At 63.8% G+C, this 57,671-nt stretch carries 47 protein-coding genes (2 of these 47 cut by a window edge); 20 read left to right on the forward strand and 27 right to left on the reverse strand.

Annotated features, from left to right (window positions below):
* The 3 genes from ABIB00_RS01350 to ABIB00_RS01360 all read left to right on the forward strand — a co-directional run.
* Positions 1-121, forward strand: the end of a protein-coding gene (locus ABIB00_RS01350; RefSeq protein WP_247344106.1) for a CvpA family protein. 392 nt of this gene lie to the left of the window's left edge; only the last 121 of its 513 coding nucleotides appear in the window; its start codon lies beyond the left edge, outside the window; the stop codon is at positions 119-121.
* A 127-nt stretch (positions 122-248) separates the two neighbouring features.
* Positions 249-1,031: an SDR family oxidoreductase gene (locus ABIB00_RS01355; protein WP_354103119.1), complete on the forward strand. Its 783-nt coding sequence runs from the start codon at positions 249-251 to the stop codon at positions 1,029-1,031.
* The gene (locus ABIB00_RS01360) at positions 1,028-2,017 is read left to right on the forward strand and encodes an NADPH:quinone reductase (protein ID WP_247344111.1); all 990 of its coding nucleotides are present in this window, start codon (positions 1,028-1,030) and stop codon (positions 2,015-2,017) included. Before ABIB00_RS01355 ends, ABIB00_RS01360 begins: the two co-directional genes overlap by 4 nt.
* Before the next feature lie 12 nt (positions 2,018-2,029).
* Here the strand turns inward: ABIB00_RS01360 and ABIB00_RS01365 are convergent, their stop codons facing one another.
* The gene (locus tag ABIB00_RS01365) at positions 2,030-2,509 is read right to left on the reverse strand and encodes a DUF3775 domain-containing protein (protein ID WP_247344113.1); all 480 of its coding nucleotides are present in this window, start codon (positions 2,507-2,509) and stop codon (positions 2,030-2,032) included.
* Between the two features lie 138 nt (positions 2,510-2,647).
* Between ABIB00_RS01365 and ABIB00_RS01370 the strand changes: the two genes are divergently transcribed.
* The 7 genes from ABIB00_RS01370 (at position 2,648) to ABIB00_RS01400 (ending at position 10,028) form a co-directional block, all read left to right on the forward strand.
* Positions 2,648-3,496: an MBL fold metallo-hydrolase gene (locus tag ABIB00_RS01370; RefSeq protein ID WP_354103120.1), complete on the forward strand. Its 849-nt coding sequence runs from the start codon at positions 2,648-2,650 to the stop codon at positions 3,494-3,496.
* Positions 3,497-3,714: 218 nt separating this feature from the next.
* On the forward strand, positions 3,715-4,557 hold the full coding sequence (locus ABIB00_RS01375) for a fumarylacetoacetate hydrolase family protein (protein ID WP_247344120.1): 843 nt from the start codon (positions 3,715-3,717) through the stop codon (positions 4,555-4,557).
* Between the two features lie 183 nt (positions 4,558-4,740).
* Complete coding sequence (locus ABIB00_RS01380; protein WP_247344122.1) at positions 4,741-5,352, forward strand: glutathione S-transferase family protein; 612 nt, start codon at positions 4,741-4,743, stop codon at positions 5,350-5,352.
* 15 nt (positions 5,353-5,367) lie between these two features.
* Entirely contained in the window at positions 5,368-6,237 is an 870-nt protein-coding gene (locus tag ABIB00_RS01385) for an MBL fold metallo-hydrolase (protein WP_247344125.1), read from the forward strand.
* A gap of 25 nt (positions 6,238-6,262) precedes the next feature.
* On the forward strand, positions 6,263-7,411 hold the full coding sequence (locus tag ABIB00_RS01390; RefSeq protein WP_247344128.1) for an alpha/beta fold hydrolase: 1,149 nt from the start codon (positions 6,263-6,265) through the stop codon (positions 7,409-7,411).
* Positions 7,412-7,478: 67 nt separating this feature from the next.
* Positions 7,479-8,450: an iron exporter MbfA gene (gene mbfA / locus ABIB00_RS01395; protein ID WP_247344133.1), complete on the forward strand. Its 972-nt coding sequence runs from the start codon at positions 7,479-7,481 to the stop codon at positions 8,448-8,450.
* A gap of 105 nt (positions 8,451-8,555) precedes the next feature.
* Entirely contained in the window at positions 8,556-10,028 is a 1,473-nt protein-coding gene (locus ABIB00_RS01400) for an amidase (protein WP_354103121.1), read from the forward strand.
* A 142-nt stretch (positions 10,029-10,170) separates the two neighbouring features.
* Here ABIB00_RS01400 and ABIB00_RS01405 read toward each other — a convergent pair whose 3' ends face one another.
* Positions 10,171-10,653, reverse strand: a complete 483-nt coding sequence (locus tag ABIB00_RS01405; protein WP_247344137.1) for a CinA family protein — start codon at positions 10,651-10,653, stop codon at positions 10,171-10,173.
* Between the two features lie 168 nt (positions 10,654-10,821).
* On the opposite strand from ABIB00_RS01405, the gene ABIB00_RS01410 reads away from it, so the two are divergent.
* From ABIB00_RS01410 to ABIB00_RS01420, 3 genes are read left to right on the forward strand one after another with little or no spacing between them, the layout of a single operon-like run.
* Positions 10,822-11,880, forward strand: a complete 1,059-nt coding sequence (locus ABIB00_RS01410; protein ID WP_354103122.1) for an amidohydrolase family protein — start codon at positions 10,822-10,824, stop codon at positions 11,878-11,880.
* A 24-nt stretch (positions 11,881-11,904) separates the two neighbouring features.
* Positions 11,905-13,014, forward strand: coding sequence for an amidohydrolase family protein (locus ABIB00_RS01415; protein ID WP_354103123.1), 1,110 nt, complete (start codon positions 11,905-11,907; stop codon positions 13,012-13,014).
* Positions 13,014-13,427 carry a Rieske (2Fe-2S) protein gene (locus ABIB00_RS01420; protein ID WP_008541477.1) on the forward strand — a complete coding sequence of 138 codons (414 nt, stop codon included), beginning with the start codon at positions 13,014-13,016 and terminating at the stop codon, positions 13,425-13,427. Before ABIB00_RS01415 ends, ABIB00_RS01420 begins: the two co-directional genes overlap by 1 nt.
* 49 nt (positions 13,428-13,476) lie before the next feature.
* Here ABIB00_RS01420 and ABIB00_RS01425 read toward each other — a convergent pair whose 3' ends face one another.
* The gene (locus ABIB00_RS01425; protein ID WP_354103124.1) at positions 13,477-14,823 is read right to left on the reverse strand and encodes an MFS transporter; all 1,347 of its coding nucleotides are present in this window, start codon (positions 14,821-14,823) and stop codon (positions 13,477-13,479) included.
* Positions 14,824-14,963: 140 nt separating this feature from the next.
* On the reverse strand, positions 14,964-15,863 hold the full coding sequence (locus ABIB00_RS01430) for a transcriptional regulator GcvA (protein ID WP_247344148.1): 900 nt from the start codon (positions 15,861-15,863) through the stop codon (positions 14,964-14,966).
* Positions 15,864-15,973: 110 nt separating this feature from the next.
* Between ABIB00_RS01430 and ABIB00_RS01435 the strand changes: the two genes are divergently transcribed.
* The gene (locus ABIB00_RS01435) at positions 15,974-16,177 is read left to right on the forward strand and encodes a DUF1127 domain-containing protein (RefSeq protein ID WP_247344151.1); all 204 of its coding nucleotides are present in this window, start codon (positions 15,974-15,976) and stop codon (positions 16,175-16,177) included.
* A gap of 81 nt (positions 16,178-16,258) precedes the next feature.
* Positions 16,259-16,882, forward strand: coding sequence for a GNAT family N-acetyltransferase (locus ABIB00_RS01440; protein WP_354103125.1), 624 nt, complete (start codon positions 16,259-16,261; stop codon positions 16,880-16,882).
* A gap of 228 nt (positions 16,883-17,110) precedes the next feature.
* On the opposite strand, the gene ABIB00_RS01445 is transcribed toward ABIB00_RS01440, so the two are convergent.
* On the reverse strand, positions 17,111-17,941 hold the full coding sequence (locus ABIB00_RS01445) for an enoyl-CoA hydratase (RefSeq protein WP_354103126.1): 831 nt from the start codon (positions 17,939-17,941) through the stop codon (positions 17,111-17,113).
* Positions 17,942-18,063: 122 nt separating this feature from the next.
* Positions 18,064-18,765: an SDR family NAD(P)-dependent oxidoreductase gene (locus ABIB00_RS01450; protein WP_354103127.1), complete on the reverse strand. Its 702-nt coding sequence runs from the start codon at positions 18,763-18,765 to the stop codon at positions 18,064-18,066.
* A gap of 231 nt (positions 18,766-18,996) precedes the next feature.
* On the opposite strand from ABIB00_RS01450, the gene ABIB00_RS01455 reads away from it, so the two are divergent.
* Together ABIB00_RS01455 and ABIB00_RS01460 are read left to right on the forward strand one after the other, a co-directional pair.
* Positions 18,997-20,781: an acyl-CoA dehydrogenase family protein gene (locus ABIB00_RS01455; protein WP_354103128.1), complete on the forward strand. Its 1,785-nt coding sequence runs from the start codon at positions 18,997-18,999 to the stop codon at positions 20,779-20,781.
* Positions 20,782-20,825: 44 nt separating this feature from the next.
* Positions 20,826-21,914: a Zn-dependent alcohol dehydrogenase gene (locus tag ABIB00_RS01460; protein ID WP_007605188.1), complete on the forward strand. Its 1,089-nt coding sequence runs from the start codon at positions 20,826-20,828 to the stop codon at positions 21,912-21,914.
* Positions 21,915-21,981: 67 nt separating this feature from the next.
* On the opposite strand, the gene ABIB00_RS01465 is transcribed toward ABIB00_RS01460, so the two are convergent.
* The 14 genes from ABIB00_RS01465 to ABIB00_RS01530 all read right to left on the reverse strand — a co-directional run bounded on the left by ABIB00_RS01465 (position 21,982) and on the right by ABIB00_RS01530 (position 37,865).
* Positions 21,982-23,508: a putative hexosyltransferase gene (locus ABIB00_RS01465; protein ID WP_354103129.1), complete on the reverse strand. Its 1,527-nt coding sequence runs from the start codon at positions 23,506-23,508 to the stop codon at positions 21,982-21,984.
* A 213-nt stretch (positions 23,509-23,721) separates the two neighbouring features.
* Positions 23,722-23,997, reverse strand: coding sequence for a DUF1488 family protein (locus ABIB00_RS01470; RefSeq protein WP_354103130.1), 276 nt, complete (start codon positions 23,995-23,997; stop codon positions 23,722-23,724).
* Between the two features lie 157 nt (positions 23,998-24,154).
* Complete coding sequence (locus ABIB00_RS01475) at positions 24,155-24,763, reverse strand: tetratricopeptide repeat protein (RefSeq protein ID WP_247448455.1); 609 nt, start codon at positions 24,761-24,763, stop codon at positions 24,155-24,157.
* Between the two features lie 153 nt (positions 24,764-24,916).
* Entirely contained in the window at positions 24,917-26,395 is a 1,479-nt protein-coding gene (locus tag ABIB00_RS01480) for an AMP nucleosidase (protein WP_247448454.1), read from the reverse strand.
* Between the two features lie 161 nt (positions 26,396-26,556).
* Positions 26,557-27,891, reverse strand: coding sequence for an HlyD family type I secretion periplasmic adaptor subunit (locus ABIB00_RS01485; protein ID WP_247448453.1), 1,335 nt, complete (start codon positions 27,889-27,891; stop codon positions 26,557-26,559).
* The gene (locus tag ABIB00_RS01490) at positions 27,888-29,633 is read right to left on the reverse strand and encodes a type I secretion system permease/ATPase (RefSeq protein WP_247448452.1); all 1,746 of its coding nucleotides are present in this window, start codon (positions 29,631-29,633) and stop codon (positions 27,888-27,890) included. The genes ABIB00_RS01485 and ABIB00_RS01490 overlap by 4 nt, the downstream gene beginning before the upstream one ends.
* Before the next feature lie 261 nt (positions 29,634-29,894).
* Positions 29,895-30,164 (reverse strand): GlsB/YeaQ/YmgE family stress response membrane protein, encoded by a 270-nt coding sequence (locus tag ABIB00_RS01495; RefSeq protein WP_247448451.1) that lies wholly within the window; start codon positions 30,162-30,164, stop codon positions 29,895-29,897.
* Positions 30,165-30,254: 90 nt separating this feature from the next.
* Positions 30,255-31,232: an ABC transporter ATP-binding protein gene (locus tag ABIB00_RS01500; RefSeq protein ID WP_354103131.1), complete on the reverse strand. Its 978-nt coding sequence runs from the start codon at positions 31,230-31,232 to the stop codon at positions 30,255-30,257.
* Entirely contained in the window at positions 31,229-32,644 is a 1,416-nt protein-coding gene (locus tag ABIB00_RS01505) for an amidase (RefSeq protein ID WP_354103132.1), read from the reverse strand. Before ABIB00_RS01505 ends, ABIB00_RS01500 begins: the two co-directional genes overlap by 4 nt.
* Positions 32,641-32,838: a hypothetical protein gene (locus ABIB00_RS01510; protein WP_247344191.1), complete on the reverse strand. Its 198-nt coding sequence runs from the start codon at positions 32,836-32,838 to the stop codon at positions 32,641-32,643. Before ABIB00_RS01510 ends, ABIB00_RS01505 begins: the two co-directional genes overlap by 4 nt.
* Entirely contained in the window at positions 32,835-33,896 is a 1,062-nt protein-coding gene (locus tag ABIB00_RS01515; RefSeq protein ID WP_247448447.1) for an ABC transporter ATP-binding protein, read from the reverse strand. Before ABIB00_RS01515 ends, ABIB00_RS01510 begins: the two co-directional genes overlap by 4 nt.
* Positions 33,897-33,898: 2 nt before the next feature.
* The gene (locus ABIB00_RS01520) at positions 33,899-34,801 is read right to left on the reverse strand and encodes an ABC transporter permease (protein WP_354103133.1); all 903 of its coding nucleotides are present in this window, start codon (positions 34,799-34,801) and stop codon (positions 33,899-33,901) included.
* A gap of 208 nt (positions 34,802-35,009) precedes the next feature.
* The gene (locus tag ABIB00_RS01525; RefSeq protein ID WP_354103134.1) at positions 35,010-35,963 is read right to left on the reverse strand and encodes an ABC transporter permease; all 954 of its coding nucleotides are present in this window, start codon (positions 35,961-35,963) and stop codon (positions 35,010-35,012) included.
* Positions 35,964-36,209: 246 nt separating this feature from the next.
* Positions 36,210-37,865: an ABC transporter substrate-binding protein gene (locus tag ABIB00_RS01530; protein ID WP_354103135.1), complete on the reverse strand. Its 1,656-nt coding sequence runs from the start codon at positions 37,863-37,865 to the stop codon at positions 36,210-36,212.
* 200 nt (positions 37,866-38,065) lie between these two features.
* Here ABIB00_RS01530 and ABIB00_RS01535 point away from each other — a divergent pair, with 200 nt between their 5' ends.
* On the forward strand, positions 38,066-39,661 hold the full coding sequence (locus ABIB00_RS01535; protein ID WP_354103136.1) for an ABC transporter substrate-binding protein: 1,596 nt from the start codon (positions 38,066-38,068) through the stop codon (positions 39,659-39,661).
* 86 nt (positions 39,662-39,747) lie between these two features.
* Here the strand turns inward: ABIB00_RS01535 and ABIB00_RS01540 are convergent, their stop codons facing one another.
* Both ABIB00_RS01540 and ABIB00_RS01545 read right to left on the reverse strand, forming a co-directional pair.
* Positions 39,748-41,979 (reverse strand): CHASE2 domain-containing protein, encoded by a 2,232-nt coding sequence (locus ABIB00_RS01540; RefSeq protein ID WP_354103137.1) that lies wholly within the window; start codon positions 41,977-41,979, stop codon positions 39,748-39,750.
* Between the two features lie 150 nt (positions 41,980-42,129).
* Positions 42,130-49,845, reverse strand: coding sequence for a VCBS domain-containing protein (locus ABIB00_RS01545; RefSeq protein WP_502917782.1), 7,716 nt, complete (start codon positions 49,843-49,845; stop codon positions 42,130-42,132).
* Between the two features lie 654 nt (positions 49,846-50,499).
* Between ABIB00_RS01545 and ABIB00_RS01550 the strand changes: the two genes are divergently transcribed.
* Together ABIB00_RS01550 and ABIB00_RS01555 are read left to right on the forward strand one after the other, a co-directional pair.
* A complete protein-coding gene (locus ABIB00_RS01550; RefSeq protein WP_354103139.1) occupies positions 50,500-51,231 on the forward strand; it encodes a transglutaminase-like cysteine peptidase in 732 nt (243 codons plus the stop codon).
* Positions 51,232-51,336: 105 nt separating this feature from the next.
* The gene (locus ABIB00_RS01555; protein ID WP_354103140.1) at positions 51,337-52,461 is read left to right on the forward strand and encodes a lysozyme inhibitor LprI family protein; all 1,125 of its coding nucleotides are present in this window, start codon (positions 51,337-51,339) and stop codon (positions 52,459-52,461) included.
* A gap of 164 nt (positions 52,462-52,625) precedes the next feature.
* Here ABIB00_RS01555 and ABIB00_RS01560 read toward each other — a convergent pair whose 3' ends face one another.
* The 5 genes from ABIB00_RS01560 to ABIB00_RS01580 all read right to left on the reverse strand — a co-directional run.
* Complete coding sequence (locus ABIB00_RS01560; protein ID WP_247344223.1) at positions 52,626-53,825, reverse strand: ABC transporter substrate-binding protein; 1,200 nt, start codon at positions 53,823-53,825, stop codon at positions 52,626-52,628.
* Positions 53,826-53,904: 79 nt separating this feature from the next.
* Positions 53,905-55,743, reverse strand: coding sequence for an AMP-dependent synthetase/ligase (locus ABIB00_RS01565; RefSeq protein WP_354103141.1), 1,839 nt, complete (start codon positions 55,741-55,743; stop codon positions 53,905-53,907).
* Positions 55,744-55,892: 149 nt separating this feature from the next.
* The gene (locus ABIB00_RS01570; RefSeq protein ID WP_354103142.1) at positions 55,893-56,681 is read right to left on the reverse strand and encodes an ABC transporter ATP-binding protein; all 789 of its coding nucleotides are present in this window, start codon (positions 56,679-56,681) and stop codon (positions 55,893-55,895) included.
* Positions 56,682-56,684: 3 nt separating this feature from the next.
* Entirely contained in the window at positions 56,685-57,443 is a 759-nt protein-coding gene (locus ABIB00_RS01575; RefSeq protein ID WP_354103143.1) for an ABC transporter ATP-binding protein, read from the reverse strand.
* On the reverse strand, positions 57,440-57,671 hold the 3' end of the coding sequence (locus ABIB00_RS01580) for a branched-chain amino acid ABC transporter permease (RefSeq protein WP_354103144.1). The gene runs 920 nt beyond the window's last position; 232 of the gene's 1,152 nt are visible here — the last part of the coding sequence; its start codon lies beyond the right edge, outside the window; its stop codon occupies positions 57,440-57,442. Before ABIB00_RS01580 ends, ABIB00_RS01575 begins: the two co-directional genes overlap by 4 nt.

The raw sequence follows: 57,671 nt of genomic DNA on the forward strand, positions 1-57,671 counted from the left end.
CTTCCTCGCCGGCTCGCATCTACGGCCGCTGTTCTCGGCCGCGGGGCAGATGGGCTTCAAGTCGCTGCCGCCGGAGGCGACCTCCGCGATCGACCGTCTCAAGCAGGAGCGGCGCATCTGATCAGGCGCATTTGCATCGCCGCGCAGGACTGCATGCATTTTGATGCGAGCCCGTCCCTTATCAGCGGCGCCAAGGTTGGCTAGAATAGCGGCTCTAAAAACCTGCATGACATTACGGGAGTGAAACAGTGGATCTTGGGATCAAAGGTCGCCGCGCCATCGTCTGCGCATCCAGCAAAGGCCTCGGACGCGCCTGCGCCATCTCGCTGGCGGAAGCCGGCGTTCACGTCACACTGACCGCGCGCGGCGCCGAAGCTTTGAAAAAGACGGCCGACGACATCCGCAAGGCCTATCCTGATGTGACTGTCACCGAGATCGTCGGCGACATCACGACGCCGGCCGGCCGCGAGGCTGTGCTCAAGGCCTGCCCCGAGCCCGACATCCTGATCAACAATGCCGGCGGACCGCCGCCCGGCGATTTCCGCAACTGGACCCGCGACGACTGGATCAAGGCGATCGACGCCAACATGCTGACCCCGATCGAGCTGATCAAGTCGACGGTCGACGGCATGATGGCGCGCAGGTTCGGCCGCATCGTCAACATCACCTCGGCCGCGGTGAAGGCGCCGATCGACATTCTCGGTCTCTCCAACGGCGCGCGCGCCGGCCTCACCGGCTTCATCGCCGGCCTGTCGCGCAAGACCGTGATCAATAACGTCACCATCAACGGCCTGTTGCCGGGCCCGTTCGAGACCGACCGCCTGCGCAGCACCGCGAAGGGGGAATCCGAGAAGCGCGGCATCACGCCGGATCAGGTTCTGGCGGAGCGCGCCAAGCTCAATCCCGCGGGCCGCTTCGGCGATCCCGACGAGTTCGGCTACGCCTGCGCATTCCTGTGCGGCAGCAGGGCCGGCTTCATCACCGGTCAGAACCTTTTGCTCGACGGCGGTGCCTTCCCCGGAACGCTGTGAGGGCAGTCTGGTACGAAGAGACAGGACCGGCGGCGGACGTCCTCACCTATGGTGAGATGACGACGCCGGTCGCAGGCCCAGGCGAAGTTCGTATTCGCCTGGAAGCCTCCGGCGTCAACCCGGCCGATGTCGGCCGGCGCGGCGGCAGCTATCGCGCGAAGGAATTTTCGCGTGTCATTCCGAACAGCGATGGCGCGGGGTTTATCGACCAGATCGGCGATGGCGCGACGCGGTTCAAGATCGGCGACAGGGTCTGGTTGTTCAACGGCCAGCGCAACGGCCGCGCCTTTGGCACGGCGGCCGAACATATCGCGCTTGCCGAGCATCTGGTGACGCCGCTGCCGGACAATCTCTCTTTTGCGGAAGGCGCGACGCTGGGCATTCCCGCAATGACAGCGTGGTGCTCCCTGTTTGCGGACGGACCGATCGTCGGCAAGTCCGTGCTGGTCACCGGCGGCGCGGGTGCAGTAGGGCATTACGCAGTGCAACTCGCGAAATGGGGCGGCGCGCAGGTGATCGCGACCGTCAGCTCGGCGATGAAGGGCGAGCAGGCGCGACAAGCCGGTGCCGATCTCGTGGTCAATTACAGGGACGAAGATGTCGTTGCCAAGGCGATGGCCTTCACCGGCGAACGCGGGGTCGACCACGTGGTCGATGTCGATTTCGGCGGCAACATCGCGACGACCCTGAAGTTGATGGCAATCAATTCGACAATCGCGGTCTACGCCACGAACGGCAACCGCACGCCGACTGTGCCGATGCGAGAGCTGATGGAGAAGTGCGTCACGCTCCGCTCGCTCGTCTTGTTCGCGCTGCCGCCGGCGCTGCTTGCGGCGGCGCAGGCCGACGTCTCGAAATGGCTGGCGGCGGGGCCGCGAATCCACAAGGTCGCGGCGCAGTTTGCGTTGTCGGAGACGGCGCAGGCCCATGTCGCCGTCGAGAAAGGCGACAAGCTCGGCACCGTGGTCGTCGACTGCGCGCGCTAGTATCGGCCAGGATCACCGCTGTTGCTTGGTGGGTTCGTCTTCGTCCCGCTGGCTCGAACTGGAGGAATCGGCGACTGGGGTTCCGTCGGTCCAGTCGATGCCGAATTCGTCGAGCCCGTCGGCAAGCAGATCGCCCAGCATCGGCTCACCGAGCAGATAATGCGCCGTTTCGCGCCGGGGGCTGTGATACTCGGCGCGCGCCTGCACGGCGCGTGCGCGCAAATCGTTCCATTCGTCGACCGTGCCGTCGCCGCGGCCGAGCCAGGTCAGCGTGACGAGATCGATCTGCTCGTCCTCGTTCAGGGCAACGATGAAACTTCCGAGTTCGTTGACGACCGGATCGGAGCCGTCATCCTCGAGGATGTCGACCGCATCGTCATCCGTCGCGTTCGAGCCGGAATCTGGATCGGAATTTCCTTCCTTGACGTCGAATTCGCGCGCCTTTTCGATGATGAAGGCGACCTTCTCGGCGGAGATTGCAAGCTCTGGCATGTCTGGCTCTGGCATGGCTGGCCCTTTGGCTTTCCCTGGGTTCCCGCGATAACGCCGCATCACGTCAGATGATCCATTGCGCCTGACGGCGAAACTGCGCATGTTCCGTGCCAAAGCAAGAACGTCGGGATGCGCCGGATGCAGTGGAAAGTCGGCAGGGTCAAAATCACCAAGGTCGTGGAATTGGAGACGGTCGGCTCGACCCGCTTCATTCTGCCCTTGGCGAGCAATGCAGAAATCCAGAAGCTGTCCTGGCTGATCCCGCATTTCGCCACTGAAGAAGGCCGGCTGAAAATGTCGATCCATTCGCTGGTGGTGGAGACGCCGACGCGCCGCATCGTGGTCGACACCGGCCTCGGCAACGACAAGCAGGGCCGCAACGTCCCGACCTGGAACCACCGCACCGCGCCATTCCTTGAGACGATGATTGCGGCGGGCTTTCCGCCCGAGAGCATCGACACCGTGCTGTGCACACATCTTCATGTCGATCACGTCGGGTGGAATACGAAACTGGTCGACGGCAAATGGATGCCGACCTTCCCCAAGGCGCGCTATGTCTTCGGCAAGACCGAATACGAGCATTGGCGCGATCACTCCACCGAGCCGGACAAGCAGGCCGTATTTGGCGATTCCGTGAAGCCGATCGTCGATGCCGGCCGGGCCGAGTTGATCCCGGGCGACCACCGGCTAAGCGACGAGATCAGCATGATCCCGACCCCGGGCCACAGCCCCGGGCATATGAGCATTTTGATCCAGTCGGACGGTGAGCAAGGACTGTTGACGGGTGACGTCGCCCATCATCCGTGCCAGATGGCGCATCTCGGCTGGTCCTCGACCGCGGATTCCGATCAGGGCCAATCGGCGGTGACGCGCCGCGAATTGTTCGGCCGCTTTGCCGATACCCCGACGCTGGTGATCGGCGGGCATTTTTCGGCCGGGCACATCAAGCGGGATGGGGACGCGTTCGGGTTCGACGCGCTGGGATGAGGAAGTTGCTCCTCATGGTGAGGAGCGCGGAACGCGCGTCTCGAACCATGAAGGCCCGGCTCTCGCCCTCGGCCATCCTTCGAGACGCCCACCTTTTGGCGGGCCCTCAGGATGAGGGGGAGCAATGCGGCAACGGGCGTCAGTCGGCGGTTGAATTTCCCGCCGCCCTGTTCCATGAAGCTGTTCAACCGATCGGTCCATTCCAGGGAGAAACGAGAATGAAACTTGTTCGTTATGGCGAGAAGGGTGCGGAAAAGCCCGGCCTGATCGACAAATCCGGCCAGTTGCGCGACCTGTCGGCGCATGTGAAAGACCTGACCGGCGAGGCCTATTCGCCCGACAGCCTGAAGAAGCTGTCGGCGCTCGATCCCGCCTCGCTGCCCGCCGTCTCCGGCAAGCCGCGGTTCGGCGCGCCTGTTACCGGCATCTCGAAATTCGTGGCGATCGGCCTCAACTACAGCGATCATGCCAAAGAGACCGGCGCTGAGATCCCGAGCGAGCCGATCATTTTCATGAAGGCGAACACCTCGCTGTCCGGCCCGAACGACGCGGTCGAGAAGCCGCGCGGCTCGACCAAGCTTGACTGGGAGGTCGAGATCGCCGCGATCATCGGCACTCGCGCAAAATACGTCTCGGAAGCCGATGCGCTCAACCACGTCGCCGGCTACTGCGTCTGCAACGACGTCTCCGAGCGCGCCTTCCAGATCGAGCGCCTGGGCCAGTGGACCAAGGGCAAGTCGCACGACACGTTCGGCCCGGTCGGCCCGTGGCTCGCCACCAAGGACGAGATCAAGGACGTGCAGAACCTGTCGATGTGGCTCGACGTCAACGGCCAGCGCCGCCAGTCCGGCTCGACCAAGACCATGATCTTCTCGATGGCCAAGTGCATCTCCTATGTCTCGCAGTTCATGACGCTGCTGCCCGGCGACATCATCACCACGGGCACCCCGCCCGGCGTCGGCTTGGGCATGAAGCCGCCGACCTTCCTCAACGTCGGCGACGTCATCACGCTCGGCATCGAGGGCCTCGGCGAGCAGCGCCAGGAGATCGTCGCGGCGTAAAGGCTCCGTCCTCATCCTGAGGAGCGCGCACAGCGCGCGTCTCGAAGGATGGACACAAACACAGTCGCCCGACGTTCGCGCCGGGTGACGAGAGAGCGCCTCCCTCGCCCATCCTTCGAGACACGCGCCAAACGGCGCGCTCCTCAGGATGAGGTTTGTATGTCTGGATAGCGGTTATTTCCCATGAAGCTCACCTTCTCTCCCGCCTCGCCCTTTGCCCGCAAGGTGCGCATTGCCGCGATCGAGCTCGGGCTGATCGACAAGATCGAGTTCACGCCGGCAGCCGTCGCGCCGGGCACGCCCAACGAGGACTACTCGCGGATCACGCCGCTGAAGAAGCTGCCGGTGCTGATCACCAACGACGGCGATGTCATTTTGGACTCCTACGTCATCGTCGAATATCTCAACGAGATGGTCGGCGGCAGCCTGATCCCCGACTACGGTCCGCGGCGCTGGCAGGCCAAGACCAATCATTCCCTGCTCAACGGCATGCTCGATTCCATGCTGCTGTGCCGCTACGAGAAGATGGTGCGGCCGCAGGGCCTGCAATGGCAGGCTTGGTCGGACGACCATTGGAATCGGGCCTGGACCGGCATGGCGCGCTTCGAGAAGATGCCTGATGTCCTGAACGGCCCGTTCGACATCTCGCAGATCGGCCTCGTCTGCGTGCTCGGCTATGCCGACTTCCGCTTCGCCGATTGCGGCTGGCGCAAGGCCTATCCGAAGCTCGACGCTTTCCATCAGAAGGTGCTGGAACGGCCCTCCGTGAAGACCTCGGTGCCGCCGGCGGCTTAAATCTCGGGAATCCTCATGAGCCTCAAATACTCGGTCGGCGATCTCACCATCCATCGCGTCGTCGAGCAGGAGACGACCTTCCTGCCGGCGCTAGACCTCATGCCCGGTCTCACGCCGGAGGTGCTGTCCGAGAATCGCGCATGGATGCGTCAGGCAAATGCGTTGGACGAACAGGATACGCTGATCCTCTGCTTTCAGTCCTATGTCATCAAGACGCCGCATCACACCATTCTGGTCGACAGCTGCATCGGCAACGACAAGCCCCGGCCGCAGCGGCCGAAATGGAACATCAAGACGGACGACACCTATCTGCGCGGACTCGCCGGCGCCGGCTTTTCCGTTGACGACATCGACTTCGTGATGTGCACGCATCTGCATGTCGATCACGTCGGCTGGAACACGCGGCTCGAGAACGGCCGCTGGGTGCCGACCTTCCCGAAGGCGCGCTACGTGTTCGCCAGGCAGGAGTTCGACTACTGGACTGAACAGAATGCGAAGGGGCCGGTGCCGCCCTTCGTGGATAGTGTATTGCCGGTGGTGGAGGCCAAGCGGCACGAGATCGTCGGCAATGATCACCAGATCGGCGACCACGTCCGCATCCTGCCGACGCCGGGCCACACGCCCGGCCATGTCGCGTTCACCTTCGGTCGCGGCAAGGACGACGCGGTGTTCAGCGGCGATCTCATGCATTCGCCGATCCAGACGCTCTATCCGGAGATGTCGGTGAAATTCGACGTCGATCAGACGCAGGCGGCAACGACGCGCCGCAGCTTCCTGGAACGCTATTGCGACACAGACACGCTGTGCTGCACCGCGCATTTCCCGTCGCCGTCGGTGGGCAAGATCCGGCGCAAGGGCAACGGGTTCGTCTGCGCGGCGGTGTAGCGATTCCACCGAGTGGAGAGACACGATGACAGCGCTCCCCGATATTCCCCTGCCCGCCGGCATCCGCTCACGCTATGTCGACGACATCAACGGCCTGCGCATGCATGTGCTGGAGGCAGGCTTCGAGACCAAGGGGCGGCCTTGCATCCTGCTGCTGCACGGCTTTCCCGAGCTTGCCTTCTCCTGGCGCAAGGTGATGCCGGCGCTTGGCTCGGCGGGCTATCACGTGATCGCCCCGGACCAGCGCGGCTACGGCCGGACGACGGGGTGGAGCGCGGAGTACGATAGCGATCTCGCGCCCTTTTCGCTCTTCAACCTGGTGCGTGACGCGCTGGGGCTGGTGTCGGCGTTCGGCTACAGGCAGGTCGACGTGATCGGACATGATTTCGGCAGCCCGGTCGCTGCGTGGTGCGCCCTGATGCGGCCCGACGTGTTTCGTTCGGTGGCGATGATGAGTGCGCCGTTCGGCGGAGCGCCGCCGCTGCCGTTCGACACGATCGACACGCCGGCAAAGCCACCGGTCGAAGATCCCGTGCATCGCGAGCTCGCCGCGCTGCCGCGTCCGCGCAAGCATTATCAATGGTACTATGCGACGCGCGCGGCGAATGCCGACATGCACCGCGCGCCGCAGGGCGTGCATGATGTTCTGCGCGCCTATTATCATCACAAAAGCGCGGACTGGACCGGCAACAAGCCGTATCCGCTGAAATCCTGGTCGGCGAACGAGCTGGCGAAGCTGCCGACCTATTATGTGATGGACCTGAACGAGACCATGGCCGAGACGGTGGCGAAGGAGATGCCCTCGCCGGCTACGATCGCTGCCAATCAATGGCTGCCCGACCGCGAGCTCGCCTACTACAGCGCCGAATATGGCCGCACCGGATTCCAGGGCGGCCTGCAATGGTATCGCTGTGGCACATCTGGCGCATTCAACAGCCAGCTGCAATTGTTGGCCGGCCGCAGCATCGACGTCCCCTCCTGCTTCATCTCGGGCAAGCAGGATTGGGGCACCTATCAGCGTCCCGGCGTGTTTGAAGCGATGCAGGCGCGGACTTGCACGAAGCTGCTCGGCTGCCACCTCGTCGATGGCGCCGGACATTGGGTGCAACAGGAGCAGCCTGCCGAGGTGAGCCGTCTGCTGCTCGATTTCCTGGCGAAGAGCCGCCCGGCCTGATTTGACCCGGGAACCCTGACGCCTTATATAGTTTAGAATAATTCTAAACTATCGAGACAGGGCTACCGTGAAGACCTTTGCCGATCTGACCGAACGCGAGGTGCTCGCGGTCGCGATTTCCTCCGAGGAGGAAGACAGCCGCATCTACATGACCTTCGCCGAGGATCTCAGGGAGCGCTATCCGGACACGGCCAAGATATTCGAGGAGATGGCCGAGGAGGAACGCGGCCACCGGCGTCGTCTGCTCAAACTCTACGAAGAGCGCTTCGGTCAGCATCTGCCGCCAATCCGCCGCGAGGACGTCAAAGGCTTTTTGCGCCGGCGCCCGATCTGGCTGACCAAGAACCTGACGCTCGACACGATCCGCAAAGAGGTCGAGACGATGGAGTTCGAAGCCGAGCGCTTCTACGCGCGCGCCGCCGAGCAGGCCGAGGATGTCGGCGTGCGCCGCCTGCTCGGCGACCTCGCCGAGGAGGAGAAGCATCACGAGAATCGCGCCGCCGCGCTCACCGACGAGATCCTCAAGCCGGACGTGCGCGCCGAGGAGGATCGCACGCGGCGGCGGACGTTCGTCTTGCAATATGTGCAGCCCGGCCTCGCCGGCCTGATGGACGGATCGGTCTCGACGCTGGCGCCGCTGTTCGCGGCGGCCTTCGCCACGCATCAGAACTGGCAAACGTTTCTGGTGGGCCTCGCGGCTTCGATCGGCGCCGGCATCAGCATGGGATTCGCCGAAGCGCTGTCCGACGACGGATCGCTCTCGGGGCGCGGCTCGCCATGGCTGCGCGGCATCACCTGCGGCGCGATGACGACGCTCGGCGGCCTCGGCCACACCCTGCCTTATCTCGTCCCGGACAGCTGGCCGAACGCATTCTGGATCGCGACGGGAATCGCCGGCGTCGTCGTGTTCTTCGAATTGTGGGCGATCGCCTTTATCCGCTCACGCTACATGGACACGCCGTTCCTCCAGGCCGTGTTCCAGATCGTGCTCGGCGGCGCCATCGTGCTGGCGGTGGGCGTATTGATCGGAGCGGCGTAGGCTCCTCACGCTCTGTAGCGGCATATCAATCACCGTCAAACAGCCGTTGCAGCATTCGGCCAAACTGCGCATCATCCCTCCGGCAATAAGAGCAGGAGAAGCGCCGTGGCCAAGTCGGATTGGAGTTTCAAGAGTGCGGTCGAGCTGTCGGCCGCATTGACCGCGAAGAAGGTCTCGTCGGTCGAGCTCACGCAGGATGCGATCGACCGCATCGAACGCCACGACGGCAAGGTCAATGCGATCTGCGTCCGGGATTTTGATCGCGCGCTTGGCGCCGCGCGCGAGGCGGACGCCGCATTGGCGCGCGGCGAGCGGAAGCCGCTGCTTGGCCTCCCCATCACGGTGAAGGAATCCTACAACGTCGCCGGCCTGCCCACGACCTGGGGCTGGACGCCGCAGAAGGATTTCAAGCCGACGGAGGACGCGCTGTCGATCACCCGGGTGAAGAACGCTGGCGGCGTTATCCTCGGCAAGACCAACGTTCCCGTTGGGCTCGGGGATTGGCAGAGCTACAACGATATCTACGGCACGACGAACAATCCGTTCGATCTCGGCCGCACGCCCGGTGGCTCGTCGGGCGGCTCGTCTGCGGCGCTCGCGGCAGGCTACGGACCGCTCTCGCTCGGGTCCGACATCGGCGGCTCGCTGCGCGTGCCCGCCTTCCATTGCGGGGTCTATGCGCACAAGCCGACCTACAATCTCTGTCCGACGCGTGGCCACACGCCGCCGCCGTTTCCAGCGATCCCGATGGAGCGCGATATGGCGGTGATCGGTCCGATGGCGCGGAGCGCAGCCGATCTGCCCCTGCTCCTCGACGTGATGGCAGGCCCCGATCCGCTGGACCTGGGCATCGGATACAAGCTCGCGCTGCCGGAGGCGCGACACGACGCGCTAAAGGATTTCCGCGTGCTGGTGATCGACAGCCACCCGTTGCTGCCTGCGAATGCCGACATCCGCAGCGCGATCGAGAAGCTGGCGGAACAATTGGCGGGCGCAGGTGCGAGCATCACCCGCGAAAGCCCGCTGTTTCCCGACTTCACGGAGTCCTCTCGCCTCTACATGCGCATGCTGATGGGCTTTCTGGGCGCCTTCCTTCCGCCGGACATTCTCGCCGGCGCGCGTGCCGGGGCAGCGCAGCTCTCACCAGAAGACAAAGGCCTGTCTGCCGAGCGGCTGCGTGGCATGACCAGCACACATCAGGCCTGGGTGTTCGACGAGGGCGCTCGCGCCGGCCTGCGCGCGCAATGGCGGCATTTGTTCAGGACATTCGATACGGTGATCTGCCCGATCATGCCTACCCCCGCTTACCCGCATGATCATTCGCCGCAGCAGGAGGCGCGCCGGATCAACATCGACGGCAAGGACTTTGCCTATCCGGACCAGCTCGCCTGGCCCGGCATCGCCACACTGACGGGCCTGCCTGCAACGGCTATTCCGCTCGGTCTGTCGAAGGACGGCCTACCGGTCGGCGTTCAAATCATCGGGCCATTCCTCGAGGACCGCACGCCGCTGAAGCTCGCCGCGCTGATCGAACGCGAGTTCGGCGGGTTCGTGCCGCCGAAGAGGTTTGATGATTAAGTGCTCGTCATTGCGAGCGAAGCGAAGCAATCCAGAAATCCATCCGCGGAGGGACACTGGATTGCTTCGTCGCAAGAGCTCCTCGCAATGACGGTGCAGAACAGCTGCCAGATTCCGGCTCGATGCTTCGCGCGCCCGGAGGTCACCGGTCCAAGTTCTTCAACAGCAAATTCAACGCTGTCGCCGCGAACGTCTGCATGTTGGCGAAGCGGTCGTTGCTGCCTGTCTCCAGCGTCATCACCTCTGCGGCGGGACCGGCAACCGCCATGCAGCTGTGGCCTGCCGCATCGCCGTAGCGGTTGCCGGTGGGACCGGCGGCGCCGGTCTCGGACAGGCCCCAGTCGCAGTTGAAGCGGCCGCGCATCTGCTCGGCCAACAGTTGCGCGTAGGGCTCCGACGAGGAGCGAAAGCCCTTCATTCCTCCGTCCGAAATATCCATCAGCACGCGCCTGGCGTCGCGGGTGTAGACCACGGCGCCGCCGAGGAAGTAGGCGGACGCGCCGGGCATCGCGAGCAGGCTGGCCGCGATCAGGCCGCCGGTGGAGGATTCGGCCACGGCAATGGTCTGTTTGCGCGCGATCAGTTTCGCCGCGACCTGTTCCGCAATACAGACGAGCTCTTTCATGTCCTGCACCTCTGATCCTCGCAACCGAGCTGTGCCTTCCTAGCATATGACAGCGCCATTGGCCGAGTTGCGGACGACGGGCAGGCCTGCTTGAATGGCAGGCGCAAGACGGCGCGGCTAAGCGCTGCGCAAGCGGAACGTCAAGAGGAAACGTAAAAGGGAGACGTCATGGCGTCCCTGATCGCCGGCGGGGTGGATTGCGATGTGCATCCGGCCGTGCCGCATCTGACCAGCCTGCTGCCGTACCTGAATGACTATTGGCGCGATCAGGTGACGACGCGCGGCATGGTCGATCTCATCTCGCAGTCCTATCCGCAGAACTCGCCGATCACGGCGCGGCCCGACTGGCGCCCTGAAAGCGGCAAGCCGGGCGAGAGCCTGGCGGACATGCAGCGCCATGTGCTCGATCCCTTCCAGCTCTCGCACGCCATCTGCAATCCGCTTTATGGCGTGCAGATGGTGTTTTCGGAGGATCTGCAGGCCGCCTTCTGCCGCGCGCTGAACGAGTGGCTCGCGAAAGAATGGCTCGATCGCGATCCGCGGCTGCGCGGCTCGATCGTGATCCCCACGCAAAGCATCGAGAAGGCCGTCGCCGAGGTCGAGCGCTGCGCGCAGGACCGCCGCTTCGTGCAGGTGCTGATGCTGGTGATGGGCGACACGCCCCTCGGCAAGCGCGCGCTGTGGCCGATCTACGAGGCGGCGGAACGGCTGGAGCTGCCGATCGGCGTGCATGCCGGTTCCGCCTATCACAATCCGCCGACGGCTGTGGGGTGGGGTTCCTATCACATCGAGGACTATGTCGGTCAGGCCCAGGCGTTCCAGACCCAGCTCACCAGCCTGATCGTCGAGGGCGTGTTCGCCAGATATCCGCGCTTGAAGATGGTGATGCTGGAATCCGGCGTCTCCTGGATCTCCCCCTTTCTCTGGCGCCTTCACAAGTTCTGGCGCGGCGTGCGGATGGAGACGCCGTGGGTCGATCGCGCGCCGCTGGACATTGTGCGCAGCAACATCCGCTTCTCGTTACAGCCGTTCGATGCGCCGCCGGATGAGGCGACATTAATTCGCCTGTTTGATCATATGCAGTCGGATGAATTGGTTCTATTCTCCACCGACTACCCGCACTGGCAGTTCGACGGCCAGGACGCGCTGCCCGAAGGTCTAACCCCCGATCTCGTGCGCAAGATCATGATCAACAATCCGCATGCAACCTATCCCCGCCTGACCTAGCCCGCTGCCAAAGGAGGCAAGGCGATGAATATTCAGTTCCGCGAAAGCTCCGAAGCCGCTTCCCCACTGACCGTCAAAACCGCGATCGCGGACTGCGACATCCATCCGGCACGCGCGACCCGCGCCGAGCTCTATCCCTATCTCGCCAAACGCTGGCAGCATCATCTCGAAGTCTACGGCGTCCATGCCTATCAGGGCATGATGGAGGGCCCGCCCTATCCGAAGGCTCAGCCCAACGCCTCGCGCCGCGACGCCTATCCGCCGGAAGGCGGGCCGCAGGGCTCTTCGCTCTCCTTCATGCAGAAGCAGTTGCTCGATCCCAACAACGTGCAGCTCGGCGTGCTCAATCCGCTCAACACCGGACAGGGCATCCGCAATCACGAGCTCTCGGCGGCGCTGTGCTCGGCGATCAACGACTGGCAGATCGACAAATGGACCAGCAAGGACAAGCGGCTGAAGGCGTCCATCGTCGTCGGCAATGAGGACGGGCCGTCGGCCGCGGCCGAAATCCGCGAGCGCGCCGGCGACAAGAATTTCGTGCAGGTGCTCTTGCTCAGCCGCAATGTCGAGCCACTCGGACAGCGCCGCTACTGGCCGATCTATCAGGCCGCGGAAGAGGCCGGCCTTCCCGTCGGCGTCCACGCCTTCGGCTTCGGCGGCAACCCGATCACGCCGTCGGGCTGGCCGAGCTACTACATCGAGGAGATGGTCGGCCACTCGCAGTGCCAGCAATCGGCGCTTGCGAGCCTAGTGCTGGAGGGCGTGTTCGAGCGCTTCCCGAAATTGAAGATGGTGATGATCGAAGCCGGCTTCGGCTGGGCGCCGTCACTGGCGTGGCGGCTCGACAAGGTCTGGCAGCGGCTCAGGAGCGAGGTGCCGCACGTCAAACGGCCGCCGTCGGAATATATCCGCGAGCAGGTGTGGTACACGACGCAGCCGATGGAGGATCCGGAGCGGCGCGAGGATCTGTTCGACGTCATCAGGTGGATCGGCTGGGACCGTCTGCTGTTCGCGACCGACTACCCGCATTGGGACTATGACGAGCCGTCGCGCGTCTTGCCGGCGGGCGTCGGCGAGGCCGATCGCGAGGCGTTCTATCTGGGCAATGCGAAGAAGCTGTACGGCATTTCTTGATGGCAAGACACGTCATCGCCGCGGTGGATGAACTGCCGCCCGGCACGCGAAAATTTCTGGAGATCGACGGGCGGCCGATCGCGGTCTTCAACATCAAGGGCGAATATTTCGGCCTGATGAACCGCTGCCCCCATCAGGGCGCGGCGCTGTGCGAGGGACCGCTGATCGGGCTCGCGCAATCCAGTGACCCCGGCGAGATCGAGTATACCAAACTCGGCGAGATCATCCGCTGCCCCTGGCACGGCTGGGAGTTCGACATCCGCACCGGCCAGTCCTACTGCGACCCCCGCCGCTTCCGCGTGAAGGCCTATCCGGCCCATGTCGAGCCGGGTGCGAGCGTGGTCAAGGGGCCGTATGTCGCCGAGACGATCCCGGTAAAGGTCGAGAGCGATTACGTGGTGGTGGAGTTGTAAGCTCCCGCCGTCGGTCCGGGGCGCCCTAAGGGCGGCCCCGGAATGACATTCAGTGTCCGGCAACCGGCTCCGCCACCGCATCATACGTCGGCACCGTCTTGCCGCCGCCGCGATAAACGACGAGCGCGGCGATGATGCCGAGCGCCGCTCCGAACATGAGCCAGTACGCCGGCGAAGCCTTGTCGCCATTGGTCATGCTGATCAGTTTGGTCGCGACAATGGGGGTGGACGTGCCGAAGATGCCTGCAGCCATCGCGAAAGCGATCGAGAAACAGGTGGTACGGACATGTGCCGGGACGATCTCGACCAGACATCCCAGCATCGTGCCGCTGTAAACGCCAAAGTAGAACGAGAACATCATCTGCACGGCCAGCAGCTTTCCGAGAGTGGGCTCTGCCGCAAGCCAGGACAGCGCCGGGTAAGCGGTGACCAGCGATAGGCCTGCGATCGTCAGCAGCACCGGCTTGCGGCCGATGCGGTCGGATACCGCGCCGCCGACCGGATTCCAGATGAAGTTGGTCACCGCAACGAAAAGGGTCACGAGCAATGTCCCCGTGGGCGAAAGGTTGAGCTGCTTGCCAAAGCCGGGGGCATACACCGTGATGAAATAGAAGGTCGTCGTGGTCAGGACCGCGATCATCATGCCGAGGATGACAATGCGCCAGTTCGCGAGCGCCGAAGCGAACACCTCGCTTGCGGTCGGATGTCTCTTCATGGCCAGGAAGGCCGGCGTTTCCTCAAGCGAGCGCCGCAACATGAAAATGACGGGGATGATGATGCAGCCGATAAGGAACGGGATGCGCCACTTCGCGATTCCTCCGAGGGAGTCCAAGAACGTGTCGCTGGGCATGACTTCCCTCAGGACAAAGCCGATGACCGCAGCCACAAAGATCGCGACCTGCTGACTGGAAGATTGGAACGAGGTGTAAAAGCCGCGATTGCCGGGCGTCGCGATCTCGGAAAGATAAACAGAGACGCCGCCCAGCTCCACGCCGGCGGAGAACCCCTGTATCAACCGGCCAATCAGGACGATAACCGGGGCGGCAACGCCGATCGCGGCGTAGGACGGGCAGAAGGCGATCACCACGGTACCGAGCGCCATCAGCGCGAGCGTGACGATCAGCCCCTGGCGACGGCCGATGCGGTCGATATAGGCACCTAGCACGATCGCGCCGACCGGACGCATCAGAGCACCGAGCCAAAACACGCCGTAGGCATTGAGTAGCGCCGCGGTCTCGTCCGCGGCGGGGAAAAACGCCTTTGCGATATCTTGCGCATAGAAGCCGAACAGGAAGAAGTCGAACTGCTCGAGGAAATTGCCGCTCGTTGCACGCAGGATTGCGCCGATGCGCGACTTGATCTCGGGCGGATTGGTTGATGCTGCTGGTCCAGCCATGGCGTCACTCCCCTGGAAGACGTAGCCGGACCGGAACTCACTTCACGGCAGGCGACGGATAGTTGCTGCGACAATCTGCCCTACCCCTCTCGCGCTGGCCGCGGCGCGTCAACTCAATTCGCCGGCGAAGCCGATGATTTTCAGGCTATATTTTGCGTTGCAGCAATCATCCATTCGCGGAATGCGGCGAGCTTCGGGGCCTCGCGGCGGCCCTCCGGCGCGACCAGGTAGAAACCGGCGTCGGCCGGCAGCGCGATCTTGAAGGGAACGACGAGCCGGCCCTTGGCGATGTCGTCCCGGACGTAGGAGGTCCGCCCCATCGCCACGCCGATGCCGTCGATCGCGGCCTGGATGGTCATGAAGATCATGTCGAAGGTGATGCCGGGCTGCCTGGCGATGTCGGCCGGCAGACCCGCCGCCGTCAACCACAGCCGCCAGTCGTCGCTGTTGGCGTTGGAGGTGTGCAGCAGCATGTGGCTCTTGAGGTCCTCCGGAGAGCGCAGCGGCTTGCCCCCGTGCAACAAAGATGGGCTGCACACCGGAAACAGCTCGTCCGCCATCAGCCAGTCGGCGCGCAAGCCCGGCCACTGGCCGCGCCCGTAGCGGATCGCGGCGTCGACATTGTCGCGCTGAAAATCGACCAGGCTGGTCGAGGTGGTGATGCGGACGTCGATGCCGGGATGGTGCTCCTGGAAATCAGTCAGCCGCGGCAGCAGCCATTTTGCGGCCAGCGAGGCCAGCGTCGAAACGGTCAGCACCTTGTCGTCGTCCTTGCGCAGCAGCCGATCGGTGGCAAGGCGGAGGTCGTTGAAGGCGGCACGGACGCCGGGCAGATAGTCGCGCGCCTCCGGCGTCAGCGCCAGCGCGCGGTTCTGCCGGACGAACAGGCGGATGCCGAGCTCCTCCTCCAGCCTGCGGATCTGATGGCTGATCGCAGTCTGGGTCACATTCAGCTCGGAAGCGGCCAGCGTGAAACTGAGATGGCGCGCGGCGGCCTCAAAGGCCCGCAATCCGTTCAGGGAAGGCAATCTGGCAGTCATCTGGCAGCAGGATACATGACGTTATTTCATGCGAAAGAGTACAAATTGTCGTTTGTCGCAGCGCAGTAGGAAGCAGATATAAGCGGTCAACTTAGCTCCAGGAGCTGAAAATGTCTACTTTGACCCAGAATTCGATGACAAATCATCATGCGCCCGGCCTGATCCACCAGATCGGCGAGACACTTCACGTCTGGCACGAGCGCTACCGAACCCGGCGTGAGCTGACCAACTGGTCCGCGCGTGACCTCCAGGACGTCGGGCTGTCCTGGAGCGATGTGGCCTTCGAGGCCGATAAACCCTTCTGGCGGGCCTGATTGGCCGCCAGGCCGGCGCCGCCTGATCACAGGGGCGCCGGCGGTCCCTTCTCCCTTGAGGTCCCCTTGTGGGCATGTGTCATGAGCACCCTCCGCCTGGAAGATTTGAAGCAATATTCGGACTCGCTGCGCACCCGGCACGGTGAGCCGGTGAACGTTCGCTTCGTCGAGCCGCGCGACACCGACGAGCTCCAGCATTATATCCGCTCGCTCTCGACCCGCTCCCGCTACAACCGCTTCTTCGGCGGGATCAGCGAGTTGCCGAAAGGCCTGCTTCACGACTTCCTTCAGGTCGGCGAGCGCGATCGTTTTACGGTGGTCGCGACCATGATGGTCGACGGCTTCGAGACCATCGTCGCCGAAGTGCGCTACGCGCTGCATGCCGAAACCGCGACGGTTGAATTCGGCCTGTCGGTCGACGATCACTGGCAGGGCCACGGCATCGCCACCGTGCTCATGAAGAATCTCGAGTGCCGCGCGGCTGCGCTCGGTGCCGAGCGCATGCTCGGCGACACGCTCCGCTCCAACGAGGCCATGATTTCGCTCGCGCGCAAATCCGGCTTTGCCTTCGTCAATCATCCTGATGACTGGAAACTCGTCCGCTTCGACAAGGAGATCAGCGTCGCACCAAAGGACATTCCCTGCGCGAGCTGGCGCCTCGTCGCCCTTTCCCGTCGGGCCGAAAGCCCCTCAGCCTCGGCCTGACACCACTCGAGCCCGGCCTGGCGAAAACCAGAGCCGGGCATTTTTTTATCCCATTCATAAACCGTCATCCTGAGGCGCTCGTTCTGCGGTCTTCCGCAGAACGGGCCTCGAAGGATGGACGGCCCGGCTGGTTTTTATTTTCGCCGCGGCAACAGCGGGGCCGTCGCCCTTCGAGGCCTCCGCTTCGCTCCGGCACCTCAGGGTGACGGTCAACCACTTTCGGAAGCCCTACTTCCCCCTGAACACCGCCTTGCGCTTTTCGATAAACGCCTGCACCGCCTCCTTGTGATCGGCGGTCGTGGTCAGGCGGATCAGCCGTTCAGCCTCATGATCGCGCGCGGTTTCGAAGTCGAATTGCAGGGCCTCGTCGAGATTGTCCTTCATGTAGCGCAGCGCGAGGCGCGGGCCTTCGGCGAGGGATTTCGCCAGTGCGAAGGCCTCTGCCTGCAATTGGTTGTCGGGCACCACGCGGTTGACGAGGCCGATCGCCTCACAACGCGCTGCGTCCACGCGATCGCCGGTGAACAGCAACTCGCGCGCCCGCGCGGTGCCGACGAGCCGCGTCAACAGCCACGCGATCCCGTAATCGCCGCTCAGCGCGATGCGGGCATAGCCGGTGGCCACGAAGGCCGATTGCGCGGCGATGCGGATGTCGCAGGCCATGGCGATGGCCAGCCCCGCGCCGACCGCCGGACCGGGGAGCGCCGCGATGGTCGGCTTGCGCACCGACACCAGCGCGCCGGTGAGCAGCCGCTGCCGCTCCTGGAGATCGGCGACGCGGTCTTCCAGCGACACCTCCAGCTTCTTCGGGTCGCGATGCGCGCCCATGCCCTTGACGTTGCCGCCGGCGCAAAAAGCTTCGCCGGCGCCGGTGAGCAGCAGCGCGCCGACATCGGGATTCTCGCCGCAGCTGCGGATCATCGTGCGCAGCGCCGGGGTCAGCGCGTCCGACAGCGAGTTGCGCGCCTCGGGCCTGTTCAGCGTGATCAATGCGACGCGATCACGGATCACGCAGAGGAGTTCATTGGTGCCGGTGTCGATGGTGGTTTCCGTGGTCATGTCGCTCCCTCTCCTTCGTCATTGCGAGGAGCGAAGCGACGAAGCAATCCAGCCTTTTCCGCGGAGGCATTCTGGATTGCTTCGCTTCGCTCGCAATGACGGTCGTTGTGACGTTATCGCCTTCAAAACTTCTCCACCCAGGGCCGCAACTCGAGCTCCCAGCTCCAGGCGCTGCGCGGCTGCTGCAACACGTTCCAGTAGCTCTCCGCGATGGCATCGGGATCGAGCATCGAACCCGGCTTGTCTTCGGGCTCCGTGCGCGCCGCGCTGCGGATGCCGCCGTCGATGACAAAATGCGCGATGTGGATGCCTTGCGGCGACAGTTCGCGTGCCATGCTCTGCGCGAGGCCGCGCAGCGCGAACTTGCCCATCGCGAACGGGGCCGACTGCGCATAGCCCTTGACGCTTGCCGAAGCGCCGGTGAACAGGATCGCGCCGTGCTTGCTCGGCAGCATGCGTTTTGCCGCCTGCTGCGCCACCAGGAAGCCGCCATAGGCGCTGACCGCGATCGCCTGCGCCACGTCGGCCGGAACGAGATCGACGAACGGCCCGCGCGCGCGACCGCTGGCGTTGTAGACGACCACGTCGGGCATGCCGATCTCGCGTTCGACGAGGCCAAACAAGCGCTCGACCTCCTCGGGCTCGGTGGCGTTGCAGGCATAGGCCTTGGCGCCGGTCTCGCTGCAGAGCGCGCCAAGTTTCTCGATTTTTCGCGCGGCCAGCGCGACGCGGATGCCCTGGGCAGACAATAGCCGCGCCAGCGAGGCGCTCAGGCCTTCGCCGGCGCCGACGATGAGGGCGATCTTGTATTTCGGGTGTTCCATGGCGTGATCTCTCGCAGACGGGAAGCCGCTGATCTATGCACGGTCCGTGCGGACAACCAGCCGGGACGATCACAATTCCGCAGAGCGAATTGCTCCCTCACGGCGATCATGCCTCCCTGACGATTTGCGGCTTTCTCCGCTTTCGCGACTGGAGCATGATCGACATCATCTCAAGCGGCAAGCGCCAAATCGGCGTAAGATGTCCGTAAGGCGGAAACGAAGAGGACGATCATGCACAAGCCGGCCCCCGCGCAGGCAAAACAGGTCGCGGCCGCACCATCCGGACTGCTGGCTCCCGATACCACTGGCATGAATTTCTACCGCGCCGATCAGGCGCTGACGGATCTCTTGCGCATCCATCTGCCGGAGACGCTATTCCGTCACATCGAACCGCATCTCGATCGCCTGGGCGAATTGGCCGGCGGCCATCTCGACGACTGCGCGCGGCTCGCCGACCGGCACACGCCGGTGCTGCACCAGCGCGACAAGTTCGGCCGCGACGTGCAGCGGATCGAATACCACCCGGCCTATCGCGAGTTGGAGAACGCGGCCTTCGGCGAGTTCGGCATCCACGCGCTCTCGATCCGCAAGGGCATCATGGGCTGGCCGGACAAATATCCGGTCGTAGCGAAACACGCTTTCACTTTCCTGTTCAACCAGACCGAATTCGGCATGGGCTGCCCGATCAACGTCACCGACGGCTGCGCGAAATTGCTGGCGAATTTCGGCAGCGAGGCGTTGAAGGCGAAATATCTCGACGGCCTGACCCAGACCGACATGAGCAAGCTGACCCAAGGCGGCCAGTTCATGACCGAGAAGGAAGGCGGCTCCGATGTCGGCACGCTGACGACGACGGCCGTGCAGGAGGGTGACCATTGGCGCCTCACCGGAGAGAAATGGTTCTGCTCGAACGCCGACGCTAAAATCGTGATGCTGCTGGCGCGCCCCGAAGGCGCCGGGCCCGGCACGCGCGGCGTCGGCCTGTTCCTGATGCCGCGCTTCCTCGACGACGGCTCGCAGAACCACTACCGGATCGTGCGTCTTAAGGACAAGCTCGGCACGCGCTCGATGGCGTCAGGCGAGATCAAGCTCGAAGGCGCGATCGCCTATGCGGTCGGCAAGCTCGACCGCGGCTTCGTGCAGATGGCCGAGATGGTGAATTCGTCGCGGCTTTCCAACGGCGTGAAATCCACGGCGCTGATGCGCCGTGCCTATCACGACGCGATGACGGTGGCGAAGAACCGTATGGTGTTCGGCAACCGCATCATCGACCTGCCGCTGGGCCGGCGCCAGATGCTGAAGATCATGCTGCCGGTCGAGCAAGCACTGTCGATGAGCTTTCTCACCGCGGACGCGCTCGACCGCGCCGAGGCCGGCAGCCAGGATGCCGCTGCGCTGCTTCGCATCCTGACCCCGACACTGAAATTCCGCGCCACGCGTGATGCGCGAAAGGTCTGCGGCGATGCCCTCGAGATGCGCGGCGGCATCGGCTACATCGAGGAATTCGCGACCGCGCGGTTGCTGCGCGACGCGCATCTCGGCTCGGTCTGGGAAGGCACCGGCAACATCGTCGCGATTGATGCGCTGAGGCGCGCGGTCGGACGCCACGGCGCGGAATCTGCGCTCGCCGCCGATCTGCACGCCCGGCTCGATGACAGCCCCTCGGTGCCGCAGGCCTGGCGCGACCGGCTGCATATTCTCACCGATCGCGCAGTCGGCTTCGCGCGCGAGGTCGCGGGCAAGGCCGACAACGAGGCCGATGCGCGCCGCGCCACCAGCCTGCTCTATCATGTCGCCAGTGCCGTCGCGCTCACCTGGGAGGCGCACCGCATTCACGACATGCGCGGCGATGCGCGAAGGCTGCTGATGTCGCGGCTGGTGATCGATCACCGGGTATCGCCGAGCGATCCGTTCCGGCTGACGGAAAATGCCGTGCAGCAGAAGATCGCCACGCTGCTGCTCGGCGATCGCGCAGCTGATATGAGCGAGGTTGGCGAACTGGTTCTGGCAGCGTAGGCTGCACCCGCGTTCAAAGCAAAAAAAGCGATAGGGAGTGCTCGATGAAGGCCGCCGTCCTCCATGAAGTCAACAAACCCCTGGTCATCGAGGATGTCAGCCTGCCGAAGCCCGGCCCGCGCGAGGTCCTGATCCGGACGTCGGTGGCGGGTCTCTGCCACTCCGATCTGCACTTCATGGAGGGGCTCTATCCGCATCCGCTGCCCGCGGTGCTCGGGCACGAGTCCGCCGGTGTCGTCGAGCAGGTCGGCTCCGACGTGACTTATGTAAAGCCCGGCGATCACGTCGTCACCTGTTTGTCGGTGTTCTGCGGCACCTGCGACAATTGCACCACGGGCCGCACGGTGCTCTGCACCGACACCACGGTGAAATTGCTGCCGGGTGCCTCCAATCGGATGCAGTGGGCCCGCTCGGAGAAGCTGCATCAGTTCCTCAATCTTTCCTCCTTCGCCGAGCAGATGCTGGTGCACGAGAACGCGATCGTCAAAATCCGCAAGGAGATGCCGCTCGATCTCGCCGCGCTGATCGGCTGCGGCGTCATCACCGGCTATGGCGCGGTCGTGAACACGGCGAAGGTGACGGCCGGCGAGACCGTGGCCGTGATCGGCTGCGGCGGTGTCGGCATGGCTGCGATCAACGGCGCACAGATCGCGGGCGCCGGCCGCATCATTGCCATCGACACCAATCCGGCCAAACTCCAGCTCGCGACCAAGCTGGGCGCCACCGACATCATCAACCCTGCCGACGGCGACGTCGTGAAGCAGGTGCGCGATCTCACCAATGGCGGCGTGCATCATTCCTTCGAGGTGCTCGGCCGCAAGGAAACCGCCGAGCAGGCTTTCGGCATGCTCGCCTCGGGTGGCACGGCCACCATCGTCGGCATGATTCCGTTCGGCCAGAAGATCGAGCTGCACGGCTTCGACTTCCTGCGCGAGCGCAGGATCCAGGGCTCCTCGATGGGCTCGAACCACTTTCGCGTCGACATGCCGCGGCTGGTGGATTTCTACCTGCGCGGACGGCTGCATCTGGAAGACTGGATCTCGGCCAAGCTGAAGCTCTCCGAGATCAACGAAGGCTTTGCCAACATGAAAGCCGGCAAGACGCTGCGCAGTGTGATCATATTCGACAGCTGATTGCTGGCGCTCCCGTGTTGCTCCGAAACAGCTGTCAGCCCCCGGCTTGACCGGACGAGAGTTGAAGTCAAGGCAACCGGTCCGGGCTGTCGGCCGAGCTGCGACGCGACTCTTTCAGGAGCAGCAGCGTCATGACCGTGGCGAGACTAGCGGTGAGCAGGTACACGGGGGACACGTTCCAACTGGCACCCTCGAAGACCAGATTGGAGAGCAATCCCGCAATCGACACGATGAAGCCGAGCCAGGCAAACCTCGGAAAGCGAAATCCACGTTCGCCGCGCCAAAGATCAAGCACGAGGTAGAACACGAGAACGGTGTTGCAGAGTGCCGCCGGCAGCAGGCCCAGGACGATCCCGCTTTCGAACGCGAGATAGGATAACACGCCGTCGACTTGAGCAATCGCCGCGAAGGGCAAATAGCGCGGATTGAGGCAGGCGAGCGCGATGGACGCTAGTTCGAACGCGTAGAAGTAGCGCTCGTGCATCTTCGGGAGGAGATACGGCATGAGCATGAGCGATACACATGCGGCGAGCAGAATAAACTCCGGCCCCGCTTGCTTGGAGCGGGCGATGAAGATCGACAACGCGAGCCCGCTCGCCGCTGCGAGCGCCAGACCGGCCGCGACTCCGATCGCGTACGGCGTTGCCCCAGCCAACACCCAGATGTTCGCTGCATTCATGGTGAGACGGTGAAAAGTGTTGGCCTGGTCTAGATAGACCTCGAACACGGAGGCCAAGGATCTGCCGGCGACGAGAACCGGAATGGCGAGGACCACATAGATCCCGGGAATAGTGGCGAGCCACGCCACGTGTATCTTGCGGCGCAAAATCATGCCGAGCACGAAGGGCCCCAGGAATACGGCCTGGGCCTTCACCGAAAAGGCCAACGCAAATGGCACGACGCCATTTCGGTCCCGCATGAACAGCGCCACGGAAACCAGCGTGAAGAAGGTCCAGATCGAATCAGTCTGCCCCCATACTGCCCCGTTGAAGATCACCGTCGGTGCAAGCCAAACGGCACAGAAGCCCAGGGACGCGCGCAATGGCACCTTTGTAGCTTGCCAGACGATCTGGGCCACAGCGATCGCGCAGCCAAACTCGAATACTGCCGAGATCATCTTCAGGAGGGAAAGTGGCTCGCCTAGCCAATCAAATCGAGCAGCAATCAACAGGAGGTAGCTGAAAAACGGGGTATAGTTGGTAAAAGCTTCGGCCAGCCCACCAACGCCGTGATCTCGAGCAAAGACATACCAGGGGATCACATACCGAATGGTGTCGTCGGTCGCGTGCTCCCGGGCGAGGTAGCGGAGCACAAGGCCCACAAATCCGCACCCGATCGCAATGGCGATTGCAAGCCGCCAACTCTTTGGCAGCGTCTTGTCCGGATTGACGTAGCGACCGGACTCGCGGCTCGCGTCGTTTCCAACAATCTCTTTTGTCACGGGATCACTCGTGCGGGATTTGTGCGCGACCATCGGCGCCCTCTGGCGGCCGCCATGAAATCGGGAACCGTTGGATACCGGAGTTCCGGACGTGGTCGGCTTTCCTTTGCGCTCGTCAAACACAGAGGCACTCCAAGCTTCGGGCGCGTCCATAGTGACTTCTTCAAGGTCGAAGCAAGCCTCTGGGCTCCAGGTTCGTGACCTAACCTGTACGAGTAACCAATTCATGGCTGGATAATGTCTGGCTTTGCATGTCTTAGGATTGCTGCGAAAAGATTGTTTGGTTAGCGAATGCTTTAGAGAAACCAAGCGCGACGAATTGCAGCTATCAAGCTTGGGGGCATGACGGCGGAGGCTGGAGTGGCATTACCGCTGCAGATGTCGCGTAAAAATCCGCACGACATGGCCCCTGACCCTCGGCGCCTCGTCGTAGAGGTCTGACGCGAGCCGCTCGATGGTCTCGCGCAGCGACATGAACTGCGCCTGCCGCGCGCTGCTTTCGGTACCCTGCGTGCCCGCAAGCTCGTCCATCGCGGCGTCGCTGATCTGGCACTGCACGACCTCGCCGTCGTTCAGCATGGTGAAGAGAAAGGCCAGCCGTTCGAGATCATGGCCAATGATCTTGTCGCGCATGAGTGGCATCAAGTCGTCCCGGTCGAGCCCCCGCGCCGGACAATGCTGAAAATCTGACGCCTTGTCACCATGCGTGGGGTGCGTTAGCCGAAGGCGCAGCCCACTCCTTGTCCCGAGCCGTCGTCGGAATTGGCGGGTCGCGCTTCGCTAGCCCGGCCCTACGGTCTCAATAAACGAGAGCCGTGCCAGTAGGTTTGTCCAGCGCAATCGCCAGAGACTTGTACTCTTCGCAATCGCGGCCGCAGATCGTGGCGATACGACTTAGGTGATACATCGCCTGCTCGCGGTTGCCCTGCTCGAGTTGCCAGAGCCCATAATACTGCCAGGTCAGCACGTGATTCGGATCGGCCTTCAGCGCGCGCTCGTACCATATCTGCGACTGCTTGTAGTCGCCGAGCTTGCGATAGGAGTAGCCGATGAGGTTGGCGACGTTCGGATGATCGTCATGGTCCAACGCTTTCAACTGCTCGATCGCAGCTGCGTAGTCGTTGCGCTCGTAGATCGTGTCATAGGCCACACGGTAGCCGGCCGCGAATGCGGGGTCACCGATGCGCGACTGGTTGTTCGGCTTCTTGCCTTTCTGGGTTGCCTTGGGGTTGGAACGTTTCGGGTAGGCTGGCTGCGCTTTCTGGTCCGAATAGGCGCCCGCATAGGGATCGGTGGAACTGGCGCCACCACCGCCGCCACCACCGCCTCCCGCGGCCAGCCCTGGCGAAGCGAACAACGTCGCTGCGAGCATTCCCGGCACGACAAATTTGATCATCGCTGTGATCATTGCTGCCTCCTGTTTCTGACAACGCAACCCAGACGACGTGATAACCCTGCTCCGACGGCGATATTCCGGAATGCTTGCGTTCTCACGGAGACGTCAGTGTCGTGCGTGCGACAGTCTTGCTGCCAGATCCTGCCGGCAAGTGGGAGGGACGCGCTACTGGAACGCGACTTCGGCGAAACTGCGGAGCTTTCGCGAATGCAACCGCTCCGATTCCTGCTGCTTGAGCCGTTCCAGCGCCTTCAGGCCGATATCGAGATGCTGGCCGACGCGGCGGCGGTAGAATTCACTGGCCATGCCGGCGAGCTTGATCTCGCCGTGCAGGGGCTTGTCGGAGACGCACAGCAGCGTGCCGTAGGGGACGCGGAAACGGTAGCCGTTGGCGGCAATCGCGGCCGATTCCATGTCGAGTGCAACTGCGCGCGATTGCGACAGACGGCGGATCACGGCCGGGCCGGAGATCTCCCAGTTGCGATTGTCCACGCTCGCGACGGTACCCGTGCGCATCAGACGCTTCAGCTCGAAACCTTCGAGGCCCGTGACGTCCTCGACGGCCTCTTCGAGTGCGACCTGCATCTCCGCCAGCGCCGGGATCGGCACCCACAGCGGCAGCTCGCGGTCGAGCACATGGTCCTCACGCACGTAACCATGCGCAAGGACGTAGTCGCCGAGCCGCTGCGTGTTGCGCAGGCCCGCGCAATGGCCGAGCATCAGCCAGGCATGGGGCCGCAGCACGGCCACGTGGTCGGTGACGTTGCGCGCGTTGGACGGGCCGGTGCCGATGTTGATCAGGGTGATGCCGCGATAGCCGGGCTCGACCAGGTGAAAGGCCGGCATCTGCGGCGTGCGGGCGGGCGCAACGCCCGTCATCGCTCCGCCGCTGCGCGTGATTACATTGCCGGGAGCAACGAATGCCTCGAAGCCGGCTTCGCCGGACTGAAGCCGCTGCTGGCAGAGCTGCGCGAAGGCATCGACATAGAACTGGTAGTTGGTGAAGATCACGAAGTTCTGGAAATATTCGGGGTCCGTGCCGGTGTAGTGGTAGAGCCGGCGCAACGAGTAGTCGACGCGAGCCGCCCGAAACAGCGATAGCGGCTCGGGCGCGCCGGGCTGGAGCTCGAAAGTGCCGTCGGCGATGGCATCGTCCATGGTGGCCAAATCAGGCACGTCGAACGCATCGCGCAGCGATCCCGCGACGGCGAAGTTCTCGCTGGTGGTGATGGCCGCCTCGATGTTGATGTCGCGGCGGTAGGCGAAGTGAACGGGAATAGGTTCGCCGGATTCGCCGATTTCGACCGGGACGCCGTGGTTCTGAATCAACAATCCGATCTGCTCGGTGAGATAGGTCCGAAACAGATCCGGACGCGTGACGCTGGTCTCGTGCACACCGGGCCGGGCGACGAAGCCGTAGGCGAGCCGCGAATCCAGCCGCGCATGCGTCGCAGTGGTGACGCGGACGAAGGGATAGAAGGCCCGCACCCGCGTCGTGATCGCCTCGCCGTTGACGTAAGCCTCGAACCGGTCGCGCAGGAACTTTGTGTTGCGCTCGTAGATCTCTTCGAGGCGGGCGACGGCGAGACCAGCGTCGGAGAAGGATTCGGTGGCGATGGACGGTGGGGATTGGATGGATTGCATTGTTCGACGCCGGGTTGCTGGGGCTGAATCGAACTATAGCAAGAACGAAGGCTCGCCGTCATTGCGAGCGTAGCGAAGCAATCCAGAAATTTCGCTGCGAAGGCAGACTGGATTGCTTCGCTGCACTCGCAATGACGAATGGGATGACGCGCTTTCGCGCGTCACTTCTCCCGGAACGCCCGCATGAACTGGTCGTGCAGCGGCTTCATCAGATAGGACAGCATGGTGCGGTCACCGGTCTGGACGAAGGCCTCCGCCGGCATACCCGGGATCAGCTTGGAGTCGCCGAGTTTGGCGACCTCTTCCGCTGGCAACGAGACGCGGATGGTGTAGTAGCTCTGGCCGGTGCGCTGGTCGGTGGTGACGTCGGGCGAGACGCGGCTGACGACGCCGTTGAGCTCGGGCGTGGTGCGCTGGTTGAAGGCGGACAGGCGCAGCAGTGTCTTCTGGCCGATCTGGAGCTTGTCGATATCGACCGGATTGACCTTGGCCTCGACCTGGAGATCATCGGCCTGCGGCACGATCAGCATGAGCGCGTCGCCGGCGGTGACGACGCCGCCGACGGTGTGCACCGTCGATTGCAGCACCATGCCGTCCTGTGGCGCGCGGATGTCAACGCGGCGAAGCTGATCTTCGGCCGCGACCTTGCGCTCGATCATTTCGCCGATCTTGTCGTTGGTCTCGCGCAAATCCTTCGAGACCTCGCTCACCATGTCCTTGTCGACCTGGATGATCTGGAGCTCGGTCTCGGTGATCTTGCCCTTGGCCTGCGCGCGCGAGGCAATGTATTGCGCGCGCTCGCCGTTGAGCCGGGCGGAATCGCGTTCGAGCGTGGTCAGGCGGGAGATCTGCACCAGGTGCTTGTCATAGAGATCGCGGACACCGACGAGCTCCTGCTGCACCAGCGAGATTTCCTTGTCCTTGGCTCTCTCCTGCGCTGAGAGCCCCTCGATCTCCTCATTGAGTTGCTGGACGCGCTCGCGAAGCTGCGCCTTCTGGCCGGCGCGGCCGTTGACACGGACGTCGAACAGCTTGGTCTCGGCGGAGAGCAGGTTCTTGACATCGGGATCGTTGCCGCGCTCGAGCAGGACTTGCGGAAACTCCAGCTTGTCGATCCCGCGCTGCTCGGCCTGAAGCCGCGCCGTGCGCGCCTGCGCGGCGTCGAGATTCTTGGTGACGATGGCGAGGTTCGCCTTGGTGACGGTGTCGTCGAGCCGCACCACGATGTCACCTGCCTTGACCACGTCGCCGTCGCGGGCGCGCACCTCGCCGACCACGCCGCCGGTCGGATGCTGCACCTTCTTGACGTTGGATTCGACCACGATCTGGCCCGGCGCGATCAGCGCGCCCGAGATCTGCACCGTCGATGCCCAGCCGCCAAGGCCGACGGCCAGGACCAGCACGATCGCGAGACCGAGCATCAGGTGAAATCGGATCGATTCCCGCACCGTTCGCTTTGCGGCAGGCTTCCCGCCGCCGATCGCCATCGTGCTCATGCCTTGGCTCCGCTTTCGCTGACGATCTTGATCGGTGTCGGCGGCGTCACACGCGGCTGGAGTACCTGGGCGAGGACCTGTTCCTTCGGCCCGAAGGCCTGCATGCGGCCGTCGCGCAGCACCAGGATCTGGTCGACCGCTTCCACGCCGATCGGGCGGTGCGCCACCACGATGACGACGGCACCGCGCTCGCGCGCCCCACGGATGGCGCGGGTCAGTGCCTCGTCGCCTTCAGTGTCGAGATTGGAATTGGGCTCGTCGAGCACGATCAGGAACGGGTTGCCGTAGAGCGCGCGCGCCAGCGCCACGCGCTGCGCCTGGCCTGCGGAGAGCGAGGTGCCCTGCTCGCCGACCTGGGTGTTGTAGCCCTCGCGCATCTTGATGATCATCTCGTGCACGCCGGCCTCTTTCGCGGCAGCGATGATGCCGTCGGAGGTGGCGTCGGGATCGAAGCGGCTGATGTTCTGTGCGATGGTGCCGCCGAACAACTCGACGTCCTGCGGCAGATAGCCGATGTGGCGGCCGAGCATGTCCGACGACCATTGGTCGAGCGCCGCGCCGTCAAGCCGCACCTTGCCGCGAACCGGCTGCCAGACGCCGACCAGCGCGCGGATCAGCGACGACTTGCCGGAGCCGCTCGGTCCGATCACGCCAAGGCCGTTGCCGGCTTCGAGCGCAAAGGTGATGTCCTGGACGATGACGCGCTGGTCGCCGGGGGGCACCATGGCGACGCCTTCGACCGAAAGGCGGCTGGTGGGCGCCTGCAACTGGGTCGGCATCGTTTGCGCCGGCATCTGCTCCAAAAGACGGGTGAGGCGGTGCCAGCTCTGACGTGCCGCGACAAAGGATTTCCAGTGCGCGATCGCAAGATCGACCGGGGCAAGCGCACGGGCCGAGAGGATCGAGCCGGCGATGATGATGCCGGCGGTCGCCTCCTGGTGGATGACGAGATAGGCGCCGACGGCGAGCACGGCCGATTGCAGCATCATGCGCAGCACTTTTGCAACCGCGCCGAGACCGCCGGCGACGTCGCTCGCACGCTGGTTGCCGTCGAGATATTTTTCGTTGGCCTCGCTCCAGCGCGCGTTCATCCGGCCGGCCATGCCCATCGACACCATCACCTCGGCGTTGCGGCGGCTGGACTGGGCGATGTCGTTGCGCTGGGCGGCGAGCCCCATCGCCTCGCGCGCCGGCTGGCGGGACATGAACTCGGTGACCAGCGTCAGTCCGACCAGGATGATGGCGCCGATCAGCGCGGTGACGCCGATCATGACGTGGAAGGCGAAGCAGATGGCGAGATAGAGCGGCAGCCAGGGCAGGTCGAAGAACGCGCTCGGTCCCATGCCGCCGAGGAAGGAGCGGACATTGTCGAGATCGCGCAGCGGCTGAAGGCCCTCGTTGCGGCTGCCAACCAGCAGCGGCAGGCGCACGATGGTGTCGAACACGCGCTTGTTCAGGGCTTCGTCCAGCGCGGTTCCGACCCGCCCCAGGATCCGGTTGCGGATCATGTCGAGCACGCCCTGCGCCATGTAGAGGAAGCTGGCGAGGACGATCAGGCCGACCAGCGTCGGAATGCTGCGGCTCGGCAGCACCCGGTCGTAGACCTCCAGCATGAAGATAGACCCGGTCAGATAGAGCAGGTTGATCATGCAGCTCATCAAGCCGACGCCGACGAACGCCGCGCGACAAGTGCGCAGCGCGTCACCGAGCTCTGAACGGCGGAGGCCGGGAACGGCTGCCATCAGTCTGATCTCTTTCGGGTGGGAGCCAAAGCCCCTGATTTCAAAGGCGAATTCAGGAGTAATTGACCCGGATTAATATCGCGTTTGCGCTCCTCGCCCAACGCAGCCGAATAATCCGGGACCCCTTTGGTCCACATCACCCCCGACCAGCCTCGCACGCAAGTCCGGAATCTCACGTTCTTGCGGCTTTTTCTTGCAGACATGTCACCTCTCCCCGGGCGGGGAGAGGTCAAAAGTTCGATCAACTGAACTCGGGCGCCATTAGAACCGGCCGCCGCCGCGTACCAGCCGCACCACCAGCAGCAGGATGACAGCGCCGATCGCGGAATAGACGATTTCGGATATCAGCCCGGTGCCGATGTGAATGCCGAGCTTCGGGAACAGGAAGCTTGCGACTAGCGCGCCGGCGATGCCGACCACGATGTCGCCGATGATGCCGAACCCGGTTCCGCGCACCACCTTGCCCGCCAGCCAACCGGCAACCAGGCCGACGAACAGGATGACAAGCAGGCCTTCGTTGGAAATGTGCATAAGCGAGGTCCCTCTCCGTGAACGGCCCCATGGAACCGGAACCGGAATGAATGAGGTGTGAATGCTGTTCCCCGTTCCCTGGTCCAAATATTAGGACAGCGCGGTGACCGGCTCCGCCAGCACACACCTAGCCGCCCTGCCCGCTCCCACTTCCACATTCGCGGGCAGTTGCTCCAGGCAGCGAGGCTGGGCCACGGCGCAGCGGGGGGCGAAAGAGCAGGTGTTGGGCTTTTCAGCCAGCGAGGGCGGCGTGCCGGGGATGGTTTCAAGCCGCTGCCCCCGCTTGGTGCCGTGGATGGTGGAGGCGAGCAGTCCCTTGGCATAGGGATGTACCGGCGAACGGACGATGTCGCGAAGCGTGCCCTGCTCCACGATCTGGCCGGCATACATCACCGCGACGCGGTCGCAGATCTCGATGGCGACGCCGATGTCGTGGGTGACGAAGATGACGGACATGCCGAATTCACGCTGCAGCTCGCGTAGCAGCAGCAGGATCTGGATCTGCACGGTGGCGTCGAGCGCCGTGGTCGGCTCGTCCGCCAGCAGGATCTTCGGCCGGCAGGCGAGCGCCAGCGCGATCATCGCGCGCTGACGCATGCCGCCGGACATCTCGTGCGGATAGGCATCGAGACGACGCTTGGCGGAAGGAATGCGCACGACCTCGAGCATGTCGAGTGCTCTCGCGCGTCCCTCCGCATAGCTTTTGCCCTCGTGCCGCACGACGCTTTCGGCGATCTGCGCGCCGATGGTGTAGACCGGATCGAGCGCGAGCGCGGGCTCCTGGAAGATCATCGATACCGTCTGGCCGCGGAACGACGACAGCTGCTCGTCGTTCATGGCGAGCACGTCGCGGCCCATGACGTTGACCTTGCCCGTGATCTGCGTGCGCTTCTTCGGCAACAGCCGCATCAGCGCGCGCAAGGTCACGCTCTTGCCCGAACCGGACTCGCCGAGCAGGCCCAGCACCTCGCCATCGCCGAGCGCGAGACTGAGATCGTTCACGGCATAGACCGTGCGCTCCCCGGTAAAGCGGATGTTGAGGCCTGAGATCTCGACGAGCTTTGTCATGACGGAAGTTTCGGCAGCCTATCGTGATAGTCGGTGACGCGCTGGAATGCCGCGCCGATGGTGAGCAAGGTCGCCTCGTCGAAGGAGCGGCCGATCAGCTGCATGCCGATCGGAAGACCGCTCTTGGTGAAGCCTGAGGGCACGGTGAGCGACGGCAGGCCGAGAAAGTTCACCGGACGGGTGAACAGCGTCAGCCGCTGCAACAGCGCCGGCGCGTTCGGTCCGCCGCCGACGTCGCTCTCCTCGATCGTCGGCGCCGGCACGGGAGAAGCCGGTGCGATAATCGCGTCAACGCCTGCGGCCGCCGCATTGTGCGCGGCGAGCGCCGGGCCGCGCCAGCGCATCGCCTCGAGATAGGTGATGGCGGGAACGGCAAGACCGTTCTGAAGCCGCATCAGGACCTGCGGGCCGTAATCCTGGGCACGCTCGATCATCCAGCGCTTGTGGAACGCGGCCGCTTCGGCCGCGAGAACGAGCTGGCTTGCCGCGGACAATTGCCGCTGGTCCGGCAGCTCGACTGTGACGATGTCGGCGCCCTCGCGCTTGAGAACGGCGATGGTCTCGTCGAGCACGCGCGCGACCTCGCTGTCGAGATCGTCGACATAAAAGGACGAAGGGACGCCGATTTTGAGACCTTTGAGCGAGCCCTTGGTCGCGCCGACATAGTCGGAAAGCGGCTCGTGGCTGCAGGTCGAATCCTGGGGATCAGGGCCGGCCATCAATGCCAGCAGCAGCGCGCAGTCCTCAGCGGTGCGGGCAAGCGGGCCGACGGTGTCGAGCGACTGCGACAGCGGCATCGCGCCGGCGCGGCTGACGCGGCCCACGGTGGTCTTCAGCCCGGTGACGCCGCAGAAATGCGCGGGCATGCGGATCGAGCCGCCGGTGTCGGAGCCCAGCGCCGCATAGGTTAGCCGCGCCGCGACCGCCGAGCCGGAGCCCGACGAGGAGCCACCGGTGATATGCGCGACGTTCCAGGGATTGCGCACCGGACCGTAATGGGCATTGTGGCCGGTCGGCCCATAGGCGAACTCCGCCAGATGCAGCGTGCCAAGGCGGACCTGGCCGGCGTCCTTCAGGCGCTGCAAGGCGGTGGAGGTCACCGTCGGCACGAAATCGCGACGGATCAGCGAGCCGCAGGTCGCGACGTGGCCGGCGTCGTAATACATGTCCTTGTGCGCGAGCGGCACGCCATGCAGCGGCCCGCGGACTTCGCCTTTGGCCAGCTCGGCATCGGCAGCATCGGCGGCCTTCAGCGCGGCCTCCGATTCGATCGACATGAAGGCGTTGAGATGCGGCTGCCATTGCGCGATGCGGTGCAACAGCGCGCGCGTGACCTCATGCGAGGACACCTGCTTCATCGCGATCGCACGCGCGACCTCGGCGAGCGTCATCAATGCAGGGTCGGTGCTCATTTCGACACCTTCTGCGTCTGCGCGATCGGGTACAGCGCGGGCTCGAGGTCGAACGGCAACGTGCCGGCGACGGCCGCAAAGCCTTCAAAGGCAGGCCCGATGGAATTGGAGATGCGCGTCGCGATCTCGTCGTCGACGGGAACGCCCGCGACCTGCGCCGTCGCCTTGATCTCTTTTGTCGTCGGTCTCGTCATGCGGTTTCCTCCTTCGGCGAGCGGCTATGGCCTGAACCCGGGATCGCCATGTAGCACGCGGCCTCGTGGCCCATTGTATCGAGCGCGGTGAGCTTTGGTGTCGCATTTGCGCAGAGCGGCTCCGCAAACGGACAACGGGTATGGAAGCGGCAGCCGGACGGCGGATCGATCGGATTGGGCGGATCGCCCGTGATCGGCGGCGTCTCGGTTCGGCTATCAGGATCGGAGGACGGCATCGCGGCCAGCAGCGCACGCGTATAGGGATGCGCGGGCCTGTCCCACACCCGGTCGACCGGACCGAGCTCGACGACCTCGCCGAGATACATCACCAGCACGCGATCGCTGATGTAGCGGACGACGTTGAGGTCGTGGCTGATGAAGAGATAGGTCAGCCCAAACTCGCTCTTGAGATCGGCGAGCAAATTGAGCACCTGCGCCTCGACGGACTTGTCGAGCGCAGAGACCGCTTCATCGAGGATCACCAGCCGCGGCGACAGCGCCAGCGCACGTGCGATGTTGATGCGCTGGCGCTGGCCGCCGGAGATCTCGTGCGGGTAGCGATTGGCGAAGTTTGCAGGAACCAGCCCCACCTTGCCCAACAGCTCGCGCGCCAACGCACGCGCCGCGCCGTCCGCCATGCCGTGCACCTTCGGGCCGAAGGCGATCGATTCCTCGATGGTCAGGCGCGGATTGAGCGAGGCGTAGGAATCCTGGAACACCATCTGCATGCCGCGGCGCAGTTCGCGCAAGCTTAGCGACTGCCCGACACTCATGCCGTCATAGATGATGTCGCCGGTATCGCGCGGCATCAGGTGCATGAGCAACCGCGCGGTGGTCGACTTGCCGCAGCCGGATTCACCGACGATGCCGACGGTCTCGCCCTTGGCGACGGAGAAGGAGACGTTGTCCACCGCGCGCACGGTGCGCTTTGCGGCGAACAATCCGCCACGAACCGGAAAATGCTTGGTGAGGCCATTGACCTGAAGCAGCGGCTGCGCGACGCCGCCGCGGTCCTCGACCGGTTCCAGCATCAAGACGGAAGCGTTGGTTTCGCTCATGGCTAGTTCCTGATGTCCATGGCGCTACGCAGGCCGTCCGAGAGCAGGTTGAAGCAGATCGAGACCGCGAAGATCATCGCACCGGGGAGCGCGGCGACCCAGGGGTTGACGTAGATCGCGGTGCGCAAGGTGTTCAGCATCAGGCCCCATTCCGGCTCCGGCGGCTTGGTGCCGAGGCCGAGGAATGAGAGGCCTGCCGCTAGGATCATCGAGACCGAAATCAGGCTGGTGGCATAGACGAAGATCGAACCGAGCACATTGCCGAGGATATGTACGCGCATGATGGTGAATGGACCGGCACCGGAGGCACGCGCGGCGTCGACGAAGTCCATGTTGCGCACGCCTGTCGTGACGCTTTCGGCGACGCGTGTGATCTGCGGCACGAACACGACGGTCAACGACACGATGGAATTGAGGATGCCGGCTCCGAGTGCGCCGGAGATCGCAATCGCCAGCAGCACGGACGGAAACGCGTAGAACACGTCGATCGTGCGCATGATCGCGGTGTTGAGTTTGCCGCCGACATAGCCGGCGACGAGGCCGAGCGAGGTGCCGATGCAGAAGGCGAGGATCACCGGCAAAATGCCGATGAGGAGCGACAGCCGCCCGCCATAGATCAGCCGCGCCAGCATATCGCGACCGAGCTCGTCGGTGCCGAGCGGGTAGCCTGATGTGCCGATGTGGCGCAGGCGCCGGATCATCGAGCCCTTGTAGGGATCTTCCAGACCGAGCCACGGCGCAACGATCGCAGACAGGAAGATCAACAGCAGCACCAGCGCGCAGACCATGCTGACCTTGTCGCGCCGGATGCGGCGGCCGACGGTCGCCCAATAGCCGCGCGCCTTGGTCGCGGGCGCGGCCTGAAGCGCCGCATCGCCTGTAACGGACAACGGAAGCTCGCTCATCGGCGAGTCTCCGTTATGCATCGAGGGATTCGATGCCCGTCAAGGCGGCGGTGCACCTCTCCCGCGTGCGGGAGAGGTCGGCGCGCAGCGCCGGGTGAGGGCTTTGTCCTCTTGGAGGCTCTCGATTGAGGAGACACCCTCTCCCCAGCCCTCCCCCGCACGCGGGGGAGGGAGCGCACCTTTTTCGCGGCTCTAGCCTCGCTCATCGCTAGCCCCGCTTGATGCGCGGATCGATCGCGGCTTGCGCGATGTCGACCAGCAGATTGAGAAAGACGAAGAACAGCGCCAGGATCAGGATCGTGCCTTGCAGCAGCGGCAGGTCGCGCTGGAAGATCGCGGAGTTGAGCAGGAAGCCCGAGCCCGGCCAGGAGAACACGGTCTCGATCAGGATCGAGCCGCCGAGCATGTAACCCAGTTGAAGCCCCATCACCGCGAGCGCGGTGGGCGCGGCGTTCTTGATGACGTGGCGGAACACACCGCGCTCATGCAGGCCTTTTGCACGCAGCGCCTCGACAAAATCCTGGCTGAGGATATCGCCGGTCAGCGCGCGCACCGTGCGGGTGACGATGCCCATCGGGATCACCGAGGTCGTGATCGCCGGCAGCACGAGATATTTGAGATGCTCCCAGTCCCAGGCCCAGGCGGTGGAGCCGCCGGGCCCGGCGCCGACCGCGGGCAACCAGTTCAGCTGGACCGAGAAGATGATGACGAGCACCATGCCGAGCCAATAATGCGGCACCGAAACGCCGGCGATGGCAAAGGACGTCGCCAGCTTGTCGACCCAGGTCTCGCGGAAATAGCCGGCGATCAGGCCGAGCAGGATGCCCATGGTGAAGCCGATGATGGCGGCGGCAATCGCCAGCGTGACGGTGTTGCTGACCGCGCGCATGACCTCGGCAAGCACGGGACGCCCGCTGGCGATGGAATTGCCGAGATCGCCATGCAGCGCGCGCATCAACCACAGGCCGAACTGCACCGGCAGCGGGCGGTCAAACCCGTAGGCGGCGCGGAGTTGTGCGGCAAGCTCCTGCGACGCATCGGCCGGCAGCACCGCGACGAGCGGATCGCCCGGCGTGATGTGCACAAGCAGAAAGCACACCAGCGCCACGCTGATGACAATCGGGACGACATAGACGATGCGTCTGGCGATATAGGCGAGCACGTCGGATTCTTTCTTCCCTTCTCCCCTTGTGGAAGAAGGTGGCATAGGCCGCCTCAGGCCGTTTTTTTAAGACGACGCCGAAGCGGAGCTTCGGCTACGGCGCCGGATGAGGGGTTGTTTCCGCGGATGATACTGCGTTGAAAGGTCCGCATTCGCGGAGAGAGACCCCTCACCCGGCTTCGTTAAAGCGAAGCCACCCTCTCCCGCAAGGGGAGAGGGTACAGCGGGTACGTTGCTAGCAGCTCACTACTGAATCGACACCAGCGAGAAGTCGATGAACCAGCTCTTCGGCTGCACGACGCCTGTCACCTTCGGGCTGATGGCGCGGGGCCCGACGTCGTGGGCGACGTAGAGGAAGGCGGCGTCGTCGACAGAGGCCGCGTGCAGCTCGGCGAGCGCGGCGTCACGCGCGGCGGGATCGAAGGTCTGCCGCGCCTTCTTCACCAGTTCGTCGAACTTGGGATTGTTGATAAAGCCCCAATTGTTCGAGACCGGTGGCGCCATGCCCGATTGCAGGAAGCGCACCAGGGCGAAGAACGGATCCATCGCCGCATAGGTGACGTTGGTGGCATTCGAGCTATTGGCGCTGGGATCCTTGGCGCCGCGGCGCCAGTTGGTGAACAGCGTATTCCATTCGATGACGTCGAGTTGCACGTCGAAATAGCATTCGGCCAGTGCTTGCTGGATATATTCGTTCATCGGCAGCGGCTGCATCTGGCCCGAGCCGGACGCAGAGGTCTGGGTCTTGACCGTCAGCTTCTTGTTCGGACCGAAGCCTGCCTCCTGCATCAGCTTCTGCGCGGCAGCCTTGTCATACTTGATCTCGAAGGTCGGCTTTCCGCGCCAGGGATGGCCGGGTTCGAAGGTGCCGGTCGCGGGCACCATCAACCCTGCAAGCAGACCGTCCTTGAGACCTTCGCGGTCGATGCAGAGGTTTGCCGCCTTGCGCACGCGGATATCGTTCCAGGGCGAGCCTTCGACGCGCGAGAACTGCCACGGCCAGACATGCGGCTGCTCGTTGGCGTAGAGCTTGAAGCCGCGCTGCTTCAATTCAGGCAGCGCGTCCGGCGCCGGCGCCTCGATCCAATCGACCTGTCCGGAGAGCAGCGCCGCGGTGCGTGCATTCGCTTCCGGCATCGGCAACAGCACCATCTTGTCGACCTTGGGCACGCGCGCCTTGTCCCAATAGCTCGCGTTCTTGACCAGTTCAAGCCGCTCGCGCGGGGTGAAGGCCGCCATCTTCCACGGGCCAGTGCCCGCGGCGTCCTTGGCAAAGGCGGTCCATGCGGCCTGCGACTTCGCCTTGGCGTCGGCGCCTTCCGCCTTGTCATAAAAATGCTGCCACTTCGCCGGGCTCGCCATGAACAGGTTGGTAAGGTTGATCGGCAGGAAGCTGTCGGGCTCCTTGGTGGTGAGTTCGACCGTCATGTCGTCGATCTTCTTCGCGGACGCCAGCGTCGGCATGCGCGACGCCGTAACGCCGACTTGGCTGGCATCGAATTGCGGCGCGTCCTGCTTCAGCACTTTCTCGACATTCCACACCACGGCATCGGCGTTGAACGGAGAGCCGTCATGGAAGGTGACGCCGGGGCGCAGCCTGAATGTCCATTTGGTCTTGTCGGCGTCGTCGACCTTCCACTCGGTGGCAAGACCGGGGATCACTACGCTGGCCTTGTCGGCCGAGGACAGGTCCCAGCCGGTCAGCGCGTCATACATGGTGAGGCCGGTGAAGCGGTTGCCTTCAAATCCCTGATCCGGCTGGCCCAGCGTGCGCGGAATATCGGCAGCGGTCATGCCGATGCGCAGCACAGTGTCGGCACTGGCCACGCGCGGCCACGCTGCCGCACTCGTCAGGGCCAGCGCAGCAATCAGTGCCGCGCGCGTAGTCTTCTTGATAAGCATCGACTCAATCCTCTTCGTCTTTCGATGACTAATTTTGATGCAATCGTATGCAATGGCTGTGCCAATGGGGAAACTTATTCTGCGGATTGCCCCTGCGACGACAAGTCCTTGTGATCGGACGTCGGCCAGAGCACCCCGCTGCCTATTCTGGCATCAAGATTGCAAGTCTGGCCCCGATTTCTCCCTGGGAGCTATGGGCCATGCGTATCCGACTGCCGACCTGTCTCGCCGTGCTTGCGCTGGCGTTTCCCGCAATTCCGGCGCGTGCCGAGACGGTGGTGCGCTACGGCATCTCCATGGCGGATATTCCGCTGACGACAGGCCAGCCCGACCGCGGTGCCGGCGCCTATCAGTTCACGGCCTACACGATCTACGACCCCTTGGTGGCCTGGGAGATGGACGTCGCCGACCGGCCCGGCAAGTTGGTGCCAGGACTGGCCACGGAGTGGAAAGTCGATGACGAGAACAAGACCAAGTGGCGCTTCATCTTGCGCAAGGGCGTGAAGTTTCACGACGGCAGCGAGTTCGATGCCGATGCGGTGATCTGGAATCTGGACAAGGTGCTCAACGACAAGGCGCCGCAATTCGACAAGCGGCAGAGCGCACAGGTGAAGACCCGCCTGCCCTCGGTCGCAAGCTACGCCAAGATCGACGATTCCACGGTGGAGATCACCACCAAGACGGTCGATTCCTTCTTTCCCTACCAGATGCTCTGGTTTCTTGTGTCGAGCCCCGCGCAATACGACAAGCTCGGCAAGGATTGGGACAAGTTCGCGAGCCAGCCCTCCGGGACCGGCCCATTCAAACTGACGAAACTGGTGCCGCGCGAGCTCGCCGAGCTCACGAAGAATCCGGATTATTGGAACAAGAAGCGCATTCCCAAGGTCGACAAGCTCGTGCTGGTGCCGATGCCGGAGGCGCTGACCCGCACCAACGCGCTGCTCGCCGGCCAGGTGGACCTGATCGAAACGCCGGCGCCGGATGCCGTGCCGCAGCTCAAGGCGGCCGGCATGAAGCTCGTCGACAACGTCACGCCGCATGTCTGGAATTATCATCTGAGCGTGCTGCCGGGCTCGCCCTGGACCGACATCCGCCTGCGCAAGGCGCTCAATCTCGCGATCGATCGTGAGGCAGTGGTCGGCCTGATGAACGGCCTCGCAAAACCCGCCAAGGGCCAGGTCGATCCATCCAGCCCGTGGTTCGGCAAGCCGAGCTTCGAGCTGAAATACGATGTCGCCGCGGCGAAGAAGCTGGTCGAGGAAGCCGGCTACTCCAAGGCGAAGCCGCTGAAGGCCACCTTCATCATCGCACAAGGCGGCACCGGCCAGATGCTGTCGCTGCCGATGAACGAGTTTTTGCAGCAGAGCTTCAAGGAGATCGGCATCGACATCGATTTCAAGGTGGTCGAGCTCGAGACGCTCTATACGCATTGGCGCAAGGGCGCGGCCGACGAGATCAACGCCGGCATCACCGCCAACAACATCGCCTACGTCACCTCGGATCCCCTTTACGCCATCGTCCGCTTCTTCCATTCGAGCCAGATCGCGCCGGTCGGCGTCAACTGGGGCGGCTACAAAAACCCGAAGGTCGACGCGCTGATCGACGAGGCCAAGCAGACCTTCGATGCCACCAAGCAGGACGAACTGCTGGCCCAGGCGCATGCGCTGATCGTCGACGACGCCACGCTGGTGTGGGTGGTCCACGACACCAACCCGCATGCACTGTCGCCCAAGATCAAGCAGTTCGTGCAAGCGCAGCACTGGTTCCAGGATCTGACGACGATCGGGGTGGAGTGAGGCGGCAGCTCAACTCTCTGCCGTCGTCCTGGCGAACGCCAGGACGACACCTCTTGTTGAGGCGGCAGCGAGAGCCTCTCGCCCCCTTACTTCGTCAGCAGCGCATACGCCCCGGTCCAGCCCTCCGCCGGCGGGTTGATCTGGAAATCCTTGATGCGGGCTTCGTACAGCCCGAACAGCTTTTCCAGCGTGTCGGCATCCTCGCTGCGACGACCGCGCTCGATCGCATCCAGCGCGCCCTGCCAGTCGCGGCCGCGATAGCAGGCAAGCATCTCGATGGTGACGTTGCGCAGGCGCTGGAACGGTCCAGAATGCAACACGTCGCCGCGGCCGGCGATGGCGTAGATCACTTCCGGCTCGGTCTTGCCCTTGACCATGATGAAGTCGAGCTCGAGGATTGCGAACTTGTCCTTGGCGGCGAGCGCGGTCCTCGAGCCGACGATGATGGGAAAGCCGTACTCTTTCGACTGACCTTCCAGGCGCGAGGCCAGGTTCACGCTGTCGCCGAGCACCGAATAGTTCTTCTTCAGGTTGGAGCCCATGTTGCCGACCACGCCGATGCCGGTGTTGAGACCGATACCGACATTGAGCGGGATGTAGACGTGGCCGCCATCGGCGGCTTCCTGCTCGCGGTCCTTGTTCACCGCGTCGATCTTCTCGAGCATCTGGATCGCGGCCTCGCAGGCGTTGACCTCATGCGCGGCATCGTCGAGCGGCGCGTTCCAGAACGCCATGATGGCGTCGCCCATATATTTGTCGATATAGCCCTTCTGATCGATGATCACGTCGGTCAGCGGCGTCAGGAAGCGGTTCATGAGCGCGATGAGCCCCTGCGGATCGTGCTTGTAGGTTTCCGAGATGGTGGTGAAGCCGCGCACGTCGGAGAACATGATCGTCATCTCGCGCTCCTCGCCGCCCAGCACGAGCTTTTCCGGCGACTGGGCGAGCTGCTCGACCAGAACCGGCGACATGTATTGCGCGAACATGCCGCGGATCTGCACGCGCTGCCGCTGTTCGCGCACGAAGCTGGCGAAGATCAGCGTCAAATAGATCGCCGTGGTCGAGAGCAGCGGATAGGTGAAGTCGATAAGATAGCGATATTGCGCATAGAAGAACCAGGACACGCCGATCAGGATCGCGGCGAACGTCGCACCCGCAAGCACGAGGCGAACCGGTCCGAGATTCGGCGTGAAGATGATGACCAGAATTCCGATCACGAGCGCCGCGAGCAGCTCGACGCCAAGCGCATAGTTCGGCTGCGAGATCACCGCGCCGCTCAGCACGCTTTCGAGCACCTGCGCATGGATCTCGACGCCCGGCATGGTCGAGGACACCGGCGTGGTCTTGATGTCGTTCAGTCCGACCGCGGAAGTGCCGACCAGCACCAGCTTGCCGGAGAACTTGCCCGGCGGCACCGTGTTGTCGAGCACGTCGGCGGCCGAGACGTAGATCGAGGGATCCTGGCGGGCATAGTGCACCCACAGCTGACCGTTCCTGTCGGTCGGAATTTCCACGCCCTTGAGACGCACGGCCCGCACACCGGTCTTGTCGGTCCTGACAAGCAGCGTCGGCGTGCCCGTGACGACGCGCAGAATCTCGAGGCTGAGCGAGGGCATGACCATGCCCTGGGCGCGCATGATCATCGGCACGCGCCGGATCAGGCCGTCGCGCTCGGTCCTGATCGAGAACAGGCCGCGGCCGGCAGCGACCTTCTCGATGACGGGCACGTTACGCAGGAGGCCCGGGAATTCGAACAGGAAGCGTTCGGCGCCCTCCTCACCGACCGTCGCGACGCCGGTGAAGGGCAGCGACTTGTCGACCTCGGAGGATATGGCGTGCTGCCCGGTCTCGCCCAGCACCACGCGCGAGCGCTTGATCGCTTCGGACAGGATCTGGTCGTTGCTCGGCAGCTCGCGCAGCTTGGCGCGGGTGGCATCGTCCAGATCGCGCATCTGGCTCGCGACGATATCTGGGTTGAGCCGGTCGGCCTCCGAGAACACCACGTCGAAGCCGATCGCGACCGCGCCGTTATTGGTGAGGTTCTGGATCAAATCGGCGATCCGCGTCCGCGGCCACGGCCACTGGCCGAGCTTGGCGAGGCTCTTGTCGTCGATGTCGACGATGGTGACCGGCCGCGCCGTCTTGTGGCGCGGATCGATCAGCTGAAACATGTCGAAGGTGCGGAGCCGCAATTCCTGGATCGGCGGCGGATCCCAGAGCCGGGCGCCTGCAAACACGACCAGCAGCCCAAGGCACATCAGCCGCGCAAACCCGAACTTCCGCGTAAACCACCGCCGCAGGATTTTGAGACGTTTCATGTCGATCGGACTTCCTGCCTCGCCTCACGCCGTGCGTCCCGATCATGGCGCGCGGGACCGCGATTGGCTATTCCCTGGCGGTGGAGGATTATGGATTTTTTGCCGCGGCCAAGGCGGAAGGAAACACAGTTTTCGGGGAGGGGCGGCGCGCTAGGTGACGTGAAGGATGAAATCGTTCGTCTGGAGGCTGACGCCTTTCACGAGGATGGTGTCGGCTGCATCGATCGTGATCAGGGTGTCTGCCCCTGACGCGGCCACATGGTGAGCCATCCAGTCGGAAACGTTGGAGACTCCGACGAACGACAGGTCGATATGGTTCGTGCCGGACGTGAAGTTCACGATCGTATCGTGGTTCGAGTTGGTCGCGAACACGAACTGGTCCTGGTATCCGGTGCCGAAGAACACATCCTTGTCCGTCGTGCCGGTGAGAGCGACCGGGCCTGCTTCGGTCAGGTTGAAGATCAGATTGACCGTGTCGCTCGCGTTGTGCGCGTCGGTCACGGTGACGGTCACCATGTCCGTAGCCGGGCCGCCGCTGCTTGCCTCCGTGTAGGTCACCGCCTGGAGCGCCGAATTGACAATGGCCAGAGAGCCGCCCCCCGTTGACGGGTTCACAGCGGCGCCCGAGGCAGCCGTAGCGGCGATCGTGAACGTGTCATTCGTATCGGGATCGGCGACCGAGAGGCCATGGACTGTCACCTGATCGCCCACTTGCGTGACGCTGGCCTGGTCGACATTGAGCGCGGGCGCGTCGTTCGCGCCGGCGATCGTCACGGTGACCTGTGTCGTGTCGGTCTTATGGCCGTCGTCGAGGGTGATCGTGGAGACGACCTGCGCCGTCTGGCCTGCACCGAGGAAATCCAGCGCCTTGTCGGCAATCGAGTAGTTCCAGGCGACCGTGCCGTTGTTCGTGTTGCCGGCCTGCTGAAGGGTCAGGGCATGTTCCAGAGCGGTGATCTGGTCCGGCGTCAGCGTCATAGCCGTGGTGTGATCGAGCGCGGTGACCAACGGACCGGTGATGGTCGCGGTCGGCCGGTCGGTCAGATCGATATCCTTGAAGACGATCGAGCCTGTCCCGCCCGACGCCGGGTCGAGCGCGGAGGAGCCAGTGGTGTTTTGAAGCTCGGGGACGGTTGCGGTCAGCGTCGCCCCGGCCGCGGTGAACGCCGGCGGCGCGTCGTCGGCCGCGTTAAACGTGATCAGCGTGCCGCCGTGGCCGTCACTGCTGCCGGCGAAATGTGCACCGCTGTAGTCAGCGCCGGTGAGCTGCAACGTAATCGTATGGTGGTAGGCGTCGCTCACAACGAGTTTGCCGGTCGTGGCGTTATAGGTCGCCGACGTGCCGTCATCATAAACAATGCTCGACAGGTCGATCTTGTCGTTCGCGGACAACCCGGCGATCGTCCCGCCAAAGATCGACGTGTCGATCTGAAGTTCGGCGCCGTCGCCGGCCAGCGTGATCGTTTGCGACACCGCGTCCTTGACCTCGAGCAGCGCGCCGGCATCGACGGTGACCGAGCCCGTGCCGGACAGACAGCCGAACAGCGTCAGCGCCCCGTTATGGACCTCGATGGTGCCGGTATTGGCGATGGTGCCGGAGATCGACGCCGTGCCCCAGCTATCGATCTCGTGCGAATTGGTGATGCTCAGCAGGGTCCCGGAAATCGAACCGCCGTGCAGATCGATGACACCATCGTTGACGATCGAGGACAGATTGCCGAACACGCTGGTGCCCGCAACGGTCCAGGTGCCGCTCGACTCGTTGTTGAACGTGGCGGTGGCGACCGAAATATTGCCGTTGATGTGGCCGGTGTTGTTGATCTCGATGGCGCCACCGGTTTCGACGATGGCGTAGGTCGTCGAGGTCACGGTGGAGGCGTCCGGCCCGATGGTGCCGGAATTTTCAATCAACGCAGAGCCCGTCGTATTCTCCTGGATATAGATCGCCGCGTGCGCGGTCGGGGCCACGATCGATCCGGTATTGGTGATATGGGTCGAGCCGGTTGCGCCGGCCCCGTTCTGCGTGACGCTGATGCCGGCCAGGCTCGTGCTGGTGATGCTACCGTCATTGACGATGGTGATGTCGCCGGTGCCGAGGGCAACGGCGGCAAGGCCGACTGTGCCGGTGGCGGAACCCTCGTTGGTGACGCTGACGTCGCCGCCGCCATTGTTGAAGGCGCCGATCGCAGTGCCTGCGGCGGTGATCGACGAAAGCGCGCCGGTCGTGACCGTGACGTTGCCGTCAGCCCAGGTGAACGCCTCAATGCCGTAGCCGGCGTCTGCGGTGATCGTCGCGTCGCTGTCGACGCTGACGTCGCCCTTGACCGCGCTGGAGTACGTGGAGTTGCCGCCCGGCTTGTAGCCGGCGATGATCCCGCCCGGCGTGGTGCCGTCGCTGTTCAGGGTCGAGCCGGAATGGATCGTGCCATGCGCCTTGACGGAGATCGTGCTGTCGACATTGTCTGCGATCGCAGCCGCGTAGTTGACCGCCACGATGCCGGCGCTGCCGGATGTGATTTTGTCGCCGTTCGCCAGGATGACGCTGATGTCGCCCGCGTCGATGCTGAAGGCCCTGATGCCGTAGCTCGTCGCACCCGAAATGGTGACATTCGCGCCGAGCGTGACCGTGATGTCGCCGGTACCGCCGCTTAGTGCGGAGGCGTTGATGCCCATGCTCTGGGAACCGAACACGGAGATGGTCGTGCCGGCAAAGCTGTTCACCGTGACGTCGCCATTCCCGTAATTATAGGCATTGATGCCGTAACCGGCCGCGGCGGTGACATTGGCATGGTTGTTGACGACGACCGTGCCGTTAACAGCGGTGTTGGCGCCGGTGCCGTTCGTGGCGCCGGTGTAGCCTGCTTCAATGCCGCCCGGTGAATTGCCGCTCAGGTTCGGGCTGCTGCCGGAGTTGATCGTGCCGTAGGCGTTGATAGTAATGGTGCTGTCGGATGCAGCGCCCAGCGAGATCGCTCGATTGACAGCGACGATGCCGGAGCTGCCCGAGGTGACGACGCTGCCGGCCTCGGTCGTGACGGTCTGGTCGCCGGCGCCGTAGCTGCGCGACCGGATGCCGTAGGTCGAGCTTCCCGTGATGGCGCCGCCGATGTCGATGGAGATGTCGCCACCGCCCTCGGTATGCGCATCGATGCCGTAAGCGCCGCCCACGGCGCCGCCGAGCTGGGTGATCGAGATGTTACCGTTGTTCGCAGCGTTCAAATTCTCGACGAGCACGCCGACCGAATTCGCGCCGGTGCCGGTCGCCTTGCCGGTGAGACTATTGACCGTGATGCCGCCGACGCCGGTTGCGCTGTCGCGCAGCGTGATGCCGTTGCCGTTCAGGCCCGAGATGTCCTTCGTCGCCGTCAGCGAGATGGCGCCCGCGCCATTCTGGGTGACGACGATGCCATTGGCCGCGCCCGTCAGCGCGCCGGTGGGTGTGAGAACGATATTGGCGGGCGTGGCAGACGCGCCGCCCGACGCGGTGAAGTCAAGCGCGTCGCCGCTTGCGCTGGCGATGTCGGCCGCCCCCGTGATCGTGAACGTGCCGCCCTTCGTCGACTGGCCCGCGATGGTGCCGGTAAAGCTCTGGCCAGCGACGTTGTCGAGCTGAAGCGTGTCGGTGCCGCCGGCGAAGGTGACGGTCTGCGCATTCGCGCCGCTGAGCTCAAGCGTCGCCGTGTCGTCGATGATCAACGAGCCGACGCCATTGAGGCCGCCGGAAAGGTTGAGCGTGCCGCCCTGGACTTCGATGGTGCCGATGTTGGTGACGCTGCCTGTGATCGTGTTGAGGCCGACGCTATAGAGATTGCCGGCATTGCTCAGGCTACCGCCGTTGATCGAGACGTCGGTCAGATAGAGTTTCGAGGTGCCGTCGACCGTGATCGACGCGCCGGTGTTAGTGATAGTGGCGGTCGTCAGCTTCAGCGTACCGCCCGTGACCGCTGCGATCAGGCCGTGATTGATGATGGCATGCGCAAGCCCGGGATCGATCGTCAGCGCACCGCCGGTGACGGTGATGATGCCGGTGTTGGTGATGTCGGCGTCGTTGATCGCGCTCGCGCCGGTCGATTCCAGCGTGCCTGCGATTGTTACCGTGCCGCCGTCGATGATCGCGCCGACGAGATCGAGCATCGAGCCGGACTCGACCGACACCGCGCCACTGCCAGTATTGGTCACTGTCGCCGAGATCAGCTTCAGCGTGCCGGCATTGATGGCAGCCAGCGTGCCGGTGTTGGCGACGGCCTCGTGGTCGATATCGAGCTTGGCGCCGTTGGCCTGGATGATGCCGCTGTTCGTGATGGCGGCGGCGGGAGTCGTCGCCACCAGCGTCAGCAGTCCGCCGAGGGTCGATTCGAGCAGATAGCCGTTCGAGATGTTGGCGTCGGTGATCCTCGTGTTGCCGGAGGATGCGAGCGTACCAGCGACGGTGAGCGTGCCGCCGGTGATCTCGGTGCCGGACAGCGCCAGCGTCTGGTTGTCGCCGATTTTGAGGATGTGACCGGTGTTGGTGAGGACATCGTTGAGCAGCGTCGCGGCGCCGGCGATCTCGAGCGTGCCGTTGTTGGTGATCGCGCCGCCCTGGATTTTGGCGGCGTCCTTGAGCTTGACGGTATTGTCGAGCTCGATGCTGGAATTGTCGGTGATCGTCGAACCCGACACCGTGACGCCGTCCAGCGTCAGCTTGGCATCGGCGGTGACCGCGCTAACGCTCAGCGTAGCCCCGCCGTCAATCTTGCTGGCGCCGGTGAGGTGAATGGTGCCGCCGCCGTTGATGGCACCACCGCTGATCGTGGCGTTGTCGAGCGTCAGCGCGGCAGTGGCGCCGACAATGACGCTGCCGCTCGAATTGTTCACCGTCGAGCCGTGATCGATCGCGAGCACGCCATTGGCCAGCACTTCGATGGTGCCGGCATTGGTGACGGTCTCGCCATCCAGCGCGTTGCCGGTACCGGTGACGTTGAAGATGGCGTTGTTGTTCAGCACGCCGCCGCTCAGTATGGCATTGCCGTTCAGGTCGAGCTCGCCGTCGTTGGTGACCGTGCCGGCACCGCTGATCGTCGCGCCGTTGACGATCAGCTTGCCGCTGGCATCGACGGTGACGTTGCCGGTGTTGGTGACGCTGGAACCCTGGTCTATCGTCAGCCAGCCATTCGCCAGCACCTTGACCGTGCCGCTGGAGCTGTTGGAGACGGTCTCGTGGGCAAACTCGACCGTGCCCTTGACGTTGACCGCGCCGGAACTGTTCAGCGCGCCGTTCTCGATCAGGCTGGTGCCGTCGAGCTCCAGCGTGCCCAGAATGGCGACGGTGCCGCCGTCGATTGTCGCGGTATCGACGATCAGCGTCGTGCCGGCATCGGCCTTCAGCGTGCCGCCGGCATTGTGGATCAAGGCGAGCGTCTTCAGCGTGCCGCCCGACAGCTCGATCATGCCCGAATTGGTGATCGTGGTGCCTTTGGCGAAATCGCCGCCGCCCGCGAGCGTCAGATAGCCCGCATTGGTGAGCACGCTCGCGCCGAGGATCTCGGCCTTGCCGCCGACCGACATCACGCCGGCCGCCGAGTTCGTGAAGATCGAGTCGGCGCTCATGTTGAGCGCGCCTGATATCGTCAGCAAGCTCTTGTTGATCACCTCCGGCGGCGGGCCGCCGAAATCGTTCATCGTGATCGACTTGGCATAGGCCGCAGTGTCGATCGTCACCGGATAGGACGGCGTCAGCCCGTGCAGCTGATCGGTGATGACGATGACGTCGTCGTCGATGGTCGGGACGGTGCCTGTTTCCCAGTTCGCGGCGTCCTTCCAGAAGCCGCCGGAGGGAGCTCCGGCCTTGTCGGTCGCGATCCACACCACGGCGGCAGCGTCGGTGCCGGTGATCGTGATGGTGATGGTCTGCTGCGAGGTGGCGCCTTGCGCGTCCGTGAGCGTCACGGTGTAGACCAGCGTCAGCACCTCGTTCTTCGGAATGAAGTCGGCGAGGTAGACCGGCAGCGCGGCCAGCGACCAGTTGATGGTGCCGGTACCGCTGCCCTTGCTGTCGGCGCCGGCCGCGATCGCGGCCGACATCGCGCTCTGGAACAGCGCCAGCGGGCCCGGCGGCACGGTGCCGTCAGGCAGCGTCGCGCTTGTCAGCTTGACCGCAACCGTGTGGGTGTCGGTGAGGTCGACATCCTTGAAGGTCAGCGTGCCCGAGGTCGGCACCTCGCTGGTGAGCGGGCCACCCGCCACGCTGGTGCCGCCTTCGAAGGTGATGGTCGGAACGCTGCTCGTGATCACCGGCTTGTCGTTGGTGCCGGTGATCGTGATGGTGATCGTTCTGGTGGCGGTGTCCGGGCTCACCGTGAAATTGTTGGCGATGCGGACCGTGTAGGTCAGCGTCAGCGTTTCGCCAGCCGCGAGGAAGTCGAAGACGTGGTCCGGGATCGTGTAGGTCCAGACCGCCGAGCCGGTGTTGGTGTTGCCGCCCTTGGCGACCACGTCGATGTTGATCAGCGTCGCCGCGATGTCCTGCTTCTGGAGCGAGGTGAGCGATCCGGTGACATCGTGCAGTCCGGCGTCCTTGTAGACGTAGTTGGGCGCGTCGCCGAGGCTCACGCTCACCGTCGGCCGGTCACCCAGGTTCTGGTCGAGGAAGGTGATCAGGCCGGAGATCGTGTCGGAATGCGTCGTGTCGCCAGTCGTGTTCGCGCGCTCGGTCAGCGCGAATTCCGACGTCACATTGCCGTTGAGATCGAGGGTGCGCGCGTCGGGCGGGCCGGGAATACGGTTGCTGGTCGACGTGGATGTGCCGGGGCCCTGCGGTCCCTGCGGATTGAGGTTCGCGAAGGTCGCAATCGCGGTGGCGCCGATTGGCGTCTTGAGCAAGATATCGTAGCTGGTCTGCGTGATCGAATCGGTGAAGTTCGTGGTCAGCTTGGTGTTGGTGTTGTTGTCGGTGAACTTCAGCGTGAACACGTCCGTGATCAGCTTCTGGACGTCCGGCGACATCAGCGCATTGCTGATCGAGACGTTGCCGCCGCTGATCTGGATCATCTGGCCGGCCTGGTTGACCGTCGCGATCGGCAGCAGCGTGACCTTGTCGAACAGGATGTAGGAGCCGGTCGTGCCGTTCGGCTCGACCAGCACCTGGAAACTCGCCTCCGGCTGCGGTTCACCGCCCCCGGCGGGAACGACGAAGTGGATCTGGCTCAGCACCGCCGTGCCGCGGATGCCCATGGTGGCGACCGGGGTGTCGATCTTCATGTCGCCATGCTTGGCGGTCTCGCCGGCAACGAAGGTGATGGTGCCTGCGACCAGACTGAGCAGCGAGGAATTGTTCGACCCGTTGGGGTCGTAGACCATCTCGTTCAGCACCATCCGCGCATTGGAGGACAGGCCGAACACCGTGCCGTCGATGAAGGTGATGCCAAGCGTCGAGTCGCCGCCGGTCGAGACCACGTCGCCCTTCTCGACGTTGTCGCCGTTGTTCAGGATGATGGAGACTCCGTTGCGGACCGCGGTCGCGCTGCCGGACAGCTTGGTGACGTGGCCGATGACCTGGGCGGCGGCAATGCCGGACGCGGCCTGCGCATATTGGACGTGGCCCGTGAGCGCGTTGACGATGTCGCCGCTGAGGTGCGCGCCATCCGGCGACGAGAGCGCCGCGCGCTTGTCGCCCCTGAAATAATCGGGAACGATAAACTCGTGACCGTCGTGGGACAGCACGAGATCGCTGCCTGCGCGCTTATACTCGCCGTTGAAGATCAGGTTTGGATCGGGAACAACGAACGCGCCCTCAGGCACGTGACCCTGCGCCTTCGCGATAAAAGGCTTGCCCGTAAAGGAATCGACATGGGCGTCGGAGGGCGAGTGGGAACCCGCGCCATCCAAGGAAATCGCGGCGTTAAATATGCCAGCGTAATTCAATCGGGCACCAAAAAAGGGTTAAAATCTAAGTAAGTATCGATCGCCTAAGCTTGCTTATCATTACCAAGTCCCTAGCGAAACCATCTATTGCTTGTGTGATTTCGCATCACCCAGCGGTCGACGCCCCTGCCAGGCCCCGCCACCTTAGAGGAAGCAGCGTATTTATCGAAATATCTGTAAGTATATGATTGCTTATCCGAGCCCATTTTCGGTATCATCCTGTATTCGCCTGTATAAATTTTACAACGAATACTTGAGTTATCTATCGTTCGTGGTGCCCCGCAACATACTGCGGCAAATACGGAGCCAAATCTGTGACCCAATTAACAGAACCCGTGAAATAGCGGGTCGTTAGCCATAGGGCGCGGAATCGGCCGCGGCACAACCAGTACCTGCAATTCGTCCGATTTCGCGGCAGGCGACCTCTTACCTAGTCCCCGATTCGTAAAATTTTATGCAATTGGGCCAGACCGATTTCAGCCTGTTACCCGGTTGTGGGACCTCAGCCGGGCGCGTTAAGCAGAACAAAACAGCCCGTCTCGCACTATCTCCGCGAAAGCAACAAAGCCCGCACGACCAGGTCGAGGGGGACCTGGCGAAGCCGGAAGGGGATGTCAGATGGAGACCGCTGCTCGCTCGCGCGCTTGGCGCGCAATTACTGTGCTGTGCGGATTGATCCTGCTCGGATCGGCCGCCGAGCTTCGCGCCGGCACGCTGCTGTCGCCGGGAGCCGGTGTCCTCGTGCGCAAATCCGCCGAGCCATTCGGCGTGTTCGCCTTCGCCACCTCCGCCGGCGACCTGCAACAGAAATGGTTCGCGCTGAAGTCCAGGCTCGATGACGACATGGTGCAGCTCGCGCTGTGCGACGGCGACCGGGACAATTGCGCTTCGCCCGCCGCGCTGAAACTGATCGCCATCGTCGACCAGGCCCGCAGCCGTGACGGACGCGCTCTGCTGGGCGAAACCAATCGCGCCATCAACCTGGCTATCCGTGCCGCCAATGACGGTTCTGAGGACGTCTGGAGCTCGCCGCTCGCGACCTTCGCGCGTGGCGCCGGCGATTGCGAGGACTATGCCATTGCCAAGCTCGCCGCCCTGCGGCTCGCGGGCGTTGCCGCCGAAGACCTTCGCATTGTCGTGGTGCGCGACGTCAGGGCCGGCGAAGAGCATGCGGTTGCCGCCGCACGGCTCGACGGCCATTGGCTGATGCTCGACAACCGCCGCATGGCAATGGTCGAGGACGACGCTGCACGGAGCTACCAGCCGCTGTTCGTGCTCTACCAGTCGGCCGTGATGAAATATGTCGACGAACCCGTGCGGTTCTCGATGATCGCCGCCGAGGCGCATTGAGTGATGTTGTAGCCCGGACGGAACGCAGCGAAATCCCGCCACAAAGCCATTTCGCCGCGCGATCCGGGACGCTAGCATGGCCGCGGCTATGCGGGGGCGACTGGAATGCGGTTCATCGTGCTGACTTTGCTTGCGCTGCTGGCTTTGCCGGCGGCACCGGGCTTCGCGCAATCAGGCACCTCCGACCGCTCCATCGCCGACAGGCTGCCGCTGTTCGCCAGGAACAACTGCCAGCAGATTCGCGATCCCGGTAATCAATTGTTCTGCGGTGATGCCGAGCTTGCCGCCGCCGCAGAGAAGCTGAGCACGGGAATCGAGGCGCGACTTGCCCGCCTGCCCGATCGCCTGCCTGGAATCGAGGAGAACGCGATCTGGATCCGCCAGCGCAACCTCGGTTGCGGCATCGTCGGCCAGACCGCAATCCGCACCGACGATTTCGACCGGGTGAAGGCATGCCTCCTCAAGGTGACCGAGGAGCGCGCAGCGATCGTGCGCGATCCGGATTTCGACTGTCTCGCGGCCAACACCGCAGCGGGTGCGCTGATCTGTGCGGACCCGTCGCTGGCGCTTGCCGAGACCGAATTGAACAGCCAGGTGCTCAGCCTGATCAGCAAGCTCGATCCGACAGCGGCACGCTTTGCCTTCGCCGAATATGGCCGGTGGACGCGGGAGCGCGATCGCAAATGCAATCTGGTCGGCAAGGAGAACGTGCCGCTCGGGGAGCTCGAGTCGGCGGAGGACTGTCTCGCCGGCTATCTCAAGCACAAGGCCGGCGAGATTGGCGCGGCGAAAGGCGATCCGAAAAAGGTGTTCGGCCGACAGGTCGTAGCCCGCTTGCCCGACACCGACGCCGTCGACTTCTGCGCCGCGCGAATCCACGCGGCCAATTCCTGCGGCAACTTCCTCCGCATCAACCGCGTCTACGCGCTCGACAGCCAGGTGACCGAGCAAGAGGCGCAGGTCACGGGCGAGATCGAGATGGTTGTGCTGGCGCCCTTCACCATGTGCAGCAAGGTCGCGTCCGCCTGCACGGGCACCTGCTGGGACGCCAGGACGGGTCGTCCACAGCCTGGCGGCGGCAACAAGGAGCGCTCCGCAGACGCCTTCAACGTCACACGCCGCCTCAGGATCCAGCGCACTTTTGCGTTTGTGAAAGCCGCCGACGGCTGGCGCTGCCGGGAAGACGAACTGGCCCCGGTGAATTCCGGCACCGCGGGCGGGGGATCGTGAATCGTCCTTAAAGAACGCCGACGCTTCGCATCGGCTATGGCACCGGATGAGGGGCAAGACTGTTCGCGAGGAGGGAACCTCTCACCCGGCTCGCCGCTTCGCGGCGATCCACCCTCTCCCGCAAGGGACGAGGGTGCACCGTTAGCGCCGCAAGAGCGATCCGATCAAAACATCAGATTGTCCTTCACCAGGACCCAGCGGCCGCCCTTGACCTGCTGCACCTGGGTGATGGTGTTGGCGAGGTGGTCGGTCTTGGAGAACTTGGTCGGCGGCGAGTTGAAGATGTCGAGGAACTTGTCGCCCGATTCCAGCGCGTCCAGCATCTTCTGGCCGGTCAGATCCTTGCCCGCCTTGTTGGCGTAGAACGCAAACGTCGTCACCGCGTTGTAGCCGATGATCGCCTGGGTGTTGGCATCGGTGTTGAACATCTTCTTGTAGTTGACGAGCCAGTCGTGGACCTTGCCCTTGGCGGTGTCCTCGTACGGAATCTCGAAGCCTGACGCTGCATAGAGACCCTCGACGGCGTCCTTGCCGAGCGCCGGCACTTCCAGCACGTTGGTCGGCGTCGCCCCCAGGAAGGTGACGTCCCAGCCGAGCTTCTTCGCCTCCGTCATGGCACCGATGGTTTCGCGGATCACGGTGCCGAGCACGACGAGATCGCAGCCGTCGGACTTCATCTTGGCGATCTGCGCGCTGAAGTCGGAGGCGCCGCGCTTGTAGCTCGTCACCGACGCCGGCTGCAGCTTCATGGCCGTCAATTGCTGGGTGAAGCCGTCGAGCACGTTCTTTCCGTACTCGTCGTCCTGGTGCATGATGCAGGGCTTCCCAAAATTCTTCCACTCCACCATGTATTTCAGCGCGGCGCGCGTGCTCTCGACGTAGGGCAAGAGGTTGTTGAACTTCAGCCGCTCCTGCGGCTTGGCCGGGTCGAACTTGAAGGTGAACTCGGCGGCGGTCAGCGGAAAGAGCTGGAGCACGCCGGCATCGAACAGGATGTCCTGCGCAGCCAGCGTCGGCGCCGATCCCATCGAGCCGATCATGACGAAGATCTTGTCGCGCTCGACCATCTTCTGCGAGGCCAGCACGCCCTTCTTCGGATCGTAGCCGTTGTCTTCGAGGATCATCCTGATCTTGCGTCCCTGGACGCCACCGGCCGCGTTGATTTCCTCGACGGCCATCTTCATGCCGTTGGAGACCGGCACGCCCCAGACCTTGATCGGCCCTGAAAGATCCTGATGGGTGCCGATGACGATCTCGGAGGCCGAGATGCCTTCATTGGTGACCTTGGTCTGCGCTGCGGCGGGCAGACTGGTGAGCACCACCGCGCCTACCGCAAAGCCGAACGCTCTCGACGATCTCGACATTGACGTCTCCTCTCCTTGGGGCCCGCATGATGCGAAGGGTGGGGGCCATCACTCCTTCGCTGTTTTCGAACGAGATTGGTCAAGCCACCGCCCGCGCGAGGTACATCGCCTCGATATCGGCGGCATAGCGCTTGTTCACGAAGCCGCGCTTCAGCTTCATGGTCGGCGTCAGCTCCTCGTCCTCCGGAGTGAGCTGGCGTTCGATCAGATAGAATTTCTTGATGGTTTCGACGCGGGCGAAATTGGCGTTGACCGCTTCGATCTCACGCCAGATCAGGTCCTGGATCTCCGTCGCGCGGCACAGGCTAGCATAATTGGTGAATGGGATGTCGTGGTCCTGGGCGAATTTCTCGACATTCTCCTGGTCGATCATCACGAGGCAGGTGAGGTACGGCCGCTTATCGCCGATCACCACGGAATCCGAGATGTAGGGCGAGAATTTCAACTGGTTCTCGATCTCGGACGGCGTGATGTTCTTGCCGCCGGAGGTGATGATGATGTCCTTCATCCGGTCGGTGATGCGGACGAAGCCTTCATTGTCGATGGTGCCGACGTCGCCGGTATGCAGCCAGCCGCGATGGTCGATGGTCTCGGCTGTCCTCTCCGGCTGGTTCAGATAGCCCATGAACAGGAAGTCGCCCTTGATCAAGATCTCGCCGTCGGGCGACAGCGCGACCTCACCCCAGGACACAGCCTTGCCGACCGAGCCAAGCTTGATCCGCTCCGCCGGCATCATGGTCGCGACGCCGCAATTCTCGGTCTGGCCGTAGAGCTCGTGGATGTCGATTCCGAGCGCGAGATACCAGCGGATCAGATCCGGTGCGATCGGCGCCGCGCCGGTGAAGGCGATGCGGCAACGGTCGAGCCCGATCATCCGGCGGATGTTGCGGAAGGCGAGCCGGTAAGCGATGCCGTTGGCGATGCGCAACGACAGCGGCGGCGCCTTTCCTTCGATCCTGCAATCGACGATGCGATAGCCGATGTCGATGGCGCGGCGGTAGACCCATTGCTGGAACGGCGTCGCATCCTTTAGCGCGATGGTGATGGCGGAATAGAACTTTTCCCAGATGCGCGGCACCGCGAGGAAGATGGTCGGCTGCACCTCGCGCAGATTGTCCGGCACGGTCTCCGGACTCTCGGCAAAATTCATCACCGAGCCGAGCGCGACCGAGATGTAATAGCCGCCGATCCGTTCGGCGACGTGGCAGAGCGGCAGGAAGATCAGCCGATCGTCGTCCTCCCGCGCCGGGATGAAATCGTTGGCGTGCCGCATCTGATGCGTGACGCTGCGGTTGGCGTGCATGGCGCCCTTGGGCGGACCCGTAGTGCCGGATGTATAGACGAGAACCGCGAGATCGCTGGCGCTGCGACTGTCGACCATCTCCTGCCACAGCGCCTCGCGGCCGGCCATGTGGTTGCGCCCGAGCGCGCGAAACTCGTCGAGCGACATCACCATGTCGTCGGAGAACCCGCTGAGGCCCTCCATGTCGAACACGATGACCTTTTGCAGAGACGGACAGCGCGCGCGGCAGGCCAGCACCTTGTCGAGCTGCTCCTCGTCCTCGGCGAAGATTACTTTGGTTCGGGAATCATTGACGAGGTATTCGACCTGGGACGACGCATCGGTCGGATAGATTCCGGAGGAGACGCCGCCGGCGCATAGAATGCCCATGTCGGCATGGACCCATTCCGGCACGGCGTTAGCGATGATGGAGGCGACGTCGCCGGGCCTGAAGTCGATGGCGTGCAGCGCGTAGGCGATCTCCTTCGATATCTCCAGCCATTCGCGCCAGCTCGTCGGCTGCCAGATCCCGAATTTCTTCTCGCGTATAGCTGGCCTGTCGCCCCGCGTCTCCGCGGCGCGCAAAAAGCTTTTCGCGATGGTGTCAGCGACCGTCAGCACCGCCTGTCGGGCCATGCACGTCTCCTCCTTGTCGCGTTCCCCTCCGCTGCCTGCCTTGCCGGCGGTCTATTGTTGCGGACGGGTATCCTGATCTAACGCCAAGTCTTGCTCCAACACCAAGTCTTGTTTCAATGCCAAGTCTTGTTTCAAAGCCAAGTCTTGCTCTAACGCCAAGTCTTCTTCTTCTTCCAGCGCCGCTCGCCTCGGGCGCCCGCTTCCTTGGCGCCAAGGTAGAATTCCTGGATGTCCTGGGAATGCATCAAGCGGTCGCAGGTGTCGTTCATCACGATCCGGCCGATCTCCAGCACATAGCCGTAATGCGCCGTCTCCAGCGCAACCTTGGCGTTCTGCTCGACCAGCAGGATCGACATGCCCCGCTCCTCGTTGACCCGGCGGATGATGGAGAAGATCTCCGTCACCAGCAGCGGCGACAGGCCGAGCGAGGGCTCGTCGAGCAGCAGCAGCGTCGGCCGGTTCATCAGCGCGCGGCCGATCGCGAGCATCTGCTGTTCGCCGCCGGAGAGCTGTCCGGCCGGTTGGTTGATGCGCTCCTTCAAACGCGGGAAATAGCCGTAGACACGCTCCAGATCTTCCGCAATGCCGTCACGATCCCTACGCGGATAGGCGCCCATCATCAGATTCTCGCGCACGGAGAGGAACGGAAACACCTCGCGCCCCTCCGGCACGTGGCTGAGGCCGAGCCGCACGATCCTGTCCGCCTCCATGCGTTGGATCGGCCTGCCCATGAACTCGATGGCGCCCTTCTGCGGATCGAGAATGCCGGAGATGGTCTTCAGCACCGTGGTCTTGCCAGCGCCGTTGGCGCCCAGCAGCGTGACGATACGGCCGCGCGGCACCTCCAGCGAGATGCCGCGGATCGCCATGATCGGCCCGTAATAGCTCTCGATGTTGGAGAGCTTCAAGATGATATCGGGCATGACGGCGGCGTCCATGCGTCAGGCTCCCAAATACGCGGCGACGACGTCAGGGTGCTGCTGCACTTCGGCGGGGGAGCCCGTGGCCAGCACCCGGCCGTAGTTCAGCGCAATGACGCGGTCGGAGACGCGGTTGACCAGCGACATGTCGTGCTCGACCATGAGCACGGTGACGCCGAGATCGGTTTTCAGGTCGCGGATCCAGAACGACATGTCGTCGGTCTCCTCGACGTTGAGGCCCGAGGACGGCTCGTCAAGCAGGATCAGCTTCGGCTCCGAGCACAGCGCGCGCGCAAGCTCGATCACCTTGCGCACGCCGTAAGGAAGGCCCGAGATCAGCTTGTCGCGATAGGGCTCGAGATCGAGGAATTCGATCACCTGCTCCACCCTGCGGCGATGCAGCTTCTCGCCCGCGCGCACGCTTGGCAGGAACAACAGCTCCTGCCAGAGCTGCGTGGTCGAATGCCGGTGGCGGCCGACCAAAAGGTTCGACAGCACGGTGGCATTCTCGAACAGCTCGATGTTCTGGAAAGTACGGGCGATGCCGAGCCTTGCGATGTCGTAGGGCGGCTGCTCGGTGATATCCTGGTCCTCGAAGAAGATGCGGCCCGAGGTCGGCCGGTAGATCCGCGAGATCAAATTGAAGATCGAGCTCTTGCCGGCGCCGTTGGGTCCGATGATCGAGAGGATCTCGCCCCTCTCCACCGCGAACGACACCGCATCGACCGCCTTCAGCCCGCCGAAATGCAGCGACAGATTCTCTGCGCGAAAATAGCTCATCGGTTGCGCTCCGACTTCACGTAGATCTTCTGCCGCTTGAAGGTGGCGCGCTTGTAGAGTGGGAACAGCTGGAAGAAGAGTTTTATCTTCAGCCAGCGGCCGTAGAGCCCGAGCGGCTCGAACAGCACGAACAATACGATAATGATGCCGTAGATCGCGCCTTTCAGGCCGTTGAGCGAGGCGAAGGCCGCGACCTTGGACTGGACGTTGGCCGCGCCTTGCGCGCCT

This window comes from Bradyrhizobium sp. LB14.3 (assembly GCF_040547985.1).
In the GTDB taxonomy this organism is placed as follows: Bacteria; Pseudomonadota; Alphaproteobacteria; order Rhizobiales; family Xanthobacteraceae; genus Bradyrhizobium.

Excerpts from the sequence above, each read along its gene's own strand:
- ABIB00_RS01535 (WP_354103136.1), top strand. The coding sequence starts at position 38,066 with ATGCGTATCCGACTGCCGACCTGTCTCGCCGTGCTTGCGCTGGCGTTT.
- ABIB00_RS01575 (WP_354103143.1), bottom strand. The coding sequence starts at position 57,443 with ATGAGCTATTTTCGCGCAGAGAATCTGTCGCTGCATTTCGGCGGGCTG.
- ABIB00_RS01460 (WP_007605188.1), top strand. The coding sequence starts at position 20,826 with ATGAAGGCCGCCGTCCTCCATGAAGTCAACAAACCCCTGGTCATCGAG.
- ABIB00_RS01510 (WP_247344191.1), bottom strand. The coding sequence starts at position 32,838 with ATGACGAGACCGACGACAAAAGAGATCAAGGCGACGGCGCAGGTCGCG.
- ABIB00_RS01435 (WP_247344151.1), top strand. The coding sequence starts at position 15,974 with ATGTCTACTTTGACCCAGAATTCGATGACAAATCATCATGCGCCCGGC.
- ABIB00_RS01540 (WP_354103137.1), bottom strand. The coding sequence starts at position 41,979 with ATGAAACGTCTCAAAATCCTGCGGCGGTGGTTTACGCGGAAGTTCGGG.
- ABIB00_RS01450 (WP_354103127.1), bottom strand. The coding sequence starts at position 18,765 with ATGGAACACCCGAAATACAAGATCGCCCTCATCGTCGGCGCCGGCGAA.
- ABIB00_RS01405 (WP_247344137.1), bottom strand. The coding sequence starts at position 10,653 with ATGAAAGAGCTCGTCTGTATTGCGGAACAGGTCGCGGCGAAACTGATC.
- ABIB00_RS01505 (WP_354103132.1), bottom strand. The coding sequence starts at position 32,644 with ATGAGCACCGACCCTGCATTGATGACGCTCGCCGAGGTCGCGCGTGCG.
- ABIB00_RS01455 (WP_354103128.1), top strand. The coding sequence starts at position 18,997 with ATGCACAAGCCGGCCCCCGCGCAGGCAAAACAGGTCGCGGCCGCACCA.
- ABIB00_RS01515 (WP_247448447.1), bottom strand. The coding sequence starts at position 33,896 with ATGAGCGAAACCAACGCTTCCGTCTTGATGCTGGAACCGGTCGAGGAC.
- ABIB00_RS01520 (WP_354103133.1), bottom strand. The coding sequence starts at position 34,801 with ATGAGCGAGCTTCCGTTGTCCGTTACAGGCGATGCGGCGCTTCAGGCC.
- ABIB00_RS01375 (WP_247344120.1), top strand. The coding sequence starts at position 3,715 with ATGAAACTTGTTCGTTATGGCGAGAAGGGTGCGGAAAAGCCCGGCCTG.
- ABIB00_RS01485 (WP_247448453.1), bottom strand. The coding sequence starts at position 27,891 with ATGAGCACGATGGCGATCGGCGGCGGGAAGCCTGCCGCAAAGCGAACG.
- ABIB00_RS01565 (WP_354103141.1), bottom strand. The coding sequence starts at position 55,743 with ATGGCCCGACAGGCGGTGCTGACGGTCGCTGACACCATCGCGAAAAGC.
- ABIB00_RS01475 (WP_247448455.1), bottom strand. The coding sequence starts at position 24,763 with ATGATCACAGCGATGATCAAATTTGTCGTGCCGGGAATGCTCGCAGCG.
- ABIB00_RS01380 (WP_247344122.1), top strand. The coding sequence starts at position 4,741 with ATGAAGCTCACCTTCTCTCCCGCCTCGCCCTTTGCCCGCAAGGTGCGC.
- ABIB00_RS01445 (WP_354103126.1), bottom strand. The coding sequence starts at position 17,941 with ATGACCACGGAAACCACCATCGACACCGGCACCAATGAACTCCTCTGC.
- ABIB00_RS01370 (WP_354103120.1), top strand. The coding sequence starts at position 2,648 with ATGCAGTGGAAAGTCGGCAGGGTCAAAATCACCAAGGTCGTGGAATTG.
- ABIB00_RS01420 (WP_008541477.1), top strand. The coding sequence starts at position 13,014 with ATGGCAAGACACGTCATCGCCGCGGTGGATGAACTGCCGCCCGGCACG.
- ABIB00_RS01390 (WP_247344128.1), top strand. The coding sequence starts at position 6,263 with ATGACAGCGCTCCCCGATATTCCCCTGCCCGCCGGCATCCGCTCACGC.
- ABIB00_RS01465 (WP_354103129.1), bottom strand. The coding sequence starts at position 23,508 with ATGGACGCGCCCGAAGCTTGGAGTGCCTCTGTGTTTGACGAGCGCAAA.
- ABIB00_RS01530 (WP_354103135.1), bottom strand. The coding sequence starts at position 37,865 with ATGCTTATCAAGAAGACTACGCGCGCGGCACTGATTGCTGCGCTGGCC.
- ABIB00_RS01495 (WP_247448451.1), bottom strand. The coding sequence starts at position 30,164 with ATGCACATTTCCAACGAAGGCCTGCTTGTCATCCTGTTCGTCGGCCTG.
- ABIB00_RS01415 (WP_354103123.1), top strand. The coding sequence starts at position 11,905 with ATGAATATTCAGTTCCGCGAAAGCTCCGAAGCCGCTTCCCCACTGACC.
- ABIB00_RS01425 (WP_354103124.1), bottom strand. The coding sequence starts at position 14,823 with ATGGCTGGACCAGCAGCATCAACCAATCCGCCCGAGATCAAGTCGCGC.
- ABIB00_RS01570 (WP_354103142.1), bottom strand. The coding sequence starts at position 56,681 with ATGGACGCCGCCGTCATGCCCGATATCATCTTGAAGCTCTCCAACATC.
- ABIB00_RS01550 (WP_354103139.1), top strand. The coding sequence starts at position 50,500 with ATGGAGACCGCTGCTCGCTCGCGCGCTTGGCGCGCAATTACTGTGCTG.
- ABIB00_RS01410 (WP_354103122.1), top strand. The coding sequence starts at position 10,822 with ATGGCGTCCCTGATCGCCGGCGGGGTGGATTGCGATGTGCATCCGGCC.
- ABIB00_RS01500 (WP_354103131.1), bottom strand. The coding sequence starts at position 31,232 with ATGACAAAGCTCGTCGAGATCTCAGGCCTCAACATCCGCTTTACCGGG.
- ABIB00_RS01555 (WP_354103140.1), top strand. The coding sequence starts at position 51,337 with ATGCGGTTCATCGTGCTGACTTTGCTTGCGCTGCTGGCTTTGCCGGCG.
- ABIB00_RS01560 (WP_247344223.1), bottom strand. The coding sequence starts at position 53,825 with ATGTCGAGATCGTCGAGAGCGTTCGGCTTTGCGGTAGGCGCGGTGGTG.
- ABIB00_RS01480 (WP_247448454.1), bottom strand. The coding sequence starts at position 26,395 with ATGCAATCCATCCAATCCCCACCGTCCATCGCCACCGAATCCTTCTCC.
- ABIB00_RS01365 (WP_247344113.1), bottom strand. The coding sequence starts at position 2,509 with ATGCCAGAGCTTGCAATCTCCGCCGAGAAGGTCGCCTTCATCATCGAA.
- ABIB00_RS01385 (WP_247344125.1), top strand. The coding sequence starts at position 5,368 with ATGAGCCTCAAATACTCGGTCGGCGATCTCACCATCCATCGCGTCGTC.
- ABIB00_RS01440 (WP_354103125.1), top strand. The coding sequence starts at position 16,259 with ATGAGCACCCTCCGCCTGGAAGATTTGAAGCAATATTCGGACTCGCTG.
- ABIB00_RS01470 (WP_354103130.1), bottom strand. The coding sequence starts at position 23,997 with ATGCCACTCATGCGCGACAAGATCATTGGCCATGATCTCGAACGGCTG.
- ABIB00_RS01490 (WP_247448452.1), bottom strand. The coding sequence starts at position 29,633 with ATGGCAGCCGTTCCCGGCCTCCGCCGTTCAGAGCTCGGTGACGCGCTG.
- ABIB00_RS01430 (WP_247344148.1), bottom strand. The coding sequence starts at position 15,863 with ATGACTGCCAGATTGCCTTCCCTGAACGGATTGCGGGCCTTTGAGGCC.